This is a genomic window from Nonomuraea sp. NPDC049419 (assembly GCF_040676995.1).
In the GTDB taxonomy this organism is placed as follows: Bacteria; Actinomycetota; Actinomycetes; order Streptosporangiales; family Streptosporangiaceae; genus Nonomuraea; species Nonomuraea salmonea.
Genome location: NZ_JBFAQB010000003.1, coordinates 226,626 through 284,296, shown reverse-complemented (window position 1 = coordinate 284,296; position 57,671 = coordinate 226,626). Strand labels below are relative to the sequence as shown.

General features: G+C 72.3%; 42 protein-coding genes and 1 tRNA gene (2 of these 43 cut by a window edge). 21 read left to right on the top strand and 22 right to left on the bottom strand.

All coding sequences use genetic code 11. The features are described 5' to 3' along the window. Together AB0K12_RS11365 and AB0K12_RS11360 are read right to left on the bottom strand one after the other, a co-directional pair. A protein-coding gene (locus AB0K12_RS11365) for a long-chain fatty acid--CoA ligase (RefSeq protein ID WP_364558448.1) crosses the window boundary here: on the bottom strand, window positions 1–197 show its start. It extends 1,276 nt beyond the left edge of the window; 197 of the gene's 1,473 nt are visible here — the first part of the coding sequence; the start codon lies at window positions 195–197; its stop codon lies off the left edge, out of view. A 51-nt stretch (window positions 198–248) separates the two neighbouring features. Next, a complete protein-coding gene (locus AB0K12_RS11360; RefSeq protein ID WP_364558445.1) occupies window positions 249–1,040 on the bottom strand; it encodes a PaaX family transcriptional regulator C-terminal domain-containing protein in 792 nt (263 codons plus the stop codon). Between the two features lie 106 nt (window positions 1,041–1,146). On the opposite strand from AB0K12_RS11360, the gene AB0K12_RS11355 reads away from it, so the two are divergent. The 7 genes from AB0K12_RS11355 (at window position 1,147) to AB0K12_RS11325 (ending at window position 9,411) form a co-directional block, all read left to right on the top strand. Continuing rightward, on the top strand, window positions 1,147–2,346 hold the full coding sequence (locus AB0K12_RS11355) for an ABC transporter substrate-binding protein (RefSeq protein ID WP_364558442.1): 1,200 nt from the start codon (window positions 1,147–1,149) through the stop codon (window positions 2,344–2,346). A gap of 2 nt (window positions 2,347–2,348) precedes the next feature. Continuing rightward, on the top strand, window positions 2,349–3,104 hold the full coding sequence (locus AB0K12_RS11350; RefSeq protein WP_364558439.1) for an ABC transporter ATP-binding protein: 756 nt from the start codon (window positions 2,349–2,351) through the stop codon (window positions 3,102–3,104). Beyond that, entirely contained in the window at window positions 3,101–3,760 is a 660-nt protein-coding gene (locus tag AB0K12_RS11345; RefSeq protein WP_364558436.1) for an ABC transporter ATP-binding protein, read from the top strand. The genes AB0K12_RS11350 and AB0K12_RS11345 overlap by 4 nt, the downstream gene beginning before the upstream one ends. Further along, window positions 3,757–4,617 (top strand): branched-chain amino acid ABC transporter permease, encoded by an 861-nt coding sequence (locus AB0K12_RS11340; protein ID WP_364558433.1) that lies wholly within the window; start codon window positions 3,757–3,759, stop codon window positions 4,615–4,617. The genes AB0K12_RS11345 and AB0K12_RS11340 overlap by 4 nt, the downstream gene beginning before the upstream one ends. Beyond that, complete coding sequence (locus AB0K12_RS11335; RefSeq protein ID WP_364558430.1) at window positions 4,614–5,588, top strand: branched-chain amino acid ABC transporter permease; 975 nt, start codon at window positions 4,614–4,616, stop codon at window positions 5,586–5,588. The genes AB0K12_RS11340 and AB0K12_RS11335 overlap by 4 nt, the downstream gene beginning before the upstream one ends. A gap of 50 nt (window positions 5,589–5,638) precedes the next feature. Beyond that, the gene (locus AB0K12_RS11330; protein WP_364558427.1) at window positions 5,639–8,413 is read left to right on the top strand and encodes a LuxR C-terminal-related transcriptional regulator; all 2,775 of its coding nucleotides are present in this window, start codon (window positions 5,639–5,641) and stop codon (window positions 8,411–8,413) included. Window positions 8,414–8,502: 89 nt separating this feature from the next. Further along, window positions 8,503–9,411 carry an alpha/beta hydrolase gene (locus AB0K12_RS11325; RefSeq protein WP_364558424.1) on the top strand — a complete coding sequence of 303 codons (909 nt, stop codon included), beginning with the start codon at window positions 8,503–8,505 and terminating at the stop codon, window positions 9,409–9,411. A 50-nt stretch (window positions 9,412–9,461) separates the two neighbouring features. Here AB0K12_RS11325 and AB0K12_RS11320 read toward each other — a convergent pair whose 3' ends face one another. Continuing rightward, on the bottom strand, window positions 9,462–12,293 hold the full coding sequence (locus AB0K12_RS11320) for a hypothetical protein (protein ID WP_364558421.1): 2,832 nt from the start codon (window positions 12,291–12,293) through the stop codon (window positions 9,462–9,464). A gap of 56 nt (window positions 12,294–12,349) precedes the next feature. Next, window positions 12,350–12,907 (bottom strand): NADAR family protein, encoded by a 558-nt coding sequence (locus AB0K12_RS11315; RefSeq protein WP_364558418.1) that lies wholly within the window; start codon window positions 12,905–12,907, stop codon window positions 12,350–12,352. Window positions 12,908–13,063: 156 nt separating this feature from the next. Here AB0K12_RS11315 and AB0K12_RS11310 point away from each other — a divergent pair, with 156 nt between their 5' ends. Next, a complete protein-coding gene (locus AB0K12_RS11310) occupies window positions 13,064–14,401 on the top strand; it encodes a hypothetical protein (protein ID WP_364558415.1) in 1,338 nt (445 codons plus the stop codon). Window positions 14,402–14,514: 113 nt separating this feature from the next. Here the strand turns inward: AB0K12_RS11310 and AB0K12_RS11305 are convergent, their stop codons facing one another. The 3 genes from AB0K12_RS11305 to AB0K12_RS11295 all read right to left on the bottom strand — a co-directional run bounded on the left by AB0K12_RS11305 (window position 14,515) and on the right by AB0K12_RS11295 (window position 20,124). Continuing rightward, a complete protein-coding gene (locus tag AB0K12_RS11305) occupies window positions 14,515–15,462 on the bottom strand; it encodes an HIRAN domain-containing protein (protein WP_364558413.1) in 948 nt (315 codons plus the stop codon). A gap of 158 nt (window positions 15,463–15,620) precedes the next feature. Next, window positions 15,621–16,760, bottom strand: a complete 1,140-nt coding sequence (locus AB0K12_RS11300; protein WP_364558410.1) for an acyl-CoA dehydrogenase family protein — start codon at window positions 16,758–16,760, stop codon at window positions 15,621–15,623. 16 nt (window positions 16,761–16,776) lie between these two features. After that, the gene (locus AB0K12_RS11295) at window positions 16,777–20,124 is read right to left on the bottom strand and encodes an indolepyruvate ferredoxin oxidoreductase family protein (RefSeq protein WP_364558408.1); all 3,348 of its coding nucleotides are present in this window, start codon (window positions 20,122–20,124) and stop codon (window positions 16,777–16,779) included. Window positions 20,125–20,297: 173 nt separating this feature from the next. Between AB0K12_RS11295 and AB0K12_RS11290 the strand changes: the two genes are divergently transcribed. Then, window positions 20,298–20,744, top strand: coding sequence for an Lrp/AsnC family transcriptional regulator (locus AB0K12_RS11290; protein ID WP_364558405.1), 447 nt, complete (start codon window positions 20,298–20,300; stop codon window positions 20,742–20,744). A 17-nt stretch (window positions 20,745–20,761) separates the two neighbouring features. Here the strand turns inward: AB0K12_RS11290 and AB0K12_RS11285 are convergent, their stop codons facing one another. Further along, window positions 20,762–22,225 (bottom strand): hypothetical protein, encoded by a 1,464-nt coding sequence (locus AB0K12_RS11285; RefSeq protein ID WP_364558402.1) that lies wholly within the window; start codon window positions 22,223–22,225, stop codon window positions 20,762–20,764. Window positions 22,226–22,347: 122 nt separating this feature from the next. Further along, the gene (locus AB0K12_RS11280) at window positions 22,348–22,995 is read right to left on the bottom strand and encodes a nucleoside monophosphate kinase (protein WP_364558399.1); all 648 of its coding nucleotides are present in this window, start codon (window positions 22,993–22,995) and stop codon (window positions 22,348–22,350) included. 104 nt (window positions 22,996–23,099) lie between these two features. On the opposite strand from AB0K12_RS11280, the gene AB0K12_RS11275 reads away from it, so the two are divergent. From AB0K12_RS11275 to AB0K12_RS11250, 6 genes are all read left to right on the top strand, one after another. Beyond that, window positions 23,100–24,128 (top strand): S66 peptidase family protein, encoded by a 1,029-nt coding sequence (locus AB0K12_RS11275; protein ID WP_364558396.1) that lies wholly within the window; start codon window positions 23,100–23,102, stop codon window positions 24,126–24,128. Between the two features lie 80 nt (window positions 24,129–24,208). After that, window positions 24,209–25,453, top strand: a complete 1,245-nt coding sequence (locus tag AB0K12_RS11270; protein WP_364558393.1) for a C39 family peptidase — start codon at window positions 24,209–24,211, stop codon at window positions 25,451–25,453. 148 nt (window positions 25,454–25,601) lie between these two features. After that, window positions 25,602–30,047: a hypothetical protein gene (locus AB0K12_RS11265; protein WP_364558390.1), complete on the top strand. Its 4,446-nt coding sequence runs from the start codon at window positions 25,602–25,604 to the stop codon at window positions 30,045–30,047. A 109-nt stretch (window positions 30,048–30,156) separates the two neighbouring features. Beyond that, on the top strand, window positions 30,157–30,975 hold the full coding sequence (locus AB0K12_RS11260; RefSeq protein WP_364558387.1) for a helix-turn-helix transcriptional regulator: 819 nt from the start codon (window positions 30,157–30,159) through the stop codon (window positions 30,973–30,975). Between the two features lie 130 nt (window positions 30,976–31,105). Then, on the top strand, window positions 31,106–31,969 hold the full coding sequence (locus tag AB0K12_RS11255) for an oxidoreductase (RefSeq protein ID WP_364558384.1): 864 nt from the start codon (window positions 31,106–31,108) through the stop codon (window positions 31,967–31,969). After that, the gene (locus AB0K12_RS11250; RefSeq protein ID WP_364558382.1) at window positions 31,966–32,688 is read left to right on the top strand and encodes an SDR family oxidoreductase; all 723 of its coding nucleotides are present in this window, start codon (window positions 31,966–31,968) and stop codon (window positions 32,686–32,688) included. Before AB0K12_RS11255 ends, AB0K12_RS11250 begins: the two co-directional genes overlap by 4 nt. Window positions 32,689–32,697: 9 nt before the next feature. Here AB0K12_RS11250 and AB0K12_RS11245 read toward each other — a convergent pair whose 3' ends face one another. The 3 genes from AB0K12_RS11245 to AB0K12_RS11235 all read right to left on the bottom strand — a co-directional run bounded on the left by AB0K12_RS11245 (window position 32,698) and on the right by AB0K12_RS11235 (window position 39,858). Beyond that, the gene (locus AB0K12_RS11245; RefSeq protein WP_364558379.1) at window positions 32,698–35,028 is read right to left on the bottom strand and encodes a hypothetical protein; all 2,331 of its coding nucleotides are present in this window, start codon (window positions 35,026–35,028) and stop codon (window positions 32,698–32,700) included. Between the two features lie 211 nt (window positions 35,029–35,239). Beyond that, entirely contained in the window at window positions 35,240–38,473 is a 3,234-nt protein-coding gene (locus AB0K12_RS11240; RefSeq protein ID WP_364558376.1) for a hypothetical protein, read from the bottom strand. After that, window positions 38,470–39,858, bottom strand: coding sequence for a glycoside hydrolase family 43 protein (locus tag AB0K12_RS11235; protein ID WP_364558373.1), 1,389 nt, complete (start codon window positions 39,856–39,858; stop codon window positions 38,470–38,472). The genes AB0K12_RS11240 and AB0K12_RS11235 overlap by 4 nt, the downstream gene beginning before the upstream one ends. 351 nt (window positions 39,859–40,209) lie before the next feature. Here AB0K12_RS11235 and AB0K12_RS11230 point away from each other — a divergent pair, with 351 nt between their 5' ends. Then, window positions 40,210–41,028, top strand: a complete 819-nt coding sequence (locus AB0K12_RS11230) for a hypothetical protein (RefSeq protein WP_364558370.1) — start codon at window positions 40,210–40,212, stop codon at window positions 41,026–41,028. Window positions 41,029–41,092: 64 nt separating this feature from the next. On the opposite strand, the gene AB0K12_RS11225 is transcribed toward AB0K12_RS11230, so the two are convergent. The 3 genes from AB0K12_RS11225 to AB0K12_RS11215 form a co-directional block, all read right to left on the bottom strand. Beyond that, complete coding sequence (locus AB0K12_RS11225; protein ID WP_364558367.1) at window positions 41,093–43,576, bottom strand: PEP/pyruvate-binding domain-containing protein; 2,484 nt, start codon at window positions 43,574–43,576, stop codon at window positions 41,093–41,095. Window position 43,577: 1 nt separating this feature from the next. Beyond that, complete coding sequence (locus AB0K12_RS11220) at window positions 43,578–44,270, bottom strand: helix-turn-helix domain-containing protein (RefSeq protein ID WP_364558365.1); 693 nt, start codon at window positions 44,268–44,270, stop codon at window positions 43,578–43,580. Window positions 44,271–44,333: 63 nt separating this feature from the next. Then, window positions 44,334–49,367, bottom strand: a complete 5,034-nt coding sequence (locus tag AB0K12_RS11215; protein WP_364558362.1) for a tetratricopeptide repeat protein — start codon at window positions 49,365–49,367, stop codon at window positions 44,334–44,336. Between the two features lie 121 nt (window positions 49,368–49,488). Between AB0K12_RS11215 and AB0K12_RS11210 the strand changes: the two genes are divergently transcribed. From AB0K12_RS11210 to AB0K12_RS11200, 3 genes are all read left to right on the top strand, one after another. Next, window positions 49,489–50,034 carry a hypothetical protein gene (locus AB0K12_RS11210; RefSeq protein ID WP_364558359.1) on the top strand — a complete coding sequence of 182 codons (546 nt, stop codon included), beginning with the start codon at window positions 49,489–49,491 and terminating at the stop codon, window positions 50,032–50,034. 41 nt (window positions 50,035–50,075) lie between these two features. Beyond that, window positions 50,076–50,453 carry a hypothetical protein gene (locus AB0K12_RS11205; protein WP_364558356.1) on the top strand — a complete coding sequence of 126 codons (378 nt, stop codon included), beginning with the start codon at window positions 50,076–50,078 and terminating at the stop codon, window positions 50,451–50,453. A 79-nt stretch (window positions 50,454–50,532) separates the two neighbouring features. Next, the gene (locus AB0K12_RS11200; protein ID WP_364558354.1) at window positions 50,533–51,204 is read left to right on the top strand and encodes a DUF6766 family protein; all 672 of its coding nucleotides are present in this window, start codon (window positions 50,533–50,535) and stop codon (window positions 51,202–51,204) included. Here the strand turns inward: AB0K12_RS11200 and AB0K12_RS11195 are convergent. Continuing rightward, the gene (locus AB0K12_RS11195) at window positions 51,129–51,977 is read right to left on the bottom strand and encodes a pyridoxal-phosphate dependent enzyme (RefSeq protein ID WP_364558351.1); all 849 of its coding nucleotides are present in this window, start codon (window positions 51,975–51,977) and stop codon (window positions 51,129–51,131) included. The two genes, AB0K12_RS11200 and AB0K12_RS11195, sit on opposite strands and share 76 nt — an antisense overlap. Before the next feature lie 43 nt (window positions 51,978–52,020). On the opposite strand from AB0K12_RS11195, the gene galK reads away from it, so the two are divergent. Next, window positions 52,021–53,136: a galactokinase gene (gene galK / locus AB0K12_RS11190; RefSeq protein WP_364558348.1), complete on the top strand. Its 1,116-nt coding sequence runs from the start codon at window positions 52,021–52,023 to the stop codon at window positions 53,134–53,136. Window positions 53,137–53,151: 15 nt separating this feature from the next. Here the strand turns inward: galK and AB0K12_RS11185 are convergent, their stop codons facing one another. From AB0K12_RS11185 to AB0K12_RS11170, 4 genes are all read right to left on the bottom strand, one after another. After that, window positions 53,152–53,928 (bottom strand): enoyl-CoA hydratase-related protein, encoded by a 777-nt coding sequence (locus AB0K12_RS11185; RefSeq protein ID WP_364558345.1) that lies wholly within the window; start codon window positions 53,926–53,928, stop codon window positions 53,152–53,154. Window positions 53,929–53,968: 40 nt separating this feature from the next. After that, on the bottom strand, window positions 53,969–55,123 hold the full coding sequence (locus AB0K12_RS11180; protein WP_364558343.1) for a nitric oxide synthase oxygenase: 1,155 nt from the start codon (window positions 55,121–55,123) through the stop codon (window positions 53,969–53,971). A 236-nt stretch (window positions 55,124–55,359) separates the two neighbouring features. Further along, on the bottom strand, window positions 55,360–55,773 hold the full coding sequence (locus AB0K12_RS11175) for a hypothetical protein (protein ID WP_364558340.1): 414 nt from the start codon (window positions 55,771–55,773) through the stop codon (window positions 55,360–55,362). A gap of 167 nt (window positions 55,774–55,940) precedes the next feature. Beyond that, window positions 55,941–56,015, bottom strand: a tRNA-Asn gene (locus AB0K12_RS11170). A gap of 127 nt (window positions 56,016–56,142) precedes the next feature. Between AB0K12_RS11170 and AB0K12_RS11165 the strand changes: the two genes are divergently transcribed. Next, window positions 56,143–56,460 carry a YtxH domain-containing protein gene (locus AB0K12_RS11165; RefSeq protein WP_364558337.1) on the top strand — a complete coding sequence of 106 codons (318 nt, stop codon included), beginning with the start codon at window positions 56,143–56,145 and terminating at the stop codon, window positions 56,458–56,460. An 83-nt stretch (window positions 56,461–56,543) separates the two neighbouring features. Here AB0K12_RS11165 and AB0K12_RS11160 read toward each other — a convergent pair whose 3' ends face one another. Both AB0K12_RS11160 and AB0K12_RS11155 read right to left on the bottom strand, forming a co-directional pair. Further along, window positions 56,544–57,017, bottom strand: a complete 474-nt coding sequence (locus AB0K12_RS11160) for a hypothetical protein (RefSeq protein ID WP_364558334.1) — start codon at window positions 57,015–57,017, stop codon at window positions 56,544–56,546. Next, window positions 57,014–57,671, bottom strand: the 3' portion of a protein-coding gene (locus AB0K12_RS11155; protein WP_364558331.1) for a hypothetical protein. 620 nt of this gene lie beyond the right edge of the window; only the last 658 of its 1,278 coding nucleotides appear in the window; its start codon lies off the right edge, out of view — the gene reads right to left on this strand; its stop codon occupies window positions 57,014–57,016. The genes AB0K12_RS11160 and AB0K12_RS11155 overlap by 4 nt, the downstream gene beginning before the upstream one ends.

Sequence of the window (57,671 nt, the reverse complement as noted above, 5' to 3'; positions counted from 1 at the left end):
TCCACCATCGCGGGCTGGTTGGCGCCCAGGAAGGCGACCCGGTCGCCGCGCCGCACCCCGAGCACGGAGGCCAGCCGGTGGACGCGTTCGAGCAGCTCACGATAGGTGTGCTCGCGCCCGCGGTACGACACCGCCACCCTGTCGGGCGTCATGCGTGCCCTGCGCGCCGGCCACGAGCCAATCCCCTGATTCCGCATCGGCACTCCTTGACGCTCAAGCCCTCAAGTTAGGCCACTCTGCGATCGCTGTCACCGTTCTGCCCAACTTTCATCGGGGACGGTGTCCAGAAGATCGGCCACGATCCGCGCCGCCTGCGGCCTGAACCGCTCGTGCAGCGAGTGGCAGACGCGCTGCGCCTTCTCGGCCGGCCAGTCGTGCGGCAGGTAGCGCAGCGGCAGCCGCGGATCGGTCCTGATGATCTGCAGCCAGCCGGTCAGCAGCATGAGCGAGCGGGCCAGGTCGTCGGGGGCGTTGGGGGCCGGATCGGCCTGGTCCCAGCGGCGCAGGAACTCCCGGTAGCGCTCGCCGAGCCCTTCGAGGTCGTAGGCGTCGCGGACGAGGGCCTGCATGTCGGTCGGCTGCCGGGGCTCGGCGGCGAACACCTTGACGTTCGCGTCCAGGTCCTCGATGACGCCGGCGGCGTCCACCTCGCCCGGCGCGATCCACAGGCCGTTCTGCAGCGGCCCGAAGCCCGCCCAGACCAGCCGCGAGCGCAGCTCGTGCCGCTGGCGCTGCCACGACTCGGGCAGCGAGAAGCCGATGAGCGTCCACTGGTCGGCGCCGCTGTCGTTGACCACGCCGCTGTGCCAGATGCGCCGCTCGCCGTCCTTGAGCACCTCGGTGCTGGTGGGGGTGAGCCCGAAGTACATGCGCCGGCCCGACCGCTGGCGGCGCAGCAGGCCGCGCCCGACCATCCTGGTCAGCGTCGAGCGAGTCGCCTCCTCTGAGATGCCGACCTTGCCGAACGCCTCGATGAAGCTTCCCGAGGAGACGCAGATCCCGTGGCCGTATACGTAATCGCCGAGGAAGGTCAGAATCACGGATTGAGGCCTCATTGCGGGTGTCTCCCGATATTCGGCAATCTGTTGACAGCCGTAATGTACCTGCCTACTGTCGGGGCCACATCGCCCGGTCCTGGAGGTCCTGATGCGCAGGCTTCTACCGTCGCTGGCTTGTCTCCTACTCACGCTCACCGCCTGCGGGGGCAGTGGTGACGGCGGAGGCGGCGGATCGGGCGGTCAGGACCCGATCAAGATCGGCCTGATCGTCTCGCTCACCGGCAACTACACGCCGCTCGGCAGCGAGGACAAGAAGGCGGTCGAGCTGGCCGTCGAGCAGGTCAACGCCCAGGGCGGGCTGCTCGGCCGCAAGGTGGAGCTGGTCACCAGGGACGACAAGACCGCTCCCGACCAGGGCATCGTGGCCTACAACCAGATCAAGGGCGAGATCGACGCGCTGATCGGGCCGGTGTTCTCCAACTCGGCGCTGGCCGTGGAGCCGCTGGCGGAGCGCGACAAGATGCCGTACCTGTCGCTGGCCCCCGCGCAGGAGCAGGTCGAGCCGATCAAGTCGCACATCTTCGTCACCCCCGCCCTTTCCAGCATGTACGCCGAACGCTTCCTGCAGTACATCCAGGCCGAGGGCATCAAGACCATCGCGGTCGGCTGGGACTCCAAGAGCGCGTACTCGGTCTCGGGCCACGAGGCGATGGTGGAGCTGGCGCCCAAGTACGGCGTGACGATCGCCGTGGACGAGCCGTACGAGACCACGACCTCCGACTTCAGTCCCATGTTCACCCACGTGCGCGAGTCGCAGGCCGAGGCCCTGGTGTTCTGGGGCTCCGGCGCGCCCGGCGTGACCGCGGCCAAGCAGTACGTCGCCTCCGGCCTGAAGACCCCGCTGTTCCTGACCGCCTCGCAGGCCAGCAAGCTGTGGCTGGAGCCGATGGGCGCCGCCGCCGAGGGCATGACCGTGCAGAGCGCGATCGGCGTCGTGGGCGAGCACCTGCCCGACGGCAAGCAGAAGCAGGTCATCGAGCAGATGGCCAAGCCGTACGAGGAGAAGCACGGCTACCCGCCGCCGCAGTTCGCGCAGGACGGCTACAGCGCCTCGCTGCTGCTGTTCGAGGCGATCAGGAAGGCGAACAGCACCGACAAGGCCAAGATCCAGCAGGCCCTGGAGACGATGGACCTCATCACGCCGAACGGCCGCTTCCGGTACTCCGCCACCGACCACTCCGGCCTGTCCCCCGAGTACATCTCCGTCAACACGGTCAAGGACGGCAAGTTCGTCCCGACCGAGTGGGCCAAGGAGCAGCTCGCCAAGACCGTATCGGCGCTGGGGTAGGCGTGCTGGAGGTCACCGGCGTCTCCCGCTCCTTCGGCGGCGTCTACGCCGTCCGCGACGTGTCGCTGAACGTCGCGGACGGCGAGGTCTGCGGCGTCATCGGCCCGAACGGAGCGGGCAAGTCCACCCTGTTCAACCTCATCACCGGGCACCTCGCGGTCGACCACGGCCAGATCTCCTTCCTCGGCCGCCGGGTGGACCGGCTGCCGCCGCACCGCCGGGCCAGGCTCGGCATGTCGATCGTCTTCCAGGCGGCCCGCGTCTTCCACGGCATGACGGTCAGGGAGAACGTCATGGTCGGTGCGCACGGGCGTACCGAAGCCGGGTTCGTCTCCGCCGCGCTGCGGCTGCCGCGGCACCGGCACGACGAGCGCGAGATCGGCGAGGCGGCCGACCGCGCGCTGGAGCGCGTCGGGCTGGCCGAGTGGGCCGACCGGCCCGCCGACCGGCTGCCCATCGGCCAGCAGCGGGCGCTCCAGCTCGCCCGCGCACTGTGCGCGCGGCCCCGGTTGCTGCTGCTCGACGAGCCCGCCTCCGGGCTGCGCGGCGAGGAGCGCGAGCGGCTCGCCACGCTCGTGGAGGAACTGCGCGCCGACGGGCTGACGATCCTGCTCATCGAGCACGACGTGGCGTTCGTGACCCGGCTGGTGGACCGGGTCGTGGTGCTCGACCTCGGCCAGGTCATCGCCGACGGCCCGCCCGCCGAGGTCAGGGCAGACCCGCTGGTGCTCGCCGCCTACCTCGGGCAGGCGTCATGATCGACGTCCAGGACCTGGTGGTCTCGTACGGCACCGCGACCGCGCTCGACCACGTCACGCTCACCGCCGCCAAGGGCGAGATGGTCGCCCTGCTCGGCCCCAACGGCGCCGGCAAGTCCACGCTCGCCAACACCCTCGCCGGGCTGCTGCGGCCCGCCTCGGGCAGCGTGCGGATCGGCGGCCGGCTCGCGCTCATCCCCGAGGGCCGCCAGCTCTTCCCCGACCTGTCCGTGGCCGACAACCTGGTGCTCGGCGGCTGGCGCTCAGGCCGGCGCGACCCCGCCCTCGTCTACGACCTGCTGCCCCGCCTGGCCGAGCTGGCCGGGCGGCGGGCCGGGGTGCTGTCCGGCGGCGAGCAGCAGATGGTCGCCTTCGGGCGGGCGCTGATGTCCGAGCCCGACGCGCTCGTGGTGGACGAGCTGTCGCTCGGGCTCGCCCCCAACGTCACCGCCGACCTCGCCGCCCACCTCGCCGAGCTGAACCGCTCCCACGGGCTGACCGTGCTGCTCATCGAGCAGAACGCGCGGCTGGCGTTCGACCTGTGCTCGCGGGCGTACGTGCTGGAGTCCGGGCGGCTGGTGACCGAGGGCCCGTGCGACGAGCTGGCCGACGACCCGCGGGTGGCCAGCGCCTACCTGGGCGGGGCGATCACATGAGCGCGTTCCTCACGTACCTGCTGAACGGCCTGGCCGTCGGCTGCGCCATCGCGCTCATCGCGAGCGGGCTGGTCACCATCCACCGCGTCACCGGCGTGGTGAACTTCGCCCAGGGCACCTTCGCCGTCGTCGCGGGGCTGTGCACGTCGTCGCTGCTCGGCCTCGGGTTCCCGCACGGCGTGAGCGAGGTGGCCGCCGTGCTCGCCGCCGCGCTGGCCGGGCTGCTCACCGGCCTTGCCGCCATCGGCAGGCCCGGCACCACGCCGCTGTCGTCGCTGATCGTCACGCTCGGCGTGGGCGTGCTGGCGTACGCGGTGGAGATCGTGCTGTGGGGTGACCAGCCGCGCTCCGCGCCCGGGCTGGCCGGCTCCGTGGAGATACTCGGTGCGCGCATCCAGACCCAGTACCTGCTGGTCATCGGGGTCACCGCGGCCACGTTCGTGCTGCTCGCCCTCTTCTTCGGGCGCACCTACCTCGGCAAGGCGCTGACCGCGTGCGCCTCCAACCCGTACGCCGCCCGCGTCGTCGGCATCGACGTCAGGAAGATGGGGCTGCTCGCGTTCGCGCTCGGGGGGCTGCTCGGCGGCATCGCAGGAGTGCTGGTGACGCCGCTGCGGCCGATCTCCTTCGACACCGACGTCACCCTCATCGTCAACGGCTTCGCCGCCGCCGTCTTCGGCGCGCTCACCAGGCCCGTCATCGCGCTGGCCGGCGCGCTGCTGCTGGGCGTCGCCGAAACCATGGCCGCCGGCTACGGCTACGGCTCACACCAGCTCGAAGTCGCGCTCGGGCTGATGATCGTGGTCATGATCGTGCAGGCGAGCCGCCGTACCACGCTCTCCCAGGAGTCCGTATGATCAGGCTCGCCGCCGGGCTCCTCGCCGCCGCCGTCACGCTCGCCCTGCCCGCCGTGCTCGACGACAGCGCGCTCGCCGTCTACATCCTGCTCGGCCTCGCCGCCATCGTCACCGTCGGGGTGTCGCTGCTCATGGGGTACGCCGGGCAGGTCTCGCTCGGCCAGGGCGCCTTCTACGCCATCGGCGCCTACACCGCCGCGCTGCTCGCACTCGGCGGCGTGCCCCCGGTCGCCGGCCTGATCGCCGCGCCCGTCGTCGCCGCCCTGTCCGCCCTCGTCATCGGCACTCCCCTGCTGCGGCTGCGCGGCCACCACCTCGCCTTCGCCACCCTCGCCATGCAGCTCATCCTGCTGTCGCTGGCCGGGCAGCTCGAGTTCACCGGTGGCGACATCGGGCTGCAGGCCATCCCGCAGTTCTCCATCGGCTCCTTCCAGGCCGAGAGCGCCGCCGCGTACGCGTACCTCACCTGGGGCGGCCTCGCCCTCGTCCTGCTGGTCACCCACAACGTGATCACCTCACGCCCCGGCCGCGCCCTGCGCGCCCTGGCCACCAGCGAGACCGCCGCCGCATCGTCCGGCATCCCCGTCGGGCGCTACAAGCTCGTCGTCTTCGCCCTGTCGGCCGCCTTCGCCGGCCTGGCCGGCGGCATCTACTGCTTCTACACCGGCTACGTCGCCCCCGGCTCCTTCCCCGTGCTGATCTCCATCCAGTACATCGTCATGGCCGTGGTCGGCGGCCTCGGCACCCTGTGGGGCGCCGTGGTGGGCGCCACCGCCATCACCCTGCTGGTCCAGGGCCTCGACAGCCTCGCCACCCTGCCGTGGATGCCGTCGTACGCGCCGAGCGTGCTGTCGTACGCGGTGTACGCCCTCGTCCTCATCGTCGTCGTCCTCTTCCTCCCCCAGGGCCTCCTCCCCACCCTCACCGACCGCCTCTCCAGAAAACGCCCCCGCGAGCGCCGCGCCCGGTGATCGGGATTGTGGCCTTTCCCGGTTGACATCTGCGCGTAACACTGGACGACGTGTCCCCTGTCGCGCGGGTTCCGGTGGTGCGTGGTCGTGGTGCGGAGGAGCGGGCGCTGCGGCGGCTGCTCGACGGCGCTCGCCAAGGGGGTGGCGGGGCGCTGGTCCTGGTCGGTGGGCCGGGCATGGGCAGGAGCACCCTCCTCGACCTTGCCGCCGGGCTGGCCGGGGAGGCGTTCCTGGTGCTCCGGGGGTCGGGGGTCGAGGCCGAGACGCGGTTGCCGTACGCCGGGTTGCACCAGGTGTTGCGCCCCGTCGCCGGAGCCGCTGCCCGATTACCGGCTGCGCAGGTTCGCGCGCTGGCTCCCGTCCTCGCGCCCGGGAACGCCGAGAGCGGGCTGGCGTTGCCGGCGGCCGTGCTCGCATTGCTGGCGGAGGTCGCCGGTGAGCGGCCGGTGCTCGTCTGCGTGGATGACGTTCATCTGCTTGACGACGCCAGTCGCGAGGTGCTGGCGTTCGTGGCCAGGCGGGTGGGGGGCGAGCGGGTGGCGGTGATGTTCAGCGCGCGTGCGGACGAGGGTTGGGCGGCCGGGCTACCGGTGCGGGTGCTCAGCGGGCTGGAGCGGGCGGCCGTACGGGAGCTCGCCGACGATCTCGCGCCCGGCGAGGTCAGCGAGGAGTTGCTGGCGGCGCTCGACCAGGTCGCCCGGGGCAACCCGCTGGCGCTGGCCGAGCTGATCGGGTCGCTCAGCCGCGAGCAGCTCGCCGGTCTCGCCGCCCCGCCCGAGACGCTGCCCAGGGACGGCCGGTTGTGGCGGGAGCACGCGGCCCGGCTGGCCGCGCTGCCGGAGGAGACGCGGCGGCTGCTGGTGCTGATCGCCGCCGACCCCGAGATAGACGTGCCCACGCTGATCGCGGCGGCCCGCCCCGGCTGCGCGCTCACCGCCCTGGAGCCGGCCGAGCGGGCGGGCATCCTGTACGCCACCGGCGACCGGTACGCCTTCCACGACCCCGCCCTGCGCGGCGTCGTCTACCACGGCGCCACCCTCCTGACCCGCCGCAGCGCCCACCGCCTCCTCGCGCAAGCAGGCACGGAGCAAAGAAGCGCCTGGCATCGCGCATGGGCCATGGACGCCGACCCGGACCGGCTGGCCGACGACCTGGCCACGGCGGCGCTCAAGGACCGTACGCCGGGCGGCCACCCCGAGCCGTACCTGGCGCTGGAGCGGGCGGCCGAGCTGACCGGCAGGCACCGCCCCGAGAAGGCGGAACGGCTGGCCGCGGCGGCCAGGCACGCCTGGATCGCGGGCCGCCCGCAGGTGGCCCGCGCCCTCCTGGCCCGCCTGCACGACCTGGCGAGGGCCCCGAACGAGGTGCGCGCCCACGTACGCCTGCTGCGCGGCAGCCTGGAGCTGCTCGGCGGCGAGACGGGCAGCGCCAGGGAGGAGTTGCTGGCCGCCGCGACCTGGCTGCTGGAGAGCCACCGCATGCTGGGGCTCAGAGCCCTCGTACGTGCGGCGGACGCCAGCTACCGGGCGGGCGACAACCGGGCGTTCATCGCGATCGCCAGGCAGGCCGCCGCCCTGCGCCGCCCGGACGAGCAGGTGCCGGCGCAGCTGATGTTCGAGTACCTGGAGGGGATGGCGGCGACGTTCAGCGGCGCTCACCGGGAGGCGGCGGCCCCGCTGCGCCGGGTGGTGGAGCTGGCCGACCCGTTGGTCGGCACAGTGACCGGCACAGTGACCGGCACAGTGACCGGCACAGTCGACGACCCGTCGGTGCTGGCGTGGGCGGGCGTGGCGAGCATGCTGCTGGGGGAGGACGCCACCGCCCACCGCCTGTCGGCCCGCGCACTGGAGGCGGCCGGCGCGCGCGGGGCGGCCTCGGCGGTGCCGCAGCTCCTGGAGTACGCGATCTACCCGGAGGTGTGGTCGGGCCGCTACGCCTCGGTCGCCGACACCGCGGCGCGCGGCCTCCACCTGGCCAGGGAGGCGGGCCAGCGCAACACGGCCGCCCAGCACCTGGCCTGGCTGGCGATGACGGCGGCGGTGGAGGGCGACCAGGAGACGTGCAGGATCCGCGCGGACGCGGCCATCGACCTGGCAGGCGCGCACGACCTGGGCATCGCGGGCGCGATCGGCACCTGGGCGCTGGCCTGCCTCGACCTGGCGGCAGGGCGGCCCGCGGACGCGGCGGGGCGGTTGCGGGCGGAGCGGCGTACCAGCCGGCATGTGGTGATCAGGGTGATGGCGACGCCGCACCTGATCGAGGCGTGCGCGCGTACCGGAGATCATGAGGGCGCCGAGGCGGCGCTGAAGGTGCTGGAGGGCTGGGTGGGCAGCACGCGCAGCCCTGACCTGCGGGCGCTCGTCGCCCGCTGCCGGGCGCTGCTGGCGGCCCCGCGCGAGGCGGACGAGCTGTTCAGGCAGGCGCTGGAGCTGCACGGGCAGGGCGGCCACGAGTTCGAGGCGGCGCGGACGCGGCTGCTGTACGGCAGCGCACTGCGCCGCGACCGCCGCCCCGGCGCGGCCAGGACGCACCTGCACGCGGCGCTGGAGACGTTCGAACGGTACGGGGCCCGCCTGTGGACCGAGCAGGCGCGGACGGAGCTGCGCGCGTCGGGCGAACCGGTCGGCCCGGCACCGCCGGCGGCCACGAGCCAGCTCACCCCGCAGCAGCTGCGCATCGCCCGCATGGTGGCCGAGGGCGCCACCAACAAGGAGGTGGCCGAGCAGCTGTTCCTCAGCCGCCGCACGGTCGAGCACCACCTGCGCAACATCTTCAGCCGGCTCGGCGTCCGCTCCCGCGTCGAACTGGTAAGGCTCATGTCCTGATCGCAGGACCGGTGATTTCACCGATGCACGGTTGACGAGCGCTCCGAACAATGGCGAAAGACAGCTGTCACCACCCGAAGCACCCCCCGATGAGCAGGGAGTATGACGACGTGCAGCTCTTAGCCCCCCGATTCGGCGCGCGAACGTTCACCAAACTCGCCCTCACCGTCTCACTGATCGCCGGCGCCCTCGCGGCCGCCTCCCCCGCCCAGGCGGCGAGCCCGTACGAGCGCGGCCCCGCCCCGACCGACGCCTTGCTCGAAGCCTCCCGGGGCCCGTTCTCGACCGGGCAGACCAGCGTCTCGTCGCTGGTGAGCGGCTTCGGCGGCGGCACGATCTACTATCCGCTCGACACCAGCCAGGGCACGTTCGGCGCGATCGCCATCTCGCCCGGCTACACCGCCCGCTGGTCCAGCCTGTCGTGGCTGGGCCCGCGCATCGCCTCACACGGCTTCGTGGTGATCGGCATCGAGACGAACACCCTCTACGACCAGCCGGACAGCCGGGGCCGCCAGCTCCTCGCCGCCCTCGACTACCTGGTCGAGGACAGCTCGCTGACCGTACGCAGCCGCATCGACTCCTCGCGGCTGGCCGTGGCGGGCCACTCCATGGGCGGCGGCGGCTCGCTGGAGGCGGCGAGCAGCCGGTCCTCGTTGCAGGCGGCGGTGCCGATCGCGCCGTGGAACCTGCAGAAGTCGTGGTCGGGCGTGCGCGTCCCCACGATGATCATCGGCGGTGAGAGCGACAGCATCGCCCCCGTACGCAGCCACTCGGAGCCGTTCTACGAGAGCATCCCGGCGTCGTCGGAGAAGGCGTACCTGGAGCTGAACAACGCCAGCCACTTCTTCCCGCAGACCACCAACACCACGATGGCCAAGTCGATGGTGGCCTGGCTGAAGCGGTTCGTCGACGACGACACCCGCTACGAGCAGTTCCTCTGCCCGCCGCCCAGCGGGCTGGCGGTCGAGGAGTACCGCCACACCTGCCCGAGCTCCTGACCTTTCCATGAGGATGGCGGCCGCACGCGTGCGGCCGCCATCCGTGCTCTCTAGTACCGTTCCGCCACTCCGGAGTTGATCTGGACGAGCACCAGTGTCGCGTCCGTGTAGGCGACGAGGTTGCCCACGGTCGGCGGCTCGGCCAGGACCTGCCGCGCGTGCCTCACGGCGTCGCCGACGGTCTCGAGCTTGAGCTTGGTGATGGTCGGCGTGTGGACGTGCGTGCCGGCGTTGATCTGGCGGGTGGCCAGGTTGAGCGTGGTGGCCAGCAGCTCGGCCTTGAGCTCCTTGGGCTGGAGCAAAGGCAGGAGCAGCGCGTCCGACGTCTCCTTCTGCGACAGCGCGCCGTCGCCGTTCCCGTCGAAGCGGGTGTCGGTGGCCTGGACACGGGCCCGCACCTCGTCCGTACGCAGGTCGGTGCGCAGCGCCCACAGCGTGGACAGCAGCGGGTGCCTGCCGGGCGCGGCCTCGGTGATCGCCGTCTGCGCGGTGGCCGCGGCGGGGCCGAACGTGCAGTCGTTGGCGCCGCCGTAGGCGAGGCTCGCCCGTCCCGTCACCGTGGCGCCCGCCTCGAACAGCAGGCCGGGCCGCGCGGTGAAGGTGACCTCTCCGGACGCGCCCGGCGCGACCGTGCCGAGCGGCCAGGTGAGCGTCGTCGTGCCGTCGTCGCTCCTCGTGACCTCGCCGGGGCGCGGGCCCGCGCCCGCGTCCAGCGCCTGGCTGTAGTAGACGTCGGCGGGCAGCACGTATGTCAGCTCCGCCCCCGTCGCGGGCGCGTGGCCGGTGTTGCGATGCCCGATCGTGTACGTGATCGCCTCGCCCGCGTGCACCGACGCCGTCGCCGTGGCGGTCACCGCCATGACCGGCGCGCTGACCGTGGTGACGGCCGTGGCCTTGTTGTCGGCCAGCGTCGACTCCGGCTCGGGCAAGCCGTCGGCGTTCTCGCCCGTCACCTCGGCGGTGCTGGTGAGCGCGCTGCCGTCGGCAGCCGTACAGGGGATCTCGTACGTGAACGTCTCGGTCGCCGTACGCTCCGGCGCCAGGTCGTCCAGCGGGCGGGTGACCGGGTCGCCGACCGGCGGTGTGAACGTCACCGACGTCTCGGAGGAGGTGCTCGCCCCCTTGTTCCCGATCGTCACGGTCGCGGTCACCGTGTCCCCACCCGCGGCCTCCGCCTTGTCGACGGTCATCCCCGCGGTCAGGTCGACCGCCGTCACCTTGAGCACGGCGTCGCCGGTCAGCTCGGGCACGATCGGGCCGTGGTTGCCGTCGGCCCAGTACGGGCTACCGGTGAAGCCGTAGACCAGCTGGCTCCAGTCGGGGTTGCTGACCAGCCGCTCACTGGCGTCGTCGCTGGTGCAGCCCTCCTCGAAGTCCGGAATGTGGTTGATGTCGGCGACTGCGTCGGTCGTGAACGTGCCGTCGCCGTCCCAATCGATCTTCTCGTCCGGGTCGGACCTGGCCACCACGCCACCCTTGCCGTGGATCACCGGCTCGCGAGCGCCCGCCAGCCCCGGCTCCTGCGTCTCGTCGAGGTCGTTCTCCAGCAGCGTCTGCTTGCCGAAGCGCTGGTAGTCGAGAGGGCGGCCGGAGTCGAGGTTCTGCGTCTGCCAGGCGTAGTTCATCACGCTCTGGTAGTTGGGCTTGCAGTTGATCGAGTCGACCACACCGTTGGTGTAGCGGCCGCCGTGGCCGAGGCCGAAGGTGTGACCCAGCTCGTGCAGCAACGTCCCCTGCTCGACGGCGACGCGGCCGCCGCCCGCCCTGAGCATGTCGTCCGTCCAGCGGCCCAGGGACACCACGAAGTCGTCGCCGCCACGGTCGTGCAGCTCCGCCCGGCCCGACGTGGTGCCGCTGCCGGTCAGGCCGTTGATGAAGACCCCATACCTGAAGTGGCGGCGCTTGAACTGCACGATCTCCTCGCACAGAGGGCTGGCCCGGTCAGCCTTCGTGCCGAAGTGCCCGTCGCCGTCCGGACCGCAGGAGCCCGACTTGATGTCGTCGAAGTCGTCGTACGCGCCTGGCCGCCGGTCGTCGCTGAAGTCGATCGCCTCGGCGTACGGCACCTCCTCGTCCGCCACCAGGTGCAGCGCCAGGCCCGTCGCGCCGGTCTGCTCGTTGGTCACCGGAGCCCTGTCGAACACCTCCTCGACCCTCTCCAGCACGCCGTCCTGCGGCTTCCTGTCCTTCATCCAGTCGATCTCGACGTACACGTCGCGGCGCTCCGGGTCCACACCGGGCAGGGTCAGGTCCACGACGTTGTCGTCGTCGAAATCGAGGCCCCGGTGCTCCGCGTAATCCGTGAACCCGTCCCCGTCGGAGTCGGCCACCGCGTGCGGCGTCACCTCGAGGCAGACCTGCACGGACGGCTTCGGATCCGGCCCGAAGATCCCGCCGCCCGGCTCCCCGTTCCCGGCCACGCACCCCGTGCTGTCGTTCAGGTCGCCGGAGACCGTGCCGTGGATCATGTTGACCTTGAACCGCGTGTCGGCCTGCCCCGCCACCGGCGAGGTGTCGGCCAGGTCGTCGCCCGACGTGCTGTCGTGGTCCCAGATCTGGATCGAGATCTCCTGCTCGACCACCGTCGTGGGGATCTGCTGGGAGTGCGTCCAGAACGGGGCGACCTGCGACTGGTCGTCGGGCGCTCTGGGGGTGGTGTGGGTGGGGAAGCCGGCGAACGTGATCTTCCCGTAGAAGTCCGGCGTACTCTCGCCTGCGGCTTCCAGCCCCTGCTCGTCGCAGGGGGCCGCGCAGTTCACCAGAAGGATCCGCACGTTCAACGGCTGGGTGTCCGCCGCCTGGGCGGCGGGGGAACCGACGAGGGCCAGGCCCGCGACGGTCATGATGAGCGCAAGGGTTACTCGTAAGACTGAGGTGGACACGCCGCGAACGTACGGCGGGGGTCGGGGGACGGCATGAGTACCACGTACTCAATCGCCTACATCCCCCGCAGAGCCTCCCGAACCTCCATAAGAGCAAACCCCAGCAAATTGAGCCCCCGCCAAGCCTCGGGCCGCTCAGCCCGCTCATCATCAGCCGCCAGCCCGATCCCCCAAACCCGATCAACCGGACTGGCCTCCACGAGCACCCGCTCCCCCGTCTTCAGGAGGTAGTCGCGCAACTCGGAGTTCTGCCCGAACTTCGCCAGATTCCCCTGGACCACGACATCGAACCGAGCCGCCTCCCAAACCTCCTCACGGAACCCCCGCACCCGCCGCCCCAGATCCTTGGCCTGCTTGGGATGCGAAGCCGCCACAATCGCGGCCGCCATCTCCTCATCCCCGAACAGCCGCGCCTTGGCAGCCATCATGAAATGCTCAGCCGACGAATAGGACACCCCGTCCACCACAAATGTGGCCGGCCACCACTGAGACAAACACCCAGCCCCCACCCCACCACCCCGCGGCGCTCGATGCCCCCAGAACATCAGATACCTGACCCGCTCTCCCCGCTGAACAGCCTCGGCCAGCCCAGAGACATCCCGCACGCTCTCCATGCCCATACCATCCCAGAAGCCAGGCACCGCCCGCCAACCACTTATCCGCGAAACACCGCAGCTCTGGCGCGGAGCAGGCCGAGACGATCCACCTCGACGGTCGGTCACACCAAAGCAACTCGTTGCATGAACGGCATCAGAGAGTAACATCATTGTGTGACAACGCCTGGACGCGCAAAACGAGCAATGGCAAAACTCATATTCGATGATAATTTAGATCTGTACATCCTCGCAGCGACGGCCCTTATCTTCACGGTCATGGGCTCCTTGAACGTCATCGATGACACCAAGACCCTGGCTTCCGTAATCCTTGCTCTTCTCGCCTTCCTCGCACTCTCTCAGATCCGTTCACGTCGTCACATCGCAGAGGTCACACGTTCCCAGCGAATGGACCTGACCGACTTTTTCATGGCGGCCTTTCCGGCTGAGTTGCATCAGAGCAGAGCGTCTGCAGACACTTGGCTCTTCATAGGCAACACGATGTCGAGAACCCTGCCGACGATGAGGGGGCCATTGCGCCGCTCCCTGGCAAGAGGTTCACGGGTTCAGGTTCTCCTGCTGGACCCTACAAATGCAGCGTTGATGCAGGTCGCCAGCCAGGAAGGGTCGATTCCGCAAGACGCTGACCATCTTGCGGAGACCGTCAAACGCGCGCTGGACGAGTTGTTGTTGATACGGGACGGCACCCAGGGCTTCTTAGAAGTGCGCGTGGCCTCGTTCCTGCCGAAGATCGGTGTCAATGCAATCGACGCCGAAACCGCGAACGCGGTTGTCTATGTGCAACACTATGAGCACCGTCCTCCGGGAGAAGCAGCACCAATATTCAAGCTCACCCCCCAGGACGGTTTTTGGTACGCGCACTATGTGGCAGAGGCCCGTCGGATGTGGGAGGAAGGCACCCCTTGGCCACTTTCCAAGGTTGAGGCCATATCACGGCTTCCTCGACCTGGGCTCATGGCTGCTTACGGAAGCCATCTGGAGCAGGCCATGGCAGCCGGCCGCGAACTGCTCATCACCGGCGTAACACGAAACACCTTGATAAACAGCAACTATGCGAACTTGGAAGAATGGCTCAGCGCCGGAACCAGCGTACGGGTGGTGCTTGTGGATCCGGAGTCTCCAGCCGCCAAGCTCGCGGCAGATCGATACTATGCGGAGAGATCGGTCACGAGCGTGAAAGAACGCATATGGCACACGCTACGACTGCTTCAAGAATTGAAGCACTCTACAGGTGGAGATATATCCGTTCGCCTGTCGCAACATCCGATCGCCATGGGAATCGTAGGAGTCGATACGTCCACGGGCAAGCATACCGATACCTCATCCCTATTCCTCGAGTACTTCAGCTACCGAGCGCGGGGGGAGCCCAAGCAGATAATCCGCCCGCACGACGGCGAGTGGTTCGAACATTTCGTTGCTGAAGCAGAGAAAATCTGGTCCGACGCCACGCCGGTAGATCTCGATGAAACTCGAATCAGCAACCCGGATCAGTGATGACGATAAGGCTGGGCTGCCTTCGACGATGGTTATCGCGCCAGGTTTCGCCCGTGGGATCGTGGCGGTCACAGCACATGCACGTTGACAATGCCACCGACGTCGCGCCCCTTTCAATTCTTAGTCGGGCGCCCTCTCGCAGCGAGCGAGTCGTTTATCAAGGCGCTGTCGAAGGGTGACCCCGTCGGAGGGACGTGTAAGTGCCTGCCTGAGAACCTGCGCTGCCTCTGCGTCCTGGCCCTGCTTGACGAGCCACGTTGTGAGCCGGTCGGCGGTTTTCGCATCGGTGCTGCCGCCCGAAGTCGTGGTCCCTTGGCCGGGTCGAGATGGCCCATACGGTCACGTCCATCGGAAATGGAGACCAGGAGCGGAAGCAAGGCAGGGCGTACAGGCGACGGGCTGATCGCGAAGAGTTCGGTCAGCATCGGTATGTGAGGCGCAGGCGAGGCATAGTCGATGAGGTCACGCCACAGGTCGGCGTCGAGCCGACGGTAGTAGAGGGCATCCACATAAGCGATGAGGGTCTCGTCGCGGCGGCCAGGCTGATAGCGGAGGGTCTGGGCAAGCAACGAGCATGCTTCACCCATGGTCGGGTCGCCGGCTTCGGCGAACTGATCGATGATGAATCGCAGGTTGCTCTCGGAGCTGCGCCAAGCGCCGAGCTTACGTCGTGCCTCGACGTTCACACCGGCCAGTTGCGGTGGATGCAGGTGAATTCGCGCCGGGCATGAGATGAACCGGCCACCCTGGCTGGAACCGAATGCCCGGATCCTGGGCCCCACCCTTGCCGCGACTTCGCTGGGCAGGTAACCGACGTGTCCGTCCTGAACGTAAACGGCCACAGCGTTGGAGCCTGAAAGGACAGGTGCTTCGGGCACGAGAACGGCAATCAGCCCGCCATCCTGGGTCATGCCCTGGTGCTTACCCTCGCCGCACGCGTGATCAAAGTGAGGGCCCTTCCCTCCCGGCGCGTTGTGCTGCACCCCGATCAGCGGTACTACGATCCCCTCGGACTCCCGCTGCCCTCCGGACGACTTCACCACCGGCTTCCAGCCCGCCATGTCTCCACGACGAACCGGGGCCTGCTACCGGGCGCTCCGATGCTTACCCGGACGGGACTTTCACCCGCAGGCCTGGACCAGCTTCCAGGAGGCAACATGCGCGAAGCGTAGAAGCAGCCGTTCTCCTCGTCGATATCCCCGTCCTGACTCGGCCGTCCTCACTTCGCCAGGTCGCGGCTGATGACCAATCTTTGGATCTGGTTGGTGCCTTCGAAGATCTGCATGATCTTGGCCTCGCGCATGTACCGCTCCACCCGGAACTCCCGCGTATACCCGTACCCCCCGAACACCTGGACGGCGTCCGTGGTGACCTTCATGGCGGCGTCCGTGGCGACCAGTTTGGCGATCGAGGCGTGGCGGCCGTAGGGAAGGCCGGCGTCGCGGCGGCGGGCGGCGTCCAGGTACATGGCGCGGGCGGTGTCGACGGCGGCGGCCATGTCGGCCAGCAAAAAGCCCAGGCCCTGGTGGTCGATGATGCGTTTGCCGAAGGTCTTGCGTTCCTTCGCGTAGGCCACCGCCTCGTCCAGAGCGGCCTGGGCGAGGCCGGTGGCGCAGGCGGCGATGCCCAGGCGGCCGGAGTCGAGGGCGCTGAAGGCGATCTGGAGGCCCTGGCCCTCCTCGCCGATGAGGCGGTCGGCGTCCACGAGCACCCCGTCCCAGTGGGCGCTGGTCGTCGGTACGGCGTGCAGCCCCATTTTCTCCTCCGGGCGGCCGAAGGTGAGGCCGTCGGCGGAGCCGGGGGCGAGGAAGCAGGAGACGCCGCGCGAGCCGGACCCCGTACGGGCGAAGAGGGCGTAGAAGTCGGCGATGCCCCCGTGCGTGATCCACGCCTTGTTGCCGGTGATGCGGTAGCCGTCGGCGACGCTCTCGGCGCGGCAGGTCAGCGCCCCGGCGTCGGAGCCGGCCTGCGGCTCGGACAGGCTGTAGCCGCCGATGAGCTCGCCGGCCAGCATGCGGGGCAGCCACCGGTCGCGCTGCTCGGGGGTGCCGTGGGTGAAGACGGTGTAGCAGGCCAGCGTGTGCACGCTGGTGGCGACGGCGACGGCCGCCCAGCGCATCGCCAGCTCCTCGATGACCTGCAGATACACCTCGTACGGCTGCCCGCCACCGCCGTACTCCTCCGGGTAGGGCAGGCCGAGCAGCCCGGCCGCGCCCAAGGTGGCGAACAGGCCCTCGGGGTAGGTCTCGGAGCGTTCGTGCTCGTCGACCCGGCGGGCCAGCTCCTTGTCGGCGATGTCGCGGGCCAGCTCGATGAGGTCTCTGGCGTCCTGGTCCGGCAGCAGGCGTTCGACGGTCACGATGACTCCTGAGGATTCAGAGGTTCTCCAACGCTTTCTGCGCGCGTTCGCGGAACTCGGCGACCCGGGCGAGCTTGATGTCCTCGTACCCGCGGATCAGGTCGGGCAGGCCCGCGAGCTCCTCGACGACGGCGGCGTTGGCGGGGGTGAGGCGGTCGAGCGCGGTGCGGACGAGCTCGCGGTACTCGCCGACCAGCGCCCGCTCGACGCGGCGCACCTCGGCCTTGCCGAACACGTCGAACGCGGTCCCCCGCAGCACCTTCGCGGCGCGCAGGCCGCGGAAGAGCACCCCGGCGGAGCGGCCCATCTTGATCTTGCGCTTCATGCCCATCGCGCGGAGGACCGGCGGGTGCAGCAGCACCGTCACCTTCGCGCCGGTGCCGAACTCGCGCTCGCGCCGCGCCTGCTCGGCGGGGTCGAGGTGGAGGCGGGCGACCTCGTACTCGTCCTTGTAGGCCATCAGCTTGTGCAGGCCGCGCGCGTAGGCGAGGGCGATGGCGGCGCCGGCCTCCTCGCCGGCCCGCTCCAGAGCGCGGGCGGCGACGCCGCGGACGTCGTCGGCGTACGTACGGGCGTAGGTGGCGTTCTGGTAGCCGGTGAGGTCGGCGACGCGCTCGGCCACGACCTCCTCGAACGTCGGCGGCTCGGAAGGCGCGGGCAGGACGGCCCTGCGCACGGCGTCGGGGTCGTGCGCGACGGCCCGTCCCCACCGGAACGCGGCCAGGTTCTGCTCCACGGAGGCCCGGTTGAGCGTGATGGCCCGCTCGATCGCGTCGGCGCCGACGGGCAGGCAGCCGTGCTGGTACGCGGCGCCGAGCAGCAGCAGGTTGGCCGGCATGTGGTCGCCGAACAGCTCCTCCGACAGCGCGTGCGCGTCCACGCAGTGCTGGGCGCGGGTGGCGGAGGCGACGCGGGCGACCGCGTCGGCGTGGCCGGGGACGGGAACGCGGCCGGTCACCATGGCGGCGGTGGGCACGACGGAGGTGTTCAGCACGGCGACGGTACGCCCGGGCGCCGCCACGGACAGCGTGGCGTCGGCCGCCGCCCCCAGCACGTCGAACCCGATGAGCACGTCGGCGCTGCCCCGCGAGGCGCGGACGTGCCCGGCCGGCGGCCGCTTGCCGATGCGCACGTCGCTGACCACGGGCCCGCCCTTCTGCGCGAGCCCGGTCTGCTCCAGGCCGGTGGCGTGCAGCCCGTCGAGGTGGGCGGCCATCTGCAGGATCTGCGAGACGGTGACCACGCCGGTGCCGCCGATGCCGGGCATCCTGATGAGCGTCTCGTCGGCGTGGGAGGTGACCGGCTCTGGCGGGGTGACGGGCGGCGCGGGCGCCTTCCTCGGCTCCTTGGTGCCCGGCTCGACCAGCAGGAACGAAGGGCAGTCGCCCTTGAGGCAGCTCAGGTCGGTGTTGCAGGACGCCTGGTGGATGCGGGTCTTGCGGCCGTACTCGGTCTCGACCGGCTGCACGGACAGGCACGTGGAGACGTCGCCGCAGTCGCCGCAGCCCTCGCAGACGCGCTCATTGATGTGCACCTTCTGGGCGGGCGTGGGGAGTTTGCCGCGCTTGCGCAGCCGCCGTTCCTCGGCGGCGCAGCGGTCGTCGTGGATGAGCACGGTCACCCCGCCGATCGCGGCCAGCTCCTTCTCGACCTCGGGCAGGTCGTCGCGGTGCCGTACGGAGGCGATCGGCGCGAGCTCCACTCCCCGGTACGTCTCGGGCTCCGGCGTGGTGATCACCACCCGCCGCACGCCCTCCAGGGCCAGCTCCCGCGTCAGGGCGGGCACGTCGAGCCGCCCCTCGGGCCGCTGCCCGCCGGTCATGGCGACCGCGTCGTTGTAGAGCAGCTTGTACGTCATCGGCACCCCCGCCGCGACCGCCGCCCTGATGGCCAGCGACCCGGAGTGGTGGTAGGTGCCGTCGCCGAGGTTCTGGACGAAGTGCCGGTCGTCGGTGAACGGCGACAGCCCGATCCACTGCGCGCCCTCGCCGCCCATCTGGGTGATGCCGACCTGGGTGCCGCGACCGTGGCCGTCGAGCGCGATCATCGCGTGGCAGCCGATGCCCACGCCGACCAGCGTGCCGTCGGCGGTGCGGGTGGAGGTGTTGTGCGGGCAGCCCGAGCAGAAGTACGGCGTGCGCGCCGCCACCACCGGCAGCAGCCCACGGCGGCGCTCGCGGCGCGGCGGCTCGATGCCGAGGCAGGTGGCGATCGCCTTGGCCACGTCGTCGGCGCCCAGCGTGCCCCTGGCGGTGAGCAGGTCGCGGCCGACGATCTGGGGGACGTGCGCGCCGCCGTACAGGGCCTGCTTGAGATGACCCTCCAGGAACGGCACCTTGTCCTCGACCACCAGCACCCGGGCGAGGCCCGAGGTCAGCTCGGCCAGCTCGGCGGGGTCGAGCGGGAACGGCATCGCGATCCTGATCAGCCGCAGGCCGTGCGCGTCCATCGCGGCCTCGTCGATGCCGAGGTCGGCGAGGGCGCGTTCGACCACCGCGTACGTGGCGCCGGACGCGAGCACCCCCAGCGTGGTGTTGCCGGCGCCGGCCGTCACCCGGTTGAGCCCGTGCTCGCGGGCGTAGGCGCGGGCCAGGTCGAGGCGGCGGGTGAGCATGTCGTGCTCGGCGTCGAGCGCGGCGGGGCCCAGCAGGATGGGCGCGGGACCCCGGGAGGCGCGCCCCGGCTCGGGGATGCCGGCGCGCAGCGGGCCGAGGTCGACGGTGGCGGAGGCGTCGGCGATGTCGGCGACGATCTTCAGGCCGACCCACAGGCCCGTCGCCCGCGACATGGCCACCGCGTGCAGCCCGAACTCGATGACCTCGGCCACCGAGCCCGGCGCCAGCAGCGGCATCGACAGGCTCTGGCACATCGGCTCGCACGAGCTGGGCAGCGTGGACGACTTGCAGCCGGGGTCGTCACCGATCCAGGCCACGGCGCCGCCCAGCGGCGCCGTGCCCGCCACGTTGGCGTGCCTGAGGGCGTCGGCGGCCCGGTCGAGGCCGGGGTTCTTGCCGTACCAGAAGCCCGTCACGCCCTCGTGGCGGCGGCCCGGCACCTGGTCGAGCAGCTGCGTGCCGGCCACAGCCGTGGCCGCCAGCTCCTCGTTCAGCCCCGGCTTGACCACCACGCCGGCGGGCTCCAGGAACTTCGCCGCCCTGCCCATCTCCAGGTCCACGCCCGCCAGCGGCGAACCGGGGTAGCCGCTGACGAACGCCCGGGTGTCCAGCCCGCGCTCGTCGTCCAGGCGGCGCTGCTCCAGCGTCAAGCGGACCAGGGCCTGGATGCCCGAGATGAGCACGCGGCCGTCCTGCGCCGTGTACTTGTCGTCGAGCGACACGGGGGCGGGAGTCTCGCTCACGCTCATGCGAACCTCCTGGCTTTCTTACGTGCTCGCCTCGTGGGCGCCGTGCTTCCCAGCACAGCAACCAGGGCATGATATGCGCAAGTATTAGACGAGAAACCGGGCCGAAGACGCAAACAATATGAGTTCATGGACGTGCCAGCCGGCGTTCTTTGCGCATGAAGGGGGCGTACTCCGTGCCTGAGGTGGACGACATCGATCACCAGGTGCTGCGGCTGCTGCGCGAGGACGGGCGCAGGACGTTCTCCGAGATGGCCGAGCGTATCGGGCTGTCGGTGGCGGCGGTCAAGCGGCGGGTGGACCGGCTCAAGGAGCTGGGCGTGATCACCGGCTTCGCCGTGCAGATCGACTACGCCAAGCTCGGCTGGGGCATCGAGGCCTTCACCGAGCTGCGCTATCCCGGCACCACCCCGGTCGCCGAGATCATCCGCACCGCCACCGACGTGCCCGAGGTGCAGGCCGTGTTCACGATCGCGGGCGACCCGGACGCGCTGATCCACGTACGGGTGCGCGACCTCGGCCACCTCCAGCAGGTCATCGACCGGCTGCGCAGGGCCGGGAACGTCACAGGCACCAAGACCCTGCTCGTGCTCGGGTCGTGGACCCGCGACGTCGTGAACTGACGCCGGGCAGGTGCAGGTCAGGGGGTTCGCCTGTCCTGGTGGGAGAAGAAGCGGACGAGCAGGCCGATCGCGAGCAGCACCGCCACGCCGAGGCCGAGCATCCACATCGACGCGCCGGTCAGCGGCAGGGTCTCACCGCTGTGGTGCGCGGGCGGCGGCACGTCGCCGGCGGCGGCCGGCGGCTCGGGGCCGCGCTCGCTGCGAGGCTCGTCCGGCTCGTGCCCGGTGCTCTTGCGCTCCTTGTCCGGGGAGGCGCTGGGGGTGGGCTCCGGAGTCTCCTCCGGCTCCTCGATGCTCTCCTGGCCCGGTTCCGCCGCCGCCACGACCGTGTCGGCGCAGGCGTGGTTGTCCTCGGTGTTCTCCTCGCCGCCGCCCGTGGTGACGGACGCGCAGATCGTCAGCGGGCCCGCCACGTGCGGGGTCAGGCTGAACCCGTACGTCCTGCTCTCCCCCGGCGCGAGCGGGCCCAGCGGGCAGGTGGACGCGGAGCCGCTGGGCGGACACTCGGCCGGGCGCTCGGCTATCGTCGCGCGGTCGCCGTCGGCCGGGTTGTGCAGGGAGACGTCCGCCGCCCGTGAGGGGCCGTGGTTGGTCACCGTCAGCCGGTAAGGGATCCGCTCGCCGTGGCCCACCTCCTGCGGGGTGCCCTCCTGGCGTACCTCGATCTCGGCGACCGCCCGCGCGCGCGTCGTCAGCTCGTCCTCACCGGCGAGCGCGTCGGGTGCGGTCACGTGGGCGCGGTTGACCAGGCTGGTGCCGTCCTGGAGGGCGGGATCGGTGCTGACCGGCAGCTCGATCGCGACACTGCCGCCCGCAGGGAGCGCCATGGCGCAGGTGACCGTGCGTCCGGTGAGCGAGCAGCCGTCCGGGAGGCGACCGGGGGTGAGGTCGCGGTCGAGCACGGCCGTGGCGATGACGCCGGTGGCGTCCGTCACGCCGGCGTTCGTGACGGACATGACGTAGACCGCCTCGCCGCCGATGATCACCGGATCAGGGGTTAGGTCCTGGGTGACGTGCAGGTTCGCGGGGACACGCGGCGTCCCCGTCCCGCTCGGCCTGGGCGTCCCCGTCCCGCTCGGCCTGGGCGCCGCCGGCCCGCCCCGCCGGCCGCCCAGCTCCCCCTCCGGCCCGCTCCGCCGGCCGCCCAGCTCCCCTTCCGGCCCGTACGTCGGCGCCCCCACGAGCCAGGACGGCCCCATCGCGCTCTTGGCGGCGCTGCCCGGCGCGGCCCCGGACCCCGGACCCCGCGCGGCGCCGCCGGGCGCGAACCACGCCCCCGCGCCGGCCCCGAGACCCGCGTCCGCGCCGAGGTCCGCAGGAGACCGGCCGGCGGTGAGCGCCGGCGTGCCGGGCGACGAGCGCGGGGTGGCGGGTGGGCCGGCCGCCGGAAGCGTCTCGACGGCGGGTGGAGTGGTCGCCGCCCAGGCGGCGGTGCCCAGCGCGGCGAGCGCGATGATCGCCGCGATTCCGGGCCTGCCCATGTCGTACCCCCGCGTGACGTGCCTGTCTCGACCCGCTGGTGATCCTCCTCCCGGGGAGCCGGGTCCCGGGGGCGGTCCGACCGCAATCATGAGCCGCCGTGACCGACTCTTTGCCTCACGGGTCAGCCCTGGTAGGGCGGCAGGTTGAAGCGGGTGCGGATGGTCCGCTGGACGGCGAGCTTGTCGGCGCGGGCGTCGATGGTCAGCACGTACTCCTTGCGGCGGAACAACTCCAGCACCGGCCCGGTCTTGTCGTGGTAGTCGGCGAGCCGCCTGGCCAGCGCGTCGGGGGTGTCGTCGGCCCTGGTCACCAGCTCGCCGCCGCACACGTCGCAGCGCCCCTCCTCCTCGGGCCGGTGGGCGATGAGGTTGTAGTCCATGCCGCACCGCGCGCACAGCCGCCGGGCCAGCACCCGCCTGCGCACCTCGTCGTCGGGCAGGTCGAGGTGGATGACGCCGTCGAGGTCGTAGCTCTCCAGGAAGAACTCGGCCTGCCGCCGGTTGCGCGGGAAGCCGTCGACGATGAAGCCGTAGTTCCAGTCGTGGAGTTCGAGGCGGTCCTTGACGACGTCCGCCACGAGGTCGTCGCCGACCAGCTCGCCGGCCGCGACGAGGCGGCGTACCTGGGCGCCGAGCTTGGTGTGGTGCTTGACGTGCCAGCGGAAGATGTCACCGACGCTGATGTGGACGAGGTCGAGGTCGGCGGCGAGCATCGCGCTCTGGGTGCCCTTTCCGCTGCCCTGCACGCCCATGATCACATATTTCCGCATATCGAGCCGCTCCCGTCCTGTCGTAGGTCTCGTCACCTTCCCACCGGGGATCATGCGCGAAAAGGGGTACGAACCGGCGCGACGATCGTGCGAGGATCTCCGCCATGGATCCGCGCTACCCCGCCCCGCTGCGTCCCGGCGACCGCGTCGCCGTCACCGCCCCCTCCTCCGGCGTGCCCGACGTGCTGCGCGCCCGGCTCGAGGCGGCGATCCGCACGGTGGAGTCGCGCGGTTTCGAGGTGGTGACGGGCTCCTGCCTGTACGACCCCGGCCACGTCAGCGCCCCGGCGGAAGACCGGGCCCGCGAGCTGATGACCCTGCTCACCGACCCGGCGATCAGGGCCGTGGTGCCGCCGTGGGGCGGCCAGACGGCGATCGACCTGCTGCCGCTGCTCGACTGGGACGCGCTGCGCGCCGCCGAGCCGACCTGGGTGGTGGGCTATTCCGACATGTCCACGATCATCACTCCGCTGACGATGCTCACCGGCGTGGCCACGGTCCACGGCAACAACCTCATGGACACCCCCTACCGCGCCCCCGAGGGCCTGCTGACCTGGCTCGACATCGTCACGATGACGCCTGGCACGACGTTCACCCAGCTCCCGCCCGGCCGCCACCGCGCGCACGGCCGCGACGACTACATCGAGACGCCCGAGGTGGACACGTTCACGCTGGACACCCCAGGACGGTGGCGGCGGCTCGACGGCGACGGCGACCTTGAGGTGACCGGCCGGCTGATCGGCGGCTGCATCGAGACGCTCGCCGACGTCGCCGGCACCCCCTACGCCGACGTGCCCGGCTTCGCGGCGGCGGCCGGCGACGAGGGGCTGCTGGTCTACGTCGAGGCGTGCGAGCACGACGCGGGCGAGATCTGCCGCCACCTGCACGGCATGCGCCTGGCCGGCTTCTTCACCGGCGCGAACGCCGTCATCGTGGGCCGCACCCCGGCGCCCGGCCTCCCCTCGCTGAGCCAGGAGGAGGCCGTGCTGGACGCGCTGGGCGGACTCGGCGTGCCGATCGTGGCCGGGGTCGAGTGCGGGCACGTGCCGCCGTACATGCCGATCGTGAACGGCGCCCGCGGCCGCCTGGTGTGCACCGCGGACCGGAACGAATTGACCCAGACTCTCGCCTGATACGTAGATCTGCCGATGCTCGGCACACCCGCTGCGCCTACTGTCGGCCCCACCGAGCGCCTTCACAGCAAGGTGGGTCCATGCGTGCGCTGACCGTGTTCCTGTCCACTCTCGCCCTGGTCACGACCTGTGCCGCTCCGGCCGGGGCGAAACCGGCCGCGGCGGTCCCCGACGTGGTGTTCCAGCGGGCCGACTTCACCACCGGCACCGCCGAGGGCACGACGGCGGCGGGCGGGCTGGTGTTCGGGGAGGCGGCGGGCACCGTCTCCCACACCGACGCGCTGGGCACGAAGACGTGGGAGTACGCCCGCTGGACCGGGCCCGAGCAGGTCATCGGCTTCCCCGCCACCGAGCTGATCGCGTCGTGGACGGCCGACGTGCCGCCGGGGAGCTGGCTGCAGGTCGAGGCCAGGGGCAGGAACACCGAGGGGCTGACCCGGTGGTACTCCCTGGGCCGCTGGTCGTACGCGGAGGGCGACGTGCTGCGCACCTCGGTGTCCGGCCAGTCCGACGCCGACGGGAAGGTGGCGGTCGACACGCTGGTCGCGGCGGCCGGCAAGCCGCTCAGCGCCTACCAGCTCCGGCTGACCCTCTACCGGCGGCCGGGGTCCTCCGTGACGCCGCGCGTGCGGACGTCCGGCGTGATGAGCTCCAACGTGCCGCGCCGCGCGAGCGTGCCGGTCAGTCCAGGCGGCGGCGCGTGGGGCAAGGAACTGGCCGTGCCGCGCCGCTCCCAGAACATCCACCAGGGCCACTACCCCGAGTGGAACGGCGGCGGCGAGGCGTGGTGCAGCCCGACCTCGACCACGATGGTCATGGGCTACTGGGACACCTGGCCCAGCGAGCAGGACACCGCCTGGGTCGAGGACTCCGACCCGAACCCCGAGGTCGACCACGCCGCCCGCTTCACCTACGACCACGCCTACAAGGGCACCGGCAACTGGCCGTTCAACACCGCCTACGCCGGCCGCTACGGCCTCGACGGGTTCATCACCCGGCTGCGCTCGCTGACGGAGCTGGAGCTGCTGATCGGCGCCGGCATTCCGGTGATCACCTCGCAGTCGTTCAGGGAGGAGGAGCTGCCGGGCGCGGGTTACGGCACCGACGGCCACCTCATGGTCGTCGTCGGCTTCACCGAGACCGGCGACGTGATCGCCAATGACCCGGCCTCGCCGAGCAACGCGGCCGTGCGGCGGGTCTATCCGCGGGCCGCGTTCGAGAACGTGTGGCTGCGGAGTTCGAGCAGCGGCGGCGTCGCGTACGTGATCCATCCGCAGGGTCGCCGGCTGCCCGCCACGACCCCCGGGCTGCCCGCCAACTGGTGACCCCGAATGCCGTCATGATCTGCCCGAATATGCGGCGATAGCGGCGGCTGAGCAGCCGTTCGTGCCCCTCGACGGCCGCCCCGGACGTGCGTACATTGGCATCCTACGAACGCCGAACTCGACGAGCCTTTGCGCGGTGGAACGCCGGATGACCGAGGACGAATCAGCAGCCACGATCGAGAAGACGCGGCTCGTGCGCGACTCCCGTTGGAACGGTCCACCGTTGCTGCTGGCCGACGCGGGGGCCCGGGTGCTGCTGGCCGGCACGGGCACGCATCGGCCCGCGTCCCGGCTGCCGCAGGCGCCCGCCGTGGCCGCCACCCTCACCGACGTCGCGCGCTGCCTGGCCGAGCGGGCGCACCTGGCGCCCGACCGGCTCGACGTGCTGCTCGACCCGCCCACGCCCGCAGACCTGGGCGAGGCGCTGGAGCGGGCGGCGCGCGAGGCGACGAGCGTGCTGATGTTCCACTTCGTGGGGCATGCCCTGTTCGGGCCAGGTGATGAGCTCTATCTCGCCACCGGGGCGACCGTCGACCTCTTCGAGGGCACCGCGGGCTATCAGGCGCTGCCGTACGCGCTGGTGCGGCGCATCCTCGCCGGGTCGCGGGCGGAGCTGACCGTGGTGGTGCTCGACTGCTGCTTCAGCGGCGGCGGGCGGCCGGTGCCCGCCAAGGCGATGGATCAGCCGCTGGCCTGGCCCGGCGCCTACGTGCTGGCGTCGTCGAGCCGCGATCCCAATTCGTGGGCGCTGCCCGGCGTCCGGCACACCGCGCTCAGCGGCGGGCTGCTGCGGCTGCTGCACGAGGGCGACCCCGAGGGGCCGGCCGCGTTCACGCTCGACCACGTCCATCACCGCCTGGCCCGATCGCTGCCCGCCGCCGGGTTCCCGCGCCCCCGGCGGGAGGCGGGCGAGCTGCGTGAGCCGGCGCCGCTGGCCGCGAACCCGGCCCACGCGGCGCCCCGGGTGCGGCAGCGGCCGGTGGGCGCGCCGGGCGACCCCGGCAGCCCCTACCGGGGGCTGGTGGCGTACGGGCCGGAGCAGGCGGGGGTGTTCGCCGGGCGCGAGGACGCGACGCGGTCGCTGGCCGCGCGGGTCCGGCAGGCGCTCAGAGCGGCGCGGCCGCCGATGGTGCTCGGGGGGCAGGCGTTCGAGACGGGCGGGCCGCTGCTCGTCACGGGGCCGTCGGGCTGCGGGAAGACGTCGCTGCTGCGGGCCGGGCTGCTGCCCGCGCTCAAGGACGAGGTGGGCCGGTGCGTCGTGCTGACCCCCGGCTCAGAGCCGACGGCGGCGCTGGCCGGTGAGCTGGCCGTGCTCGGCGGGGCCGATCCCGTACGCCTGCGGGCGATCATCGAGTCCGACCCCGGCGCGGCCCGGCGCGGGCTGCCCGGGCCGACGCTGGTGGTGGTGGACCAGTTCGAGGAGGTGTTCACCGCCTGCGGGGACGAGACGGCGCGGCGGCGGTTCGTGGCGGCGCTGGCCGAGCTGTCGGCATCGGCGGCGGTGGTGATCGCCGTACGCGGTGACTTCTTCGCGCGCTGCGCGGCCTACCCCGGGCTGCTCGGGTCGATGCGGCGGCCGGAGATCGTGCCGCTGATGTCGCCCGCCGGGGTGCGCAGGGCCGTCGAGGAGCCGGCCGCGCGGGCCGGGCTCGCCGTCGAGCCGGGGCTGACCGAGCTGATCCTGGAGGACCTGCGCGGGGTCGCGGACGACCAGTTGCCGCGGCTGTCGCACGCGTTGCTGGCGACGTGGCGGCGGCGTACCGGCGGGGTGCTCACCATGGAGGGCTACCGCGCGGCCGGCGGGGTCGCGCGGGCGATCGCGATGAGCGGCGAGGAGACGCTGCGGCGGCTCGGCGCCGAGTCGGAGCCGGTGGCGCGGGCGCTGCTTGAGCGGCTGGTGCGGGTGGACGAGCGGGCGGGCGCGGTGCCGTGCCGGGTGCCGGTGGCCGAGCTGAGCCAGGGGCCCGAGTCGGTGCCCGGGCAGGTGCTGGCCGAGCTGGTCAGGGCGCGGCTGGTCGTCGTCGAGCGCGACGAGGCGCGGCTGGTGCACGAGGCGCTCGTGCGGGGCTGGCCCCGGCTGGCGAGCTGGGCGGAGTCGCGGCGGGCGAGCCTGCTCGTACGCGCCCGGCTGGCCGAGGACGCCGCCCTGTGGCGCGAGGACGGCAGAAGCCCCTCCCACCTCTACACCGACGACCGCCTCACCACCGCGGAGGCCGTCGTCGGCCGCGCCCGCAACGACCTGGGGGCAGGCGAGTCGGTGGGGCGTGGGGTCGCGCGGTGGGTCGCGGCGGGTGTGCCGGCATCGGGGGAGGTGAGTGCGGAGGAGCGGGAGTTCCTCGTCGCGTCGCGGCGGCGGCAGGAGCGCAGGAAGCTGGTCGCGCGTGGCGCCATCGCCGTGCTCAGCGCGCTCGTGCTGGCGGGGGCGGCGGGCGGCGGCGTCGCGGTGGTGCAGGGCGGCAGGGCCGACGCGCGGGCGGCGGAGGCGTCCAGGGTGCGCGACGAGGCGCTGTCGCGGGAGGTCGCGGCGGCGGCGAGCGGCACGGGCGACACCTCGCTCGGCGCCCAGCTCGCCCTGGCGGCCTACCGCCTGTCCCCCACGCCCGAGGCGCGCGGCGCGCTGCTCGGCTCGCTCTCGCGCCCGATCGGCGCACGGCTGATCGGCCACACCGCCCCCGCCGAGCGGGTGGCCTACCGTCCCGACGGCCGGGTGGCCGTGACGGCGTCGGGCGACGCCACCGCCCGGTTGTGGGACGTCGCCGACCCGCTGCGGCCCAAGCCGCTGGGCGTGGTGCAGGGGCACACGGGCGGGGTGCGCGCGGTCGCGTTCACCGCCGACGGGAAGGTGCTGGCCACGGGGTCGGCCGACGGCACGGCCAGGCTGTGGGACGTCTCCGACACCGCGCGCCCGCGCCCGCTGGCCACGCTCAAGGGCCACAAGGAGCCGGTCGGCTCGGTGGCGTTCACGCCGGAGGGCGACGTCCTCGCCACCGCCTCGCCCGACGGCACGACACGGCTGTGGAGCACGGCCGACACGGAGAAGCCCAAGGCGCTGTCGGTCGTCCGGCAGGACGCCGACTTCACCGAGACGGTCTTCAGCCCCGATGGCCGCCTGGCCGCGCTGGCGACGGCCGGTGGCACGATCACCATCCTCGACGTACGCGCCCCCGCCGCCCCGGCCACGCTGGCGACGCTGACCTCGCAGCACGACGGCGTGCGCGGCGTCGCCTTCTCCCCCGACGGCAAGAACCTGGCGGCGGGCACGGCGGACGGCACGGTCGAGCTGTGGGACGTCGCCGCCGCGAAGCCGGCCGGCACCGCGAAGGGAAGCGGCGCGGCGGTGCACGACGTCGCGTTCACCCCCGACGGCGCCCTGCTGGCCGCCGCGTCGGCCGACGCCGACGTCCGGCTGTGGAGCGTGGCGGACCCGGCCGCACCCGAGCTGGCGGCGACCCTGGCGGGCTCCCCCGACGCGGTGACGGGCGTGGCGTTCAGCCCCGACGGCGGGCGGCTGGCGACGTCCTCGGCCGACGGCGTCGCCCGCCTGTGGAACGTCTCCGACGCCGCCCGCCTCGCCCCCCGCGCCAGGCTCGCCCGGCACACCGGCGAGGTGAACGCCGTGGCGATCTCCAAGGACGGCACCACGCTGGCCACCGCCTCCGACGACGAGAGCGTCATGCTGTGGAACGTCTCCGACCCGGCCGCCGTCACCCCGCAGTCCACGCTGTCCGGCCACACCGAGCCGGTGCTGACGGCCGCGTTCAGCCCCGACGGCAGCCGCCTGGTCACGGCCTCGCGCGACGGCACCGCCCGGCTCTGGGACGTCTCCTCGCCCGCCGCCCCCAAACTGCTCGGCACGATCACCGGGGGCATCCGCTCGGCCGCGTACGGCGCCGACGAGCGTACGGTGCTGACCACCGCCACCGACGGCAGGGCCGCGCTGTGGGACGTCGCCACGCCGGCCGCGCCCGTGCGCCTCGCCTACCTCGGCCCCGCCGACGCCCGGCTGCGGGCCGCCGCGTTCCGCCCTGACGGCAAGCTGGTGGCGACCGGCTCCGGCACCTCGTCCGTACGGCTCTGGGACGTCTCCAAGCCGGCCCGGCCCAAAGCGGCCGCCACGTTCACCGCGCACGCCGGCGAGGTGCTCGGCCTGCGGTTCAGCCACGACGGCGAGACGCTGGCCACGGCGTCGTCCGACGGCACGGCCCGGCTCTGGGACGTCTCCGCCCCCGCCTCCCCCCGCCGCCTGGCGGAGCTGAGCGGCCACGACGGCGACGTGGCGGCGGTGGCGTTCGCCGCCGACGACCGCAGGCTCGTCACGGCCTCCGACGACAGGACCGTGCGCGTGTGGGATGTCGTCGATCCGGCCGGCCCCGCGCTGTGGGCGGTGTTCGCGGGGCAGCGCCCGGTGCTGGACGCCGTGCCGGGGCCCGACGGCACCGTGCTGGCCGGCACGTCGGGCAGCGCCGTGCAGCTCTGGGGGCTGAACGCCGAGCAGGCGAGCGCCCGGATCTGCGAGTCGGCCGGCACGTCGATCACCCGCGAGGAATGGGCCCGGCACCTTCCCGGCCGCCCCTACACCCCGCCCTGTCCCTAGAGAACCGGTTGCAACCCCTTGTCGCAGCTGAGGAGGCTCCTGAGGGTGGGAGTTTCCCGCCCACCCTCAGGGCCCCTGAACAACGGGATCCTGGCCTAGCCTGGAGGACATGGACACGGAGAACCTGCTCGGGCAGTTCCTGCGGGCCCGCCGCGAGCTGCTCCAACCCGAAGACCTCGGCATGCCGGTCGGTGCGCGCCGGCGGGTGGCGGGGCTGCGCCGCGAGGAGGTGGCGCGGCTGGCCGGGGTCAGCACCGACTACTACATCCGCCTCGAACAGGGCCGCGAGCGGCACCCGTCCGCTCAGGTGGTGGACGCCCTGGCCAGGGCGCTGGAGCTGGAGGACGACGCTGCGGCCCACCTGCACCGGCTGGCCCACCCCGCCATCGAGAGCCGCCGATCGTCCCAGGGCCCCGAGCGGGTGAGCGACGCCCTGCTGCGCATGATGGCGGCCTGGCCGCACACGCCCGCCGTGGTGCTGGGCCGCCGCATGACCGTGCTGGCCGCCAACACGCTCGGCGAGGCGCTGTTCGCCGGGCATGCCTACAGCGACGACCTGATGCGGCTGGTGTTCCTCGACCCCGACGCGCGCACGTTCTACCCCGACTGGGACCGGGTCGCGGCCAACACCGTGGGCGGGCTGCGCTCGTCCATCGGGACCGACTACGACGACCCTGAGCTGGTCGAGCTGGTCGGTGAGCTGTCGCTGAAGAGCGCCGCGTTCCGCGAGCTGTGGGCCCGCCACGACATCCGCCAGAAGACCCACGAGACCAAACGCTTCCACCATCCGCTGGTCGGCGAGCTGATCCTGCACTACGAGTCGCTGACCGTGAACAGCGCGCCCGGCCAGCAGCTCGTCGTCTACCAGGCCGATCCGGGCAGCCCGTCGGAGGAACGCCTCTTGCTGCTGGGCAGCCTCACCGCCTGACCGCCTGACCGTCTGACCGTCTGATCCACGTACGCATCGGCGCGACCGCCGTCGCGCCATCCCGGCATGCCCGCGATGCGATGACGCACGCCCGCCGGGACACCACACACCATCGGAGTTCCCACCTGTCATGAGCAACGATCACACCCCTGTCTGGTTCATCACCGGCTGTTCGACCGGCCTCGGCCGGGCCCTCGCCGCCGCCGTGCTCGACCGCGGTCACCGCGCCGTGGTGACCGCTCGCTCGCCCGAGCAGGTGGCCGGCCTGGTGGCCGCGCACCCGGGCCGCGCCCTCGCCCTGCCCCTCGACGTCACCGACCGGCACCAGGTCGAGCGGGCGGTGAAGGCGGCCGAGGCGGAGTTCGGCGGCATCGACGTGCTGGTCAACAACGCCGGGTACGGCTATCTCGCCGCCCTGGAGGAAGGCGAGGACGACCAGGTCAGAGCATTGTTCGAGACGAACGTGCACGGCCTGGTGGACGTCACCAAGGCCGTCCTGCCCGGCATGCGCGCCCGCCGCGCCGGCCACGTCGTGAACATCTCGTCGCTGGGCGGGCTGGCCGCGTTCGGGGCGACCGGCTACTACCACGCCACCAAGTTCGCCGTGGAGGGGCTGTCGGAGTCGCTCGCGGCCGAGGTGGGGCCGCTGGGCATCAAGGTCACGATCGTGGAGCCGGGCGCGTTCCGTACGAACTGGTCGGGGCCCTCGATGCGGCAGTCCGAGACCCGCATCGCCGACTACGACGCGACCGCCGGCGCCCGGCGCGCCTCCACCCTGGCCACCTACGGCCACCAGCCAGGCGACCCTGACAGGGCCGCCGCGGCGATCATCACGGCCGTCGAGTCGCCTGAGCCGCCGCTGCGGCTGCTGCTCGGCAAGGCCGCCTACGACGTCGCCACCGCCCGGCTCACCACGCTCAAGGCCGGCTTCGACGCCTGGCGCGAGCTGACGCTCAGCGCCGACTACCCGGCCGACACCAAGGAGGAAGCATGAGCAAGATCGTACTCATCACCGGCGCGAGCAGCGGCATCGGCGAGGCCACCGCGCGCCGCCTGGCCGCCGACGGCCACATCGTGGTGCTCGGCGCGCGCCGCGAGGACCGGCTCGCCGAGCTCGCCAAGGCCATCGAGGCGGACGGCGGCACGGCCGACGTGCGGCGGCTGGACGTCACCGACCGCCAGGACGTCGCCGCCTTCGCCGACGAGGTCGTCCAGCGGTACGGCCGCTTCGACGTGATCGTCAACAACGCCGGCGTGATGCCGCTGTCCCGGCTGGATGCGCTGCTGGTGGACGAGTGGGACCGGATGATCGACGTGAACGTGCGCGGCCTGCTGCACGGGATCGCCGCCGCGCTGCCCCACTTCCAGCAGCAGGGCACCGGCCACTTCGTCACCATCGCCTCGACCGGCGCGTACGAGGTGGTGCCGACGGGCGCGGTCTACTGCGCGACCAAGTACGCCGCCCGCGCCATCACCGAGGGCCTGCGCCTTGAGCTGGACCCCGCCATCCGCGTCACCACGATCTCCCCCGGCGTCGTGGAGTCGGAGCTGGCCGACTCCATCACCGACCCGGGCGCGCGGGAGAAGATGCGCGCGTACCGGGCGCACACCATCTCACCGGACTCGGTCGCCGGCGCCATCGCGTACGCCATCGGCCAGCCGCCCGGTGTGGACGTCAACGAGCTGATCATCCGCCCGACCCACCAGCGCTGAGACCTGTGGTCAGGGGTGCGGGCCGCTGTTGGGCAGGCCCTCGCCCTCCGGTTCGAGTGCGTAGGCGATGCCCGCGTCGACGTCGCTGTCATAGCCGGTGCGGTACGCCGCCGCGTAGGCGTTGTCGCCGAGGACGGCCCTGGCCCGTGCCTCGCACACCCTCCGCGCCGCCACCCACTCCGGCACGCTGGCCTGCGCCTGCCCGTGGTTGCTCCACACCCGCTGGGCCAGCCCGAGCAGCCGGGCCGCGCGCAGGGAGTGACCGGCCGCGCCGGCCGCCAGCGCCAGCAGGTCGACGGTCAGCCCGATGCCGAACGTGTCGTGCAGCCGCCGCTTGGTCCGTAACGCGGCCTGCCCGTAGCGGACGGCGGCGGCCAACCGTCCGCCGCTCAGCTCGGCCTGCCCGCGCAGGAAGTCGCCGTGGGAGCGCATGAGCTGCTCGCCGCGCCCGTCGCACAGGCCACGCAGGTCGTCGAGGACGGTGACGGCCTCATCGAGCCGCCCTGCCACGGTCAGCGCGTGAGCCCGGCAGAGCAGCGCCAGCAGGCCGGCGATGGTGGGCGGCTCGTCGTTCCACCGGTCCCGGTAGGCGGGCTCCGACTCGGCCAGGACCTGAGCGAGGTCACCTCGGATGACCCCGACCGCCGACCGCAGCGCCCTGGCGCAGACGGCGGCGTAGATCTCGACGTGCCCGGCCCGCTCATAGGCGGCGAACCCGCCGGCGGAGGCTGGTGCGGCACGCCTGTGCACCGCGGAGAGATCGCCATGGGCCGCGGGCTCCTCGGCGGGAGCCGCGGGCACGCCGCCTGGGGCCGGAGGGGTGGTGGCGTCCAGGTCGCCGGCGACTATGGCGATCTGCGTGGCTCGTTCTTCTGCGCTCTGCGCGTCGCCCTGCGAGGCGGCCAGGAGGCCGTCGGCCCACAACGCCTGGATGAGGGCGGGTTCGGGGCGGCGGGCCTGCGCGAGGGCCTGGCGGAGGTGGTGGCGGCCCTCCTTGGCGTGGCCGCAGCCGTACCAGAAGAAGGCCAGGACGCCGGCCAGCTCAAGAGCGGGACGGCCGTCGTCGGCGGACAGCGGGACGTCAAGGGCGGCGCGGAGGTTGTCGTGCTCGCCCACCATGCGGTCGTACCAGGAGAGCTGGCCGGGCCCGAGCCAGCCGGCGGCGCCCTTGATGGACAGTGCCAGGTAGTGCTCGCGGTGGCGCTGCTTGAAGCGCTCTTCCTCGCCGAGGTCGCGCAGCCGGCGGGCGCCGTACTCGCGCAGCGTGTCGAGCATGCGGTAACGCTCGCCCGCGCCGGTCGGCAGCCAGGTCAGCACGGAGTCCTCGGCCAGGGCGTCGAGCAGCAGCCCGACGTCGCTCTCCGGCAGCCGCTCGTCGGCGCACACCTGGCGGGCGGCCTCGGCGTCGAAGTCACCCGCGAACACCGACAGCCGCGCCCACAGCAGCCGCTCCGCGGGCTCGCACAGCTCGTGGCTCCATCCGACGGCGGTGCGCAGCGCCTGCTGCCACGGCGGCTCCTCGGAGGCGGCAGGGCCGGGGGCGGCTGGGGCCGGGGCGGCGGGGTCGGAGACGGCTGGGTCCGGGGCGGCGGGGTCGGGGGCGGCGGGGCCGGCGCCGAGCGCGGCGAAACGGTCGTCGAGCCGGTCGGCGAGGTAGCCGAGTGGCAGGGTGCGCAGCCGGGCGGCGGCCAGCTCGATCGCGAGCGGGATGCCTTCGAGCCTGCGGCACAGCCGTACGACGGCCTCCTGGCTCTCCTTGCCCAGGTCGAAGCCGGGAACGGTCTCGGCGGCCCGCTCGGCGAGCAGCGTCACCGCGTCGCCCGCGAGCGCCGTCGTATCGGCGGGCGGGACGGGCAGCGGCTCGATCACGACCAGCGTCTCGCCCGCCACCTCCAGCGGGCGGCGGCTGGTGGCGAGGACGCGCAGCCCCGGTACGGCGTCGAGCAGCGCGGCCACGACCTTGCCGCAGGGGCCCGCGAGGTGTTCGCAGCCGTCGAGGACGATCAGCAGCTCACGCCCCGACAGGTGCTCGGTCAGCACCTCGGGCATGGGGCGCGCGGTCTGGTCGGACAGCCGCAGCGCTCCGGCGACCGCGTGCGGCACGAGGCCGCCGTCGCGCAGCGTGGACAGGTCGACCAGCCAGGTGCCGCCGCCGAACTCGGCCCGCAGCTCGGCCGCCGCGCGCAGCGCCACGCGTGACTTCCCGACGCCTCCGACGCCGGTCAGCGTCACCAGGCGGGATCGCCGGCAGGCCGTACGCACCTGGCCGAGCTCGGCGCGGCGGCCGACCAGGCTGGTCAGCTCGGGTGGGAGATTGCCCGCCTGCCACTTGCCTGCCATCGTGATCGCCACCCATCCGGCCGGGGAGTGTGACAGCAGCTTGCCCCATGACGGCACGCTCCGTCACCAAAAGTAAGGAAGCCACTACTCCGATGGTGGAGATGGTGCGCCCGTGCCAGGGGTGGCGTCAAGGGCGGGCGGCAGGCGCGGGCGAGGGGCGCGGGTGTGAAAGCGGGGGCGCGTCCGCGGACCTGGACGCGCCCCCGCGCTCTCAGCTCCCGTAGGCCTTGACCTCCAGGAGGCCCACGGAGCTCGTCCCGTTGCCGGTCAGCAGCACGCGCAGGCGGGTGGTGCCGGTGGCGGTGAAGGCGACGGTGTTGTAGGCGTTCTTCGCCAGCGTGTACGCCGATGCGCCCGGCACGTCCGCGTACGCGCTGCCGTTCCAGTACTGCAGCTTCCACGACGCCGGCATGTCGATGCCCTGGTCGTCGTCGAAGAAGTACACCTCGGCCCGGTTCAGCGTGCGGGCGGACGGCCAGGTGAGGTCCACCCACTGCTGGCCGGTCTCGGGCCAGCAGCCCCAGCGCGGGTTGACGGTGTCGTTGGAGGAGGGCGGATCGATGCCGTCGTTGACGGCGGCGACGCTCTCCCACGACGACGTGTACGACGCGCTGGGCACGGCCGACGAGGCGTGGTTGGTGGACGGCTGGACGCCGCCGCCCCGGTTGTGCACCTTGATCTCGGTGAGCCCGGTCCTGGCCCCCGGCGCGGCGGTGAACAGCACCCGCATCCGCTGCGCGCTGACGGCGCCGAACCGCACCGCGTTGTAGTTGCCCCGCGGCGTGGCCGGCGTCTTGACCTGCGAGGTCGCGCTCACCCAGGTGCTGCCGTCGTGATATTGGACGTCGTACGAGACCGGCGCCCGGTAGGTGCCGCTGGCCGGCCGGCTGTCCTTGAAGTACAGCCGCACCTCGTCGAAGGTGCGCGTGGTGCCGAAGTTCAGCTCGTACCAGTCCTGGCCCGAGGCGGTGCCGCCCCAGAACGGCTCGTTGATGGGGAATCCGTCCACGGCCCCGGAGGTGGAGCTGCCGGACGCGGTCGTCGAGGCGGTGGCGCTCGCGCCGGAGGCCAGGTCGGCGAGGTCGGCGGTCAGGTCGACGCCGGCCTTGGCGAGCAGGTCGATCATGCGCTGGCTGGTGTGGACGACCTGGTTCGGCGCCCGCAGCCCGGGGACGGCGACGTTGTGCGTGACGGTGCCGCCGGTGGTGACCGCGCCGGTCGCCGGGTCCCACGTGAACGGCACCAGGTCCGACACGGTGGCGGCGCGGGTGCCGTTGACGTAGATGGAGTAGCCCTGCGGCACGCCCGGGTAGCGGGTCACGCCGTCGGCGGGGTCGTCCCAGACGATGGTCAGGTTCGCGTTGCGGTAGCGCAGGTTGTTGACCGTGAAGTGGGTCCAGCCGATGTCGATCGGCGACAGCTCCACCTTGGCGTCGTTGCGCGGCCGCAGCCCGGCGACGTCCTCGATGACGGTCCAGTTGCCGCTGCCCAGGATGTTGTGGTGGATCCAGGAGCGGTAGGTGATGGCGGAGCCGTTCCAGTCGGCCCAGAACTCGTTGGCGTCGGGCCACTGGGTGTTGCCGCCGACGTACTGCGCCCAGGCGTTCCAGTAGAGCAGCTTCTTGTACCAGGTGGCGTCGATCCACTCGTTGGGGTAGTCGCGCAGCACCGACGACAGCAGGCGGAACTGCACGGTCGAGTTGATCGTGGAGAAGTTGTTGCTGCCGGTGCCGGAGGCCGCCTTGTCGGCCTGGTTCGCGGTGTAGAAGGGGAAGATCGGATACTGCGCCGGGTCGTCGAACAGGCGCAGGGCCTGCTTGTACGTCGAGGTGTTCGGGATCGCGCCGACCGCGAACGGGTAATAGTTGTTGATCTCCTTCCACGGCACCCACTCGTTCGTGGACTTCAGCCGGTGCTCGAAGAGCTGCCTGTTCGGGTTCCACAGGACGCCGACGATGGCGTTCTGGATCTGGGTGGCGAGCGTGCGCAGCTCGCCGGCCTTGGCGGTGTCGCCGATCGCCTCGTACGCCTGCGCCGCGGCCAGCGCGCCGCTGTACTGGTAGGCCGACTCGGCCCTGTCCATCCTGCCGGGCTTCCAGTGGAACGACACGGCGTCGGCGTCGTTGCCGGTCAGGGCGCCCCAGTCGTACTCGATGAGCTTGTTGCCGTCGGTGTCGTAGTGCGCGAGCTGGCCCTTGACGTCCTGCTCGGCGTAGCGGGCCAGGTTGGCGGCGACGGCGGGCTCACCGCCGTGGATCTGGTAGCTCTTCCAGGCGGCCTCGGCGATGTACTGGGTGTAGCTGTTCGACCAGTTCTCCGGGTCGCCAGGATTGTCGACGAAGCGGCCGTTCTTGGAGGTCTGGCCGACGCTGAGCCAGTCGCCGTAGGCGTAGCTGGGGTCGCGCAGATACTTCAGGTCGTCGATGTGCATGGGCTGGGTGAGCGCGATCGCGTTGTTGTAGCCCAGCACGCCCTCCATGGAGGTGGGGAACTGGAAGGTCTGCCCGGGGATGTCGGCGTCGAGGTGGTTGAAGCGCATCAGCCACCAGCGGTAGTAGATGTTCTTCTTGATGGCCGGTTCCGGCACGTCGATGTAGGGGACGTTGTCGGCCCACCACCGGTTGTACGCGCGCACGTGGGTGGCGAACGCGGTGGCGGCCGAGTAGCCGGCGTAGGCGTCGTACTCGGTGCGCGAGGCCGGGATCTCGTTGGTGACGAAGCCCATGACGACCTTGACCGTCACCGTGGCGCCCGCCGCGACGGTGACGGAGCGGTTCAGCCCGCCGCTCGACACCGTGAACCCGTCACCGGTGAGCCGCGGGTAGAGGGTGGTGAGGTTGTTGTAGGCGTTGACCTGGCCGGTCAGCTCGTTGCCGCTGCCCGACGTGGCGTACGGCGAGGTGGCGCGCAGTTGCAGGGTCGTCGAGCCCGAGCCGCCGTTGGTGATGGCCAGGCCGGCCACCGCCACGTTGTTCTCGGTGATGAACTTGGTCTGGTTGATGGTGATCGAGCCGCTGGTGTGCCGGCTCTTCCAGTGGCTCGGCGCCTGCCGGCGGCTGCTCACCTGTTCGGTGAACGTGCCGGGCGAGACGGAGACGGTGAACGCGCTGGCGTTGCTGATGCTCTCCCAGTACGCCGCCTGCCCGGCGAATCCCAGCGTGCCCGGCGTGTGCGTCTTCATGAACAGCGCCCGCCCGCGCGTCATCAGCCAGGTGCCCGCCGGGTCGTTGCCCGGACGGGCGAGCAGCCGGTCCATCCAGAAGTCGGTGCCGGAGCTCTCGGCGTCGTAGATGGCGCGCATGTGGTCGCCGGTCGTGTACGAGCCGGGCGGCGCCGGGATGGCGGGGCCGCTGAACGTGGGGTAGCCGATGGTCTGGTCCGCGTACGCGGCGGGCGCCGCCATCAGGGCCGCCACGAGGAGTAAGGCCGACAGGACGCGCCTCATGCGAAGGCCCTCCATTCGAGCACGCCGGTCGAGTAGCCGGTACGGGAGGTGATGGACAGCCGCAGCCGGGTCGTGCTGACGGGGGTGAACGTGGTGACGTTGAACGCGTTGGCGGCGGTGCCGCAGCCCGACGCGCCGGGCACGGGGACGTACGCGCTGCCGCTCCAGTACTGCAGCCGGCACGACACCGGCAGGTCGATGCCCAGGTCGTCGTCGAACCAGTAGACCTCCGAACGCGAGATCGTCTGCGCGCTCGGCCAGCGGTACTCGATCCACTCGGTGCCCTGGTGGTTCCAGTTGCCGTAGGCGCCGTTGCTGTGGTCGGCCGAGTTCGCCGGGGTGTGGCCGTCGTTGATCGCGCCCAGCGTCTCCCACGGCGACACGTACGACGTGGACGGGGTGGCGCTCGCCGCCAGGTTGCCCGGCGTCACGGGGCCGCCCGTCTGCACCACCTTCCGCATGGTGCCGTCGGCGTTGAAGGACAGCTTGTCGATGGTCACCGAGCGGCGGAAGTCGCCCCCGCCCGGCGCCGCGGCGTTGTGGTAGACCATGTACCACTGGCCCTTGAACTCGATGATCGCCGGGTGGTTCGTCGTCGAGCTGACCTGGTCGAGCACCACGCCCCGGTGCGTCCACGGGCCCATCGGGCCGCTCGCGGTGGCGTACCTGACGCAGGCGTGGCCGGGGGCCGCGCAGCCCGAGTCGTTGGCCGCGTACGCGAGGTAATAGACGCCCTCGCGCTTGAACATCCAGGGCGCCTCCCAGAAGTTCGACACGCCGCTCGGGGTGACGACCGGGCCGTTGAGCGTGGTCATGTCGGCGTTGAGGCGGGCGGCGCGCAGTCCGTAGTAGGAGCCCCAGTACATGTAGACCTGGCCGTCGTCGTCGGTGAAGACGGTGGGGTCGATGTTGAGCGGGGACGAGTTGGGGGTGCTGTCGCTGACCAGCGGGCCTCCCTTGGCGTCCGTGAACGGGCCGAGCGGGCTGTTCCCGACGGCCACGCCGATGTCCATCCAGCCGGGGCCGTTGCCGTTGACGGGGACGTACCAGTAGTAGCGGCCGTCGGCGCCGCGCTCGACCTCGCCCGCCCAGGCGTCCGCGCCGGCCCAGGAGAAGTTCGCGATGGACAGCTTGGCGCCCTGGTCGGTGAAGGTGGCGGCGTCGGAGGAGGTGAAGACGTGCCAGTCGCGCATGACGAAGTTCGTGCCGCCGGGCGGAGCCTCGTCGTGGCCGGTGTAGACGTACAGGGTGTCGCCTACGACCAGCGCGGCCGGGTCGGCCGTGTACATCGTCGTGGTGATCGGCGGGCCCGCCAGCGCGGGCCGCGCGGTGCTGAGGAGGAGCAGGAATGCCGCGGCGACGGCCGCCGCCCATCTTCGTCTCATGTGGTGGCCCCTAGCGTTGTCATGTGAGCGCTAACATCATGGACTCGGGACTTTCTAAAAGGTTTTCGGAAAAGTAGACCGGGTGAGCGAGGCTGTCAATCGGCCGCTGCAACGCACTGCACGTGCTCTGACATGCACGGCCAAGACGACCATGCGCACTGATCAGGTAGCGAACGCTTGGTCACGTTTTCATATCACCGAAAAGGCTTTCGGCATTTTATGGGCGAGCGGGCGGGTGTTCGGTGCGTTTCCGCAGGTCAAAGGCGATGGAACGGTCGCGTGGCGTGCCCGGCGAGTCGCCCGTGTCGTGAGAAATTCCGAACAGTAGCTCCTGACCTTGAGGAACTTCCCGTGGCACACGATCACCAGGACCGGCGGGTCAGCCGGCGACGACTCATCACCGGCATCGGCTCGCTCGGCCTCGGCGGCCTCCTGACCGCGGGCGATCCCCGCGCCGCCGGCACTCTGGCCGACGTCCCGGCCTCCGCGTTCGACTCCGACACGCACGCCAAGGCGCAGGCGCTGCTCTCCAGGGCACAGACGTGCAAGCTGACGCCCAGCACCAAGCAGGGCCCGTACTACTTCGAGACCGGCTCGGTCCGCAGCGACCTGCGCGAGGACCGCCAGGGCGTACGGCTGCGGCTGGCGCTCAAGGTCCAGGACGGCGGCACCTGCCGGCCCCTGCCCGGCGCCGCCGTCGAGGTCTGGCACTGCGACGCGGGCGGCCTCTACTCCGGCGCGGAGACGCAGTCACGCGACGTGCTGACGGGCGGCGACAAGGTCCGGGTCAGGCCCGGCACGGTCTTCACCGACCTCACCCCGTCCGACCGGCGCCGCTACCTGCGCGGCGTCCAGCTCGCCGACCGCGACGGCATCGTCCGCTTCACCACCATCTGGCCAGGCTGGTACCCGGGCCGCACGGTGCACGTCCACGTGATGGTCATGGTCGAGGACCAGCGAGCCCTGTGCACGGAGATCATGTTCGACGAGAAACTGAACAGCCAGGTGCTCGCCACGCCCGCCTACCTCGGCCACCAGCAGCCCAGGGACACCTTCAACACCAACGACCCGATCTTCAGAGACGACATGCTCGCCCACGTCATCAAGGACGGCCCCGGCTACCTCGCCGCCACCGTCCTCGCCGCGGACCACGACGAACAAGCCGCCTGAGTCAGATCAGGTCGCCGTGTCCGGGTCATCGGCGCGCTGCGCTGGTTTCAGGCAGGCCCAGCTTTTACTCCAGCAGCTCGACGGTGCCGCGTTCGCCGTCCACCCTGATGTGGTCGCCGTCGCGCAGGCGCATGGTCGCGTTGCCGGTGCCGACGACGGCGGGGATGCCGAGCTCGCGGGCCACGATGGAGGCGTGCGACAGCGGCGCTCCCATGTCGGTGACCACGGCGGCGGCGCGGGGGAACATCGGGGTCCAGCCGACGTTGGTGAGCGTGGTGACGAGGATCTCGCCGGGCTTGAGGCGGTCGCCGTCCTCGGGGCCGGCGAGCACGCGGGCGACGCCCTCCACCACGCCGGGCGCGCCGGGGAAGCCGGTGACGGTGTCGCTCACGGGGGCGGCGGGGCCGCGCGCGTCGTAGAGGTCGGCGCGGCGGGCGGGGTCGGCGGCCCAGCGTACGGGGTCGAAGGCGCCGACGATCAGCACCGGGTAGGGCGGCAGGGCGGCGTACCCCTCATGGGTGGCCCGCCGGGCCGGCACCTTCTCCAGGACGGACCGGTCGCCGCGCAGGAGGCGGAGCAGCTCGTCGAGGTGGAGGAAGAAGACGTCGTCGCCGACGCCGGTCAGCTCCCCCGCCCGTACGGTGAAGGCGCGCAGCACCCAGAACGCGCGGACCGACTCCGACCGGGCGGCCTCCCTGTCGCGGACGACGGCGTTCCACCGCCGCACCCGCGCCCGCATCGCGGCCTCCTTGCGGGGGTGGCGCCGGGCGAAGCGGGCCCACGCCTCGTCCCTGGCGGCGCGCTGGCGTTCGAGGAGCTGCTCGGTGCCGGCCCGCAGGTCGCCCACGCCGGCGAGCTGGGCGTCGATCCACGCGGGGTCCTCGCCGGGCCGCGGGATGGACACCTCGAACTCGTGGGGGCCGCGATGCCCGTACGCGCGGGCGAACCCGTCCCTGCCGATCTCCCCCGCGGCCAGCCTGGACAGGCCGGTGAGCAGGCCCATGCTGGCCAGCTCGCCGCCTGCGTTGACGCCGGTCAGCATGGCCTCGGCGTCGATCTCGCCCACGAGCTTGTAGAGGCGGTGCCGGGTCATGACGAGGGTGGCGCCGCCCTGCCGCCCGGCGGCCTCCAGCATCTGGAAGGCGGTGACCGCGTGCGGGCGCAGCTCGCGTTCCCACAGCTCGGCCAGCTCGGCGGCGGTCGCGGCGGCGGCGACGCGGCCGCGCAGCTCCTCGCACCGCGCGGGCGAGGCGGCGAGGAACGCGGGCATGTGCCGCAGGTTGCGGCGGACCCTGAGCCTGATGCCCACGGCCACCGGCAGCACCCGCCTGACGATCTGCCACCGTGACAGGCCGACCAGCGGCACCTCCAGGCCGGGCGGCAGCTTGCCGAAGACCTGCTCGACCACGCCGAGCAGGCTCTTCACGCCGATGGCCGCGGCGACGCTGTGGACGACGCTGAGGTTCATGTAGAACCGGCCGCCGATGTTGCCGACGAGGTCGAAGCCGGGCAGGGTGCTGGCCGACATGGCCTCGGCGATGAACAGCCGGACGTACGACCAGGTGATGGGGGTCATCACGTCGGGGATGGCCTCGCCCAGGTTGCCGCCGGTCCACAGGTGGTCGCCCTTGAGGCTGTCGTTCCACTCCTCCAGGGGCGTGGTGAGGCCGGTGATGGGGCGGGCCTGGACGATCGCGAACGCGCCGTCGCGCCTGGCCCACTCGACGTCCATGGGGACGCCGTACAGGGCCTGGATGCGGACGCCGAGCCCGGCCAGCGTCACGGCCTCGGCGTCGTCGAGCACGGGCGTGGTGCGCCGCGGCTCGGGCACCGGGCGCTCCTCGGTGCCGGTGGCGGTCCGCACGGTCATGACCTTCTTGTCACCGGTACGCGACTCCGCGACGCGGCCGCCGCGCACCGTGATCACGTCGGGCGTGACCTGCCCGCCGACGACGGCCTCGCCGAGCCCCCACGAGGCGTTGATCACGGTCGCCTCGCGGTCGCCGGTGACCGGGTCGGCGGTGAACAGCACGCCGGCCGCGTCGGCGTCCACCAGCTCCTGGACGACCACGGCCAGCGCCACATCGTCATGCGGCACGCCGTGCCGGTCGCGGTAGGCGATGGCGCGGGGGTTCCATAACGAGGCCCAGCACCGCCGTACGGCGTCGAGCAGGTCCGCGCCCCTGACGTTGAGAAAGCTGTCCTGCTGGCCGGCGAACGACATGCCGGGCAGGTCCTCGGCGGTGGCGGACGAGCGCACGGCGACGGGCACGTCGTCGCCGAGGTCGGCGTAGGCGCGCAGGATCTGCCCGGCCAGCTCGTCCGGCACCTCGTGGGCGGCGAACAGCGCGGGGATCGCGTCCGGGTCGCCGGCCGAAAGGATCTCCTCGCCGAACCCGGCGACGAAGGTCCGGTAGGCGTCGGTGGTGATGTGGAACCCGCGCGGCACGGGCAGCCCGGCCCTGCTCAGCCGGGCCAGGGACGCGCCCTTGCCCCCGGCGGTGGCGAGGTCGGCGGCGGGGTCGTCGAGGGGGAGCACGGCACGCACGTCATACCTCCAGGGAGAGCGCCAGCTTCTGCTGGGCGGCCTCGGTCATGGCGTCGAGGAAGCGGCGGGTGGCGCGGGCGACGGCCTGCTCGCCGCCGGGCGGCAGTGGCCCGCCGGGGCTCAGCGTCCGTTCGATGGTGGCGGTGACCAGCTCGGCGATCCGCTCGTCCGGCGGCTTGACGCCCGGCAGGAACAGGAAACCGTAGACGATCGAGGTGATGACGACCACCTGCTCGCGCGGGTCGCCGTCGATGGCGCCGATCTCGGCCAGCTCCTCCGCGTACGCGTCGAGCGGCCCGCCGGGCGGCAGCCGCGGCCCGCTGTCGTGCTTGCGGCGGGTGAGCTTGCCGAGCACCTCGGAGTCGCCGCTGAGCACGGCCCGCATCAGCGGCCGGCCCAGCAGCGCCAGCGCGAACAGGCCGAACAGCTCGCCCGGCGCGGCCGGCTCCCGCTCGCGCACCTCGGCGACCAGGCGCACCCGCTCGCGCCGCAGCAGGGCGGTGAACAGCTCGTCGCGGGTCTTCCAGTGCAGGTAGATGGTGCCTTTGGCGACGCCGGCGCGCTGGGCGACGTCGTCGATCGTGGTCTTGTCGTAGCCCCACCGCAGGATCAGCTCCGTGGCGGCGTCGAGGATCCGGTGCGCCCGTTCGAGCCGGCGCGCCGGATCCTGCGGTGGCCGTCCTGTCCTGGCCATGCCGAAATCACCTCAATTGTTTGACCGAATGAGGCTATCCAGTCATGTAATTGTCAGCAACCCTTAAGCGAGCTTGCTCAGCAGCGCCTCCGCCTCAGGAGCGAACGCCGGGTCGCCGGTCTCGACCGCCCTGACCAGCAGGCGGCGGGCCAGCTCCAGGTCGCCGCGCTCGTACCGGATCTCGCCCATGCGGCAGGCGGCCTCGGCGACCAGCTCGTCCTGCTCGCTCAGCCCCAGCGTCAGCTCGTAGAAGCGGAGCGCGCCGTCGCGGTCGCCCAGCCAATAGCACAGCTCGCCCAGGTGCGCCGCGGCCAGCCCCGACTCGGGGTCACCCGAGTCGATCACCCGCTGGTACCAGTTCAGCGCCTCGGGATAGTCGCGCTCGCGCTTGGCCAGCGCGCCCAGGAACATCGCGCCCAGCGCGCTGTTGTGCCCCTCGCCCTCCTCGACCGCCCTGCGGTACCAGGCGCGCGCCCGCAGCGCGTCCTCCTCGTGGTAGGTCTGCCCGAGCGCGAGCATCGCCCGCACCGCCATGTCGGCGTCACCGGCCTCCATGACCTGCAGGTAGACCTGCCGGCCCGCGTCCACCTGGCCCGACTCCACCAGCGTCTGCGCGTACAGGGTCAGCGCGGTCAGGTCGCCGTCCCGCGCCGCGTCCTCCAGCGTGCGCAGCGACGCCTCGATGTCGCCCTGCTGCTCCTGCAGGATGCCGAGCAGCCCGCCGAACACGCCGCGCGCCGGGCTGTCCGCGTCGCCCGCCTGCCGCGCGGCCAGGGAGTAGACGGCCTCGGCGTCGCCGTCGGCGTCCAGCAGCTCCAGCAGCCGGCCGTCCGCGAGGAACCGCACGTCGGGGTCCTCGTGCCTGCTCAACCGCTCGTACGTCTCCCGCGCCCGGCCCGTCTCCCCCAGCTCGGCCAGCCGCTGGGCCGCCTCCAGCTCCACGTACGGGCCCGTCCCCGCCAGCGCGAAGTAGCCGGGCACCGCGTCCGGGTCGCCGCACCGGCCGCCCAGCGCGCGGGCCGGCCCGGCGGCGCGCTCGCCCATCAGCGCGAGCACCCGCTGCGCCGGCCCGTGCAGACCCACCTCGCACGCCTCGTGGGCCAGGCCGGTCAGCGCCTCCTCCGCCGGCTCGTCCACGGGGGTGCCGAGCGCCGAGGCGAACGCGCGGGCGGCGGCGTCGACGTCGCCGTCCTCGTACGCCAGCACGCCCAGCCGCATCCCGGCCCTGCCCACGGCCGCCGGGTGGCCGGAGGCGGCCGCGAGGCGCAGCTCGCGCTCGGCCCCTCCGCGGTCGCCCAGCTCCTCCAGGACGCCGGCCAGGTCCACCCGCATCGAGGCGGCCTGCGCGGCCGGTGCGGCCTCGACGCCTCGGACGAACACGGCGGCGGCCTCCTCCCTGCGGCCCCTGAGCGCCAGCGAGGCGCCCAGCGCCCAGTGGCCCATGCCTGTGGTGTCCGGGTCGCCGCTCGCCATCGCCAGGCTCGCCTCGGCCTCCACGGCGTCGTGGTCCTCCTCCCGGACCAGCGTGGAGAGCAGGCTGCGGCGGGACTCCAGGTCGCCGCCCGCCGCCGCCTCTGCCAGCACCTCGCGCGCCCGCTGCGGCTCGCCGCGCTCCCTGAGCAGCTCGGCGGCCAGCTGGCCGGTGCGGGGCAGGCCGGCCATGGCGGCCTCGATCGCGCCGTCCAGGTCGCCGCGGCGGTGGCGGACGACCGCGATGTCGTGCCAGGCGACGGGCGCCGCGTCGGGGTGCTCGGCGGCCCGCAGCAGGTACACCTCGGACAGGCTGGGCTCGCCGTTCCTGGCGAGCAGCGTGCCGAGCTCGAACGCGGCCCTGGGCTCGCCCTCGGCGGCGAGCACGCGCAGCAGCGCCTCCGCCTTGTCGTCGTCCAGCTCCGCCGCCGCGTCCAGGGCATGGGTCACGGCCCCGTCGCGCTCGGCGTCCTCAGGGAACGCGGCCAGCAGGCCGGGCAGTCGTGCCACGTCGCCGTCCCGCAGCGCGAGCAGCAGCGCCGCCAGCGGCCGCGAGCCGGTCAGCTCGGCCAGCGCCGCCTCCGCGCCGGGCCGGTCGCCCTCGGCGGCCAGCACCCACGGCAGCTCGTCGGGGCCGGCCCGGCCGAGCAGGTGGCGGGCCGTCGCGCCGTACAGGCCGTCCTCGTCGGCGGCGGCCCGCTCCAGCGCGAACCGCGCCGCGTCGTCGTCCCCCGCCGCCCGCAGGCTGCGCCCGGCGGCCAGCATGGTCTCCGGCTCGGAGTCCGGGTCGAGCGCCGCCGCGCGCTCGAAGGCCGCCTTGGCCGCCTCCAGCTCCCCGGTCCCGGCCAGCAACACCCCGAGCAGCCGCTCCGCTTCAGCCGTCTCCGGCACCCGCGGCACCTCCGCGACGGAAGCGGCGGCCGGGAAGGTGCCGGGCTCTCCGCCCTGACCGAGGATGGGGGACATCTCGGACGCCCCACCTTCGCCGACGGCCGGGAACACGGCGGCGGCCGGCGTGGGCTTCTCTCCCGCGCCGGTCAGGGTGGCGAGGGCGGCTCGGGCGTCGCCCCGTTCGTGCAGGCGCCGGGCCACCAGCACGCGGCCGTCCGCGCCGAAGGCCGCCGTCAGCCGTTCCACGGCCTCGGGCACCCGCCCCGCGTCCACGAGGGACCGGCCGAGCAGGAGGGCCGCGTCGCGGTCGTCGGCGGGCAGGCGGGAGAGCACCTCCACGGCGTCGGCGTGCTCCCCGAGGCCGTGCAGCAGTTCCCCGGCCTCGCGCAGCCCCAGCCGGTCGAGCTCGTCGTCCTCCCCCAGCGCCGCGAGGTACGCCATGACCGCTCCGCGCGGGTCACGCGCGTCGACGCGCAGCGCGCCGAGCAGGCAGGCGGCGTACCGGCGCAGCTCCGGATGCCCCGACTCGACCACCATCGCCAGCACGCCGTCGGCCGCCTCGACCTCCCTGGCGTGCTGCCAGGCGTTCGCGCAGCTGATGGCCAGCCGGGTCGCCACGGACCACGCCTCACCCTCGGGCATCGCGCGGGCCGCGGCGTCGAAGTCCCGGTCGAGCACCAGCCGCCCGAACGCGCTGAGCGGGTCGGTCCCGTGCTCCAGCGCGGCCCGCGCGCCCGCCGGGTCGTCCAGCCTGAGCCGGGTGACGGCCAGCGGCAGCACGGCCTGCTCGGGCGCGCCCTCGGCGATCATCCGCTCGTGCAGCCGGCAGGCGGCGAGCAGGTCGCCCTGCCGCTCGTAGATCTCGGTCAGCGCGAGCGCCGCTTCGACGCGCAGCCCGCGGTGCGGCCCCGCGAGCACCTTCTCGTACGCCGCCCGCGCCGATCCCGGATCGTCGTCGGCCACGACCGCGCCGAGCGTGGCGCCCACCCAGGGGGCCAGCGCGGGATGTCCCTCGGCGCGTGCGCGTTCCAGCAGCTCGGTGGCCTGCCGCCGGTCGCTCAGCACCTCCTTGCCGAGCACGGCCGCGTACGACAGCGCCAGCGGGTCGCCGCCGCCGGCCGCCGACAGGAACAGCTCGGCCGCGTCGGAGGCGTCGTACCCGCTGGAGACCAGCACGTGCGCGAACACGGCGGTGCCGAGCGCCACGACGGCCGGATCGAGGTGCTCGGTGGCGGCCCGGTAGGCGCGCAGGCCCTCCTCCCTGCCCAGCCAGTGATGGTCGAGCAGGGCGCCCAGCACGGGATGCGGCTGGTCGCCCGGCGCGCGCAGCAGTTCGAGCAGCACCGCCGCCTGGAAGCCCTGCGGCACGTCGTCGCCCTCGGCCACGTACGTCAGCAGCTCGTCGGCCTGCTCGGGATCGCCGTCGCGCAGCTCGATGCAGGCCAGCGCGACCATGGCGCGCGGCGCCTGGACGGGCACTCCGGAGTCGGCGGCCCTGCGCAGCAGCAGCCGGGCCCCGGCGAGGTCGCCGTCGCGCAGCCGCGTCAGGCCGTCCTCGACGTCGTTGAGCGCCTGCTCGGTCACCGGGTCGGCGGGCGGCTGCCGCCTGGCGTCGTGCTCCAGCAGCAGCGTGGCTTTGAACGCGGTGTCGGGGTCGGCGTGCCCGGCCGCCAGCAGGGCCAGCTCCATGGCCTCGTCGTGCACCTCGGGCTGCTGTTCGAGCAGCATGCCGAGCAGCGTGACGCAGACCGAGGACCACTCGCCCTCGCCCGCCTCCAGCACGGTCCTGATCGCGGCCAGCGCGGCGGCGCTCTCCCCCGCCTCGGTGTGCAGCTGGGCCAGGCACGCCTGGGCCTGCATGGCGTGCTCGCGGTGACCGCTGGCGATCACCCGCTGGAAGATCGCCCTGGTCTCCCTGTCGTCGCCGAGCTGTGCGGTGACCTTGGCCAGCTCGATGAGGGAGGGCAGCCGGACGTCGGGGTCGGGGTGCTCGGCGGCGACGCGGTAGGCGGCGGCCGATTCGGCGTACTCGCCGAGGTCGACCAGCACCGCGCCGAGCAGGTTGTGCGCCATGGCGAGGTGGTCGGGGTGCCCGACGGCGATGGCGTGCTCGCACACGGCGCGGGCCTGGTCGAAGTCGCCCGCGTCGGCGTACCTGCGGTAGAGCTGGAACGCGGCCAGCGACACCACCTCGGGGTCGCCGCAGGTCAGCAGGGCACGATAGTCGTCCTCGTCCTCGGCGGCGGCGTACAGCTCGTGCGGCGGCGCCTGCGCGACGGGGATCTCGGGCAATTCCAGCCGGGCGGCCAGCTCGGCCACGGCGGAGCTGTCACACTTGCGGGCCCGCTCCAGCGCCTCCTGCGCGCCCGGCGCGTCGCCGAGCTGCGTGCACACCAGCACCAGGGCCGTGTCGGCGAGCGCCGCCACCTCGAAGTCGGCGCCGTCGGAGGCGATCATCAGCACGCGGTGCGCCGCCGCCCACTCCTTGGCGTTGACGAGCATCATCCCCATCGCCATCGCGGAACGCTGCCCGAACACCGGGTCCCCCGACTGGATCACCGAGCGGTGCGCCGCCTCGGCTCCGTCCAGATCCCCCTGCTCCTGCAGCAAACCGGCCAGCAGGTGGGACGCCTCCGGATCCCCCGTCGCCGCGATCTGCCTGAACAGCACGGCGGCCTGGTCGAGATCTCCGGCTCTCCAGTGGCTCATGGCCGCATCGAGCTGCTCTGACGCCATATTCACTCCAAGGTCATCGGGCAATGTGAAAAAGCTACACATGTGTCACCGGCGTCACACGGCGATTCGAGATCTCCGGTCCGCCCGCGAGGAGGGCGGGGAGCGCCGTAGCGTAGTGCTCATGGGCAGAGCGTTCTGGATCGATCAGGAGTTCGACAGAGACCGTGATGGGCGCTATGCCGTACACGTGCGGAAGAACCTCGACGGCTTCGAGTGGGGGGACATCGCGCCCGTACGGTTCGCCTGCACGGCGTGGGAGCTGGCCACGCCGCCGTCCCTGACGCCCGGCTACGTCCGCTGGGACCGCCGCGTCCTCGAGGCCACCTGCCACCGCAACACCTGGGACGGCACCCTCTACGCCCGCGTCCGCATCGTCTCCCCGCTGCCCGACGAGCTGCGCCGCTCCCGCGCCTGGTGGCGCGACCGCGGCTGGACGGACTGGCCGGAGACCTTCGGCCAGTACGTCGAGCCCAGCCAGCAGGACCTCGCCCGGGTGCCCTTCCTGCGCGCGTCCCTGCTGGTCGAGGCGCCGCTGCCGCTCGACGACCTGCCGCCCGAGCCGGAGGGCCCGCACGACGACGTCGAGCGGCGCGCCCACCGTGCGGTGACCGTGCTGGCCCGCGAGCTCAACGCCCTCGTCGCCCCGGTGCTCGACCAGCTGGGCTGACCCTCCGCATGCGTGATCCTCCTGTGGGTAGCGGCACACGCATGAGAACGGTGATAGTGCTGGTGCTGGCCGTCGTGGTGAGCGGGTGCGCCGTGGACACGGCCGCCCCGGCGCGTACCGCCGGACGGTTCCACGCCGCGCTCTCCGCCCACCAGGAGGAGGCCGCGTGCGCCCTGCTCTCCAGGCAGACCGCGGAGAAGCTGCCCGACCCCGGCCAGAGCTGCGCCGCCGCCCTGCGCGAGCTGCGGCTCGGCCCGGGCGGCGCGGTCACCGGAGTGAGCGTGTGGGGGGAGGAGGCCCAGGTACGGCTGCGCGGCGACACGCTCTTCCTGCACCGCTACGCGGACGGCTGGCGGATCAAGGCCGCGGGCTGCGAACCGGCCGGCGACCTGCCGTACGACTGCGAGGTGGACGGCTGATGCGCACGATGTTCACGCTGACCCTGCTGCTGATCGTGGGCGGCCTGGCTCTCTTCTTCGTCCTGGGGTGGTCGAGACTGTGAAGTGGATCAAGCAGAACTCGCTGGCCCTGATGTTCCTCGTGCTGTTCCTGCTGGCGGTGGCGGGGCAGGCGGTGGCGGGCATGTTCCACTACAACGACGAGCAGGTGGCCCAGGGCGGCGAGCCGGTGTCGCTGCTGTCGTACGTGGCCTCCTCGTCCTACGCCGTGGACGTGGCCGAGAACTGGCAGTCGGAGTACCTGCAGTTCTTCCTGTTCATCATGCTCACCGTGTGGCTGGTGCAGAAGGGCTCGCCCGAGTCGAAGGAGCTGGACAAGGCGGGCCCCGAGTCCGACGAGGAGCAGCGGATCGGGCGGCACGCGGACCCCGACTCCCCCCGCTGGGCCAGGGCGAAGGGGCTTCGCCTGTGGCTGTTCAGCAACTCGCTCGGGCTGGTGATGGGGCTGATCTTCCTGCTGTCGTGGCTGGCGCAGTCCGTGGCCGGGCAGGCGGCCTACAACGCCGACCGGCTGGGCGACCTGCGCGACCCGGTCTCCTGGGGCTCGTACGTCACCTCGGGCGAGTTCTGGGACCGCAGCCTGCAGAACTGGCAGTCGGAGCTGCTGGCCGTGCTGTCGATGGTGGTGCTGTCGATCTATCTGCGCCAGCGCGGCTCGCCCGAGTCGAAGCCGGTGGGCGCGCCGCACACCTCGACCGGCGTGGAGGGCTGACCGGTGATCACCGCGACGACGCGGGTGCCAGGGGCGAAGGCGCCCTGGCGGGCGAGGTCGAGGATGCCGTACATCATCTTGGCCACGTAGATCCGCTCGAAGCCGTGGCGGGCGGCGAACGCCTCCAGCTCGGGGGTCGTGCGGGCGTAGCCGCCGAAGTGGTGGCCGAGGTCGATCGACCAGTTACCCGAGACGCGTCCGTACGCCTCCCGCTGCAGCCTGGCCACCTCCTCCTCCAGGAACCTCGCGCCCTTGAGCACCGCGAACCCCAGCGCCCGCCGCCCCTCGGGCAGCCCGGCCGCGATGCCCGCCAGGGTGCCGCCGGTGCCGACCGGGCAGCAGATGACGTCGTAGTCGTCCTCGATCTCGTCCGGCAGCTCCGCGCACCCGCGTACGGCCGCCGCGTTGCTGCCGCCCTCGGGCAGGATCGCGACGTCCTCGCCCCACCGCGCGCGCAGCCCCGCCAGCACCTCCTCGGTGTCCTTGCGCCGGTAGGTCGCGCGGTCGAGGTAGGTCAGCGTCATGCCGCAGGCTGCGGCGCGGGCCAGCACGGGGTTGAGCGGCAGGTGCTCCTCGCCCCTGATGACGCCGATCGTCTCGATGCCGTGGCGCATCCCTGCCTCGGCCACCGCCCTGATGTGGTTGGAGTACGCGCCCCCGAACGTCAGCACCCGCGCGTCCCCCAGGTTGTACTTCAGCTTGCGCGGCTTGTTGTCGTCGTGCCGCAGGAAGACCCGGACCTGGCCGAGCGCTGGATCCAGGAACTCCTCCATGGCGCTAGTCTACGGACGGGCCCTTGTTGAGGAGTGTTGGATTATGCGCGTTGTTGAAGCTTTTCGTGCCGCCTTCGGCGCGTCCCCGCAGACCGTCTGGCGTGCGCCGGGCCGCGTCAACCTGATCGGCGAGCACACCGACTACAACGACGGCTTCGTGCTCCCGTTCGCCGTGCCGTGGGGCGTCACGGCGGCGCTCACTCCGCGCACCGACGGCGTCATCCGCCTGCTGTCCCTCCAGTCCGCCGACGGCGAGCCCGTCGTCATGGAGGCCCGCGAGGATTCGCGCGGCTGGACCCGCTACGTCGTCGGCGTCCTCGCCATGCTCGGCGACCGCGTCGCCGGCGCCGACATCGCCATCGACGGCGACGTGCCGCAGGGCGCCGGGCTGAGCTCCAGCGCCGCCCTGGAGGTGGCCGTCGCCTCCGCGCTCAACGACGTGCACGGCCTCGGCATGACGCCCATGGAGCTGGCCCTGCTCAGCCAGAAGGCGGAGAACGACTTCGTCGGCATGCCCTGCGGCATCATGGACCAGGCCGCCTCCGCCCTGTGCGAGGAGGGGCACGCGCTGTTCCTCGACTGCCGCTCGCTCGGCAGCCGGTCCATCCCGCTCGACCTGGCCGCCCACGGCCTGAGCATGCTCATCATCGACACGCAGGTGCACCACGAGCACGCCGGAGGCGAATACGCCAAGCGCCGCGCCGAGTGCGAGTCGGCGGCGCGCAAGCTCGGCGTGCCCGCCCTGCGCGACGTCACCGACCTGGCCGGCGCGCTGGCGCGGCTGCAGGGCGACGAGCGCAAGCGCACCGAGCACGTCGTCACCGAGAACCACCGCGTCGAGGCCCTCGTCGGCCTGCTGCGGGCGGGCGCCGTCACGGAGATCGGCGCCCTGCTCAACGCCTCGCACCTGTCGCTCAGGGACCTGTACGAGGTGTCGTCGCCCGAGCTCGACGTCGCCGTCGAGGCCGCGCTCAAGGGCGGGGCGCGCGGGGCGCGGATGACCGGCGGCGGCTTCGGCGGCTCGGCCATCGCGCTGGTGCCGGTCGAGCGGCTGGAGAACGTGCAGGAGTCGGTGTCGGCCGCCTACGCCGAGCGCGGCTACCACGCCCCGCGCTTCCTGCCGGCCACCCCGGCCCAGGGTGCTCACCGCATCGCCTGACCGTTCGCAGCGGCTTCAGAGCGGCGGGAAGTTCGGGGGGCGGCGCTCCAGGAAACTGGCGACGCCCTCCGCGAAGTCGGGCCGCCCGAACGAGGCCATCATCTCGTGCGTGGCCGTCTTGGCCGCGTCGTCGAGCGTGGCCTCCCAGTCGTGCCAGACCTGCCGCTTGATCACCGCCAGCGACGCCGGGGAGCTGTGCACCGCCAGCTCCCTCGCGTACGCCAGCACCTCCTCCATCAGCGACTCCCCCGGCACCGCCCGGTTGACCAGCCCCAGCTCGTACGCCTCCTTGCCGGTGAACACCCGCCCCGACAGCAGGATGTCCATCGCCCGCTGCTGCCCGATCACCCGGGGCAGCACCCACGACAGCCCGTACTCGGCGACCAGCCCCCGGCGCGCGAACGCCGTCGTCCACTTCGCCTCCTCGGCGGTGAACACCAGGTCGCACACCAGCGCGTGCACCATCCCGAGCCCGGCGCAGGCCCCGTTGACGGCCGCGATGACCGGCTTGCGGATCGTCGTCGGGTACGTGTTCGGGCGCGGGTCGGGCACCTCGTCGTACGAGCCGCTCTGGATGGCGCTCAGCGTCTTGAAGTCGGCGCCGGAGCAGAACCCCTTGCCCGCGCCGGTGACCACCACCACCCGCACGCCGGGATTCGCCTCCGCCTCCGCCAGCAGGTCGAAGTAGCGCCGGCCCAGCGCGCCGGTCCACGCGTTGAGCGTCTCGGGCCGGTTGAAGGTGAGGGTCAGCACGCCCTGGTCGTCGAGCGTGGAGAGCACGAGTTCCGCCATGCCCCCAACAGAACCATGTTCTAGGCGCGGAAGGCAAGGTTCAGTCGTGGTGGACGAAGGCGGGGGTGAGGACGCGCGTGTCGTAATAGCGGTGGAAGACCGGGGTGGCGCTGCCGGACATCGGCGGCACGATCCACGACCAGTCCGCCGGGCAGACCCGGCCCGCCTTCTCCTCCCGTTCCAGGTGGGTGAGGAAGCGGCGCGACTCGGTGTGATGATCGGTCATGGTCACCCCCGCCCGCTCGAACGAGTGCAGCACCGCCACGTTCAGCTCCACCATGGCGTGGTCGCGCCACAGCGAGCGCTCGGACGAGGTGTCCAGGCCGAGCCGCTCGGCCAGGACGGGGAGCTGGTCGTACCTGGCCGCGTCGGCCAGATTGCGGGCGCCGATCTCGGTGCCCATGTACCAGCCGTTGAACGGCGCGCACGGGTAGCACAGGCCGCCGATCTCCAGGCACATGTCGGAGATGGCCGGGACGGCGTGCCAGCGCAGCCCCAGCTCCTCGAACCACGGATACTCGGGATGCGTCAGCGGCACCTCCAGCACGGCGTCACCCGGCAGGTTGCACAGCAGCGGCCTGCCCCGGCCCGGATGGATGATCAGCGGCAGCACGTCGAACTTCCCGCCCCCGCCCTGCCAGCCCAGCGCCTGCGCGGCCTCGGTGAGCGCCACGTTCGCCGGGTCACCGACGACGCCGTCCTCGGTACGGTATCCGGCGTACCGGATGAGCTGATCGTTGAGTATCCGCGGCCCGCGCAGCGCGGGCGTGTCAGGCGGCAACACGGTGATGGTCGGCCTGATCTTCCCCGCAGGGGCTTGCGCACCCGCGCCGGAGCCGGTGGCCGCGCGCAGGTGCGCCACGCACTCCAGCGCCACCCCCTCGGCCGTGCTCACCTCCCGGCGGTCGCGCACCTTGAGCGAGCGCCAGTACAGCCGGCCGATGCAGCGGTTGCTGTTGCGCCAGGCCACCCGGGCGCCGAACTCGAGCTCCTCGTACGTGTGCGTGTAGGTCCCGTAACGGGCCACGTCTCTGGCCACGTCGCGGAGCCTGGCCTGCAGACCGCCGGCCGAGGGATGCTCGGCGTGGTAGAGCCTGATGAAGCGCTCCGCCTCACGGAGGTCGATGGTGCACCCGTTCACCGTCCGTACGGCGGGCGCGTCGAAGGGACGAAGGGACTTGATCCAGGTAGACACGCGGCAACCAGCACTTCTCGGTCATCGGATCGCCCCACCGATTCCGGGTCGGCGGCACGTCCTGCTGGAGGCGCCCTCTCCCCGCCTCCGCGACTCCTGCCCGCGGCTCCGGCCGTACCGACCGGCCCCGCCATCCTGCCGCCCCACCGGACACCTTGTCCCGCGTTTCCCGAAATCCCGTCACCATCTCACTACATAAGGTGAAATAGAGCACAGCTTCCGCAGGCCAGGGGCCGTCACCGGCGCGGACGCACCTCCCACACGCAGGTGAGATGGATCACCCTCGCCTGCCGCCACCGCTTCCCCGCGACCTTCCTCGGCAGCTCCCGCGCCGGAACGGCGATGGACAGCCGCTCCTCCGGCACGACCAGCACCTCGCCGTCGCCGCCCGCCGGCACCGGCTCGACGACCCGGACGGGACCGACGTCACCGGCCTCGACCAGCTCGTCCACGGCACGGTCAGAGAACCGCACCTTCCTGCCGTCACGCGTCCAGCACGTCAGCTTCCCGCCGCGCGGAATGCGGTCACCGTCCATGACCCGCTCACCGATCACCCGGACCGGCCCGTCGTCGGCCAGCGCCGACGTGGCCATCCCACCGAGCCCGAGCGCGGCGGCGGTGCCGACGATCGCGAGACGTCGCGTCAACATGGGGTCTCCCTCCCCGAGGCGTTGTGACGCTCCCGAGACTCGCCCACCGCACCTGAAGCCCCGCTTAAGACACCCAAACCGATCTTCAGGCAGACACCCGCCCACCACAAGCGGACACCGGGAAACGACGAAGACCCCCTCACCTACTGGTGAGAGGGCCCGCACTGTGGCTCCCGCGATTGGACTCGAACCAATAACCTGCCGGTTAACAGCCGGCTGCTCTGCCGTTGAGCTACGCGGGATCGAACCGTTTGCCCACTTCGTCGGGGCTTTTCGGGCCCCGTCGTGGTGCGCATGAATAGATTAGCGCACTCCTGGAGTGCGTGTCGCATCGTGAGCGGGGTAGGCCCGTGACAGCGGAGGTGCAATATGCGTTATCGGATGACATTCGCTGTCGGTCTGGCGGTCGGCTACGTGCTGGGCAGCCGGGCCGGCCGCGAGCGCTACGAGCAGATCAAGCAGACGGCGCAGCGCGTCGCCGACAACCCCCGGGTGCAGGAAGTGGCCGGGATCGTCGGTGCGCAGGCGTCGAAGATCGCCGGGAAGGCCAGGACGCGGGTGGGTGACACGCTGCAGCAGCGGATCCCGTTCCTCGGCTCGCACGATCACCAGCCCGACTCGGGCACCGGCTGGCCCGACGAGGAGGGCGTCGAGCAGAAGGCCCGGGAGAGCGGCATTCCGTACTAACTAGACGGACGGCATGGGCGTGAGGCCGTACACCCCCGCTCGCCCATGCCCGTACCGACGGACCCCTGAGAACCCCTAGGGGCTCAGACGCCCATGCTCCGCCGTACGCCCTCCAGAGCCTGCTCGGCCTGGGCGCGCAGACCGGGGTCGGTGGGGTCGAGGCCGTCGTCGAAGACGAGCGTCCAGCCGAGCACCTCACCACCGGGCGGGCGCCTGGCCACCAGCCGCACCCCGCCCCTGCCCGGCAGGCTGACGTGCTTGTTGACCACGATCGTGGAGTTGACCCGCTCGCGCACGGTCTCGGGCAGCAGCCGCGGCTCGGCGATGTGTTCGACGTGGCGTACGCCGCCGGTGGTGAGGACGCTGACGCCCGTCTCGTCCCACGACGCCCGGTCGATCTCCTCGTACGGCACCCGCGTGCCGTCGGACAGGTGGAGTGCGAGGTTGGTGGCGACGACGTGGCCGTCGGCGGAGGCGGCGAAGGTCAGCACCCGCTCGCCGCGCTCCGTCTTCAGCGAGGTGCGCACGTCGGCGGGCAACCGGCGGAAAAGGCTCATTGCACCACGTTATCCGCGAGCAGGTCGAGGGTGAGCGCCGCACTCCAGGAGAAGTCGCGGCAGCCGCGCCCGCTGCCGTCGAAGGGGTCGAAGCATTCACGGAACCCGGCCTGGCGGACGAGGCGGAGGGTGCCCTGGGCGAGCTGGCGGCCGAGGTGGTCGAGCGAGTGCACGGTGGCCGCCCTGCGCAGCAGCCAGTTGGTGTTCACCCAGGAGGGGCCGCGCCAGTAGCGGGTGCGGTCGAACTGGGCGGCGCGGATCTCGCAGCTCGGCACGGGGTAGCCGGTGGCCCCCATGAACCGGGCCGATTCGAGCACCTCGACGGCCGCCTGGACGTGCTCGGCGGACAGCCCGGGATCGAGCAGCGGGCCGAACGCCCCGACCGTGCACACCCTGATGAGCCGGTCGGCGCGCAGGTCCCTGGCGAAGAAGCAGCCGTCCCAGAGGCGGTCGAGCAGCGCGCTCCTGATGCGTTCCGCCCGTTCGAGCTGGGGCGCGGGGTCGGCGCCGGCGAGCGGCGCCAGCTCGGCCATGGCCTGGCAGGAGGCCAGCCAGATGCCGTTGAACATCGGGTCCTCGACCGCGAACGGATGCTCGTCGCGCAGGTAGCCGGGGCTGTAGCCGGCGTCGCGGTAGTGCAGGGCGAGCCAGACG

Excerpts from the sequence above, each read along its gene's own strand:
- AB0K12_RS11355 (WP_364558442.1), top strand. The coding sequence starts at position 1,147 with ATGCGCAGGCTTCTACCGTCGCTGGCTTGTCTCCTACTCACGCTCACC.
- AB0K12_RS11345 (WP_364558436.1), top strand. The coding sequence starts at position 3,101 with ATGATCGACGTCCAGGACCTGGTGGTCTCGTACGGCACCGCGACCGCG.
- AB0K12_RS11340 (WP_364558433.1), top strand. The coding sequence starts at position 3,757 with ATGAGCGCGTTCCTCACGTACCTGCTGAACGGCCTGGCCGTCGGCTGC.
- AB0K12_RS11335 (WP_364558430.1), top strand. The coding sequence starts at position 4,614 with ATGATCAGGCTCGCCGCCGGGCTCCTCGCCGCCGCCGTCACGCTCGCC.
- AB0K12_RS11325 (WP_364558424.1), top strand. The coding sequence starts at position 8,503 with ATGAGCAGGGAGTATGACGACGTGCAGCTCTTAGCCCCCCGATTCGGC.
- AB0K12_RS11315 (WP_364558418.1), bottom strand. The coding sequence starts at position 12,907 with ATGGAGAGCGTGCGGGATGTCTCTGGGCTGGCCGAGGCTGTTCAGCGG.
- AB0K12_RS11305 (WP_364558413.1), bottom strand. The coding sequence starts at position 15,462 with ATGGCGGGCTGGAAGCCGGTGGTGAAGTCGTCCGGAGGGCAGCGGGAG.
- AB0K12_RS11295 (WP_364558408.1), bottom strand. The coding sequence starts at position 20,124 with ATGAGCGTGAGCGAGACTCCCGCCCCCGTGTCGCTCGACGACAAGTAC.
- AB0K12_RS11285 (WP_364558402.1), bottom strand. The coding sequence starts at position 22,225 with ATGGGCAGGCCCGGAATCGCGGCGATCATCGCGCTCGCCGCGCTGGGC.
- AB0K12_RS11280 (WP_364558399.1), bottom strand. The coding sequence starts at position 22,995 with ATGCGGAAATATGTGATCATGGGCGTGCAGGGCAGCGGAAAGGGCACC.
- AB0K12_RS11275 (WP_364558396.1), top strand. The coding sequence starts at position 23,100 with ATGGATCCGCGCTACCCCGCCCCGCTGCGTCCCGGCGACCGCGTCGCC.
- AB0K12_RS11270 (WP_364558393.1), top strand. The coding sequence starts at position 24,209 with ATGCGTGCGCTGACCGTGTTCCTGTCCACTCTCGCCCTGGTCACGACC.
- AB0K12_RS11265 (WP_364558390.1), top strand. The coding sequence starts at position 25,602 with ATGACCGAGGACGAATCAGCAGCCACGATCGAGAAGACGCGGCTCGTG.
- AB0K12_RS11260 (WP_364558387.1), top strand. The coding sequence starts at position 30,157 with ATGGACACGGAGAACCTGCTCGGGCAGTTCCTGCGGGCCCGCCGCGAG.
- AB0K12_RS11255 (WP_364558384.1), top strand. The coding sequence starts at position 31,106 with ATGAGCAACGATCACACCCCTGTCTGGTTCATCACCGGCTGTTCGACC.
- AB0K12_RS11250 (WP_364558382.1), top strand. The coding sequence starts at position 31,966 with ATGAGCAAGATCGTACTCATCACCGGCGCGAGCAGCGGCATCGGCGAG.
- AB0K12_RS11245 (WP_364558379.1), bottom strand. The coding sequence starts at position 35,028 with ATGGCAGGCAAGTGGCAGGCGGGCAATCTCCCACCCGAGCTGACCAGC.
- AB0K12_RS11240 (WP_364558376.1), bottom strand. The coding sequence starts at position 38,473 with ATGAGGCGCGTCCTGTCGGCCTTACTCCTCGTGGCGGCCCTGATGGCG.
- AB0K12_RS11235 (WP_364558373.1), bottom strand. The coding sequence starts at position 39,858 with ATGAGACGAAGATGGGCGGCGGCCGTCGCCGCGGCATTCCTGCTCCTC.
- AB0K12_RS11220 (WP_364558365.1), bottom strand. The coding sequence starts at position 44,270 with ATGGCCAGGACAGGACGGCCACCGCAGGATCCGGCGCGCCGGCTCGAA.
- AB0K12_RS11215 (WP_364558362.1), bottom strand. The coding sequence starts at position 49,367 with ATGGCGTCAGAGCAGCTCGATGCGGCCATGAGCCACTGGAGAGCCGGA.
- AB0K12_RS11210 (WP_364558359.1), top strand. The coding sequence starts at position 49,489 with ATGGGCAGAGCGTTCTGGATCGATCAGGAGTTCGACAGAGACCGTGAT.
- AB0K12_RS11205 (WP_364558356.1), top strand. The coding sequence starts at position 50,076 with ATGAGAACGGTGATAGTGCTGGTGCTGGCCGTCGTGGTGAGCGGGTGC.
- AB0K12_RS11195 (WP_364558351.1), bottom strand. The coding sequence starts at position 51,977 with ATGGAGGAGTTCCTGGATCCAGCGCTCGGCCAGGTCCGGGTCTTCCTG.
- galK (WP_364558348.1), top strand. The coding sequence starts at position 52,021 with ATGCGCGTTGTTGAAGCTTTTCGTGCCGCCTTCGGCGCGTCCCCGCAG.
- AB0K12_RS11185 (WP_364558345.1), bottom strand. The coding sequence starts at position 53,928 with ATGGCGGAACTCGTGCTCTCCACGCTCGACGACCAGGGCGTGCTGACC.
- AB0K12_RS11175 (WP_364558340.1), bottom strand. The coding sequence starts at position 55,773 with ATGTTGACGCGACGTCTCGCGATCGTCGGCACCGCCGCCGCGCTCGGG.
- AB0K12_RS11165 (WP_364558337.1), top strand. The coding sequence starts at position 56,143 with ATGCGTTATCGGATGACATTCGCTGTCGGTCTGGCGGTCGGCTACGTG.
- AB0K12_RS11160 (WP_364558334.1), bottom strand. The coding sequence starts at position 57,017 with ATGAGCCTTTTCCGCCGGTTGCCCGCCGACGTGCGCACCTCGCTGAAG.